This window comes from Brevibacillus borstelensis, from assembly GCF_037834415.1.
In the GTDB taxonomy this organism is placed as follows: Bacteria; Bacillota; Bacilli; order Brevibacillales; family Brevibacillaceae; genus Brevibacillus; species Brevibacillus borstelensis_A.
Genome location: NZ_JAUMSJ010000011.1, coordinates 55309 through 111868 on the forward strand (window position 1 = coordinate 55309; position 56560 = coordinate 111868).

The 56560-nt window shown below is 52.0% G+C and carries 64 protein-coding genes (2 of these 64 running past the window's edge); 46 read left to right on the plus strand and 18 right to left on the minus strand.

Annotation, left to right across the window (positions count from 1 at the left end; all coding sequences use genetic code 11):
- A protein-coding gene (locus Q3F21_RS11595; RefSeq protein WP_340252630.1) for a sigma-70 family RNA polymerase sigma factor crosses the window boundary here: on the minus strand, positions 1–75 show its start. The gene continues 477 nt to the left of window position 1, outside the view; only the first 75 of its 552 coding nucleotides appear in the window; it begins with the start codon at positions 73–75; its stop codon lies beyond the left edge, outside the window.
- 120 nt (positions 76–195) lie between these two features.
- Between Q3F21_RS11595 and Q3F21_RS11600 the strand changes: the two genes are divergently transcribed.
- From Q3F21_RS11600 to Q3F21_RS11645, 10 genes are all read left to right on the plus strand, one after another.
- On the plus strand, positions 196–561 hold the full coding sequence (locus tag Q3F21_RS11600; RefSeq protein ID WP_340252632.1) for a hypothetical protein: 366 nt from the start codon (positions 196–198) through the stop codon (positions 559–561).
- Positions 562–807: 246 nt separating this feature from the next.
- Positions 808–978, plus strand: coding sequence for a hypothetical protein (locus Q3F21_RS11605; RefSeq protein ID WP_340252634.1), 171 nt, complete (start codon positions 808–810; stop codon positions 976–978).
- Positions 975–1238, plus strand: a complete 264-nt coding sequence (locus tag Q3F21_RS11610; protein ID WP_340252636.1) for a hypothetical protein — start codon at positions 975–977, stop codon at positions 1236–1238. The genes Q3F21_RS11605 and Q3F21_RS11610 overlap by 4 nt, the downstream gene beginning before the upstream one ends.
- Positions 1235–1510, plus strand: coding sequence for a hypothetical protein (locus tag Q3F21_RS11615; RefSeq protein WP_340252638.1), 276 nt, complete (start codon positions 1235–1237; stop codon positions 1508–1510). The genes Q3F21_RS11610 and Q3F21_RS11615 overlap by 4 nt, the downstream gene beginning before the upstream one ends.
- Before the next feature lie 145 nt (positions 1511–1655).
- Entirely contained in the window at positions 1656–2036 is a 381-nt protein-coding gene (locus Q3F21_RS11620; protein WP_340252640.1) for a cupredoxin domain-containing protein, read from the plus strand.
- Positions 2037–2377: 341 nt separating this feature from the next.
- The gene (locus Q3F21_RS11625; protein ID WP_340252642.1) at positions 2378–3100 is read left to right on the plus strand and encodes an amino acid ABC transporter ATP-binding protein; all 723 of its coding nucleotides are present in this window, start codon (positions 2378–2380) and stop codon (positions 3098–3100) included.
- Positions 3101–3140: 40 nt separating this feature from the next.
- Entirely contained in the window at positions 3141–3947 is an 807-nt protein-coding gene (locus Q3F21_RS11630) for an ABC transporter substrate-binding protein (protein WP_425341246.1), read from the plus strand.
- A 64-nt stretch (positions 3948–4011) separates the two neighbouring features.
- Positions 4012–4701 carry an ABC transporter permease subunit gene (locus Q3F21_RS11635; protein ID WP_340252646.1) on the plus strand — a complete coding sequence of 230 codons (690 nt, stop codon included), beginning with the start codon at positions 4012–4014 and terminating at the stop codon, positions 4699–4701.
- A gap of 48 nt (positions 4702–4749) precedes the next feature.
- A complete protein-coding gene (locus Q3F21_RS11640) occupies positions 4750–5484 on the plus strand; it encodes an IclR family transcriptional regulator (RefSeq protein WP_340252648.1) in 735 nt (244 codons plus the stop codon).
- Between the two features lie 258 nt (positions 5485–5742).
- Positions 5743–7386, plus strand: a complete 1644-nt coding sequence (locus Q3F21_RS11645) for a M20/M25/M40 family metallo-hydrolase (protein WP_340252650.1) — start codon at positions 5743–5745, stop codon at positions 7384–7386.
- 248 nt (positions 7387–7634) lie between these two features.
- On the opposite strand, the gene Q3F21_RS11650 is transcribed toward Q3F21_RS11645, so the two are convergent.
- From Q3F21_RS11650 to Q3F21_RS11665, 4 genes are all read right to left on the minus strand, one after another.
- Positions 7635–9227, minus strand: a complete 1593-nt coding sequence (locus tag Q3F21_RS11650) for a YcdB/YcdC domain-containing protein (protein WP_340252652.1) — start codon at positions 9225–9227, stop codon at positions 7635–7637.
- On the minus strand, positions 9211–9753 hold the full coding sequence (locus tag Q3F21_RS11655) for an RNA polymerase sigma factor (protein ID WP_340252654.1): 543 nt from the start codon (positions 9751–9753) through the stop codon (positions 9211–9213). Before Q3F21_RS11655 ends, Q3F21_RS11650 begins: the two co-directional genes overlap by 17 nt.
- Positions 9754–9827: 74 nt before the next feature.
- A complete protein-coding gene (locus tag Q3F21_RS11660; protein ID WP_340252655.1) occupies positions 9828–11357 on the minus strand; it encodes a YcdB/YcdC domain-containing protein in 1530 nt (509 codons plus the stop codon).
- Between the two features lie 87 nt (positions 11358–11444).
- Positions 11445–12308 carry a helix-turn-helix transcriptional regulator gene (locus tag Q3F21_RS11665; protein WP_340252657.1) on the minus strand — a complete coding sequence of 288 codons (864 nt, stop codon included), beginning with the start codon at positions 12306–12308 and terminating at the stop codon, positions 11445–11447.
- A 128-nt stretch (positions 12309–12436) separates the two neighbouring features.
- Here Q3F21_RS11665 and fabF point away from each other — a divergent pair, with 128 nt between their 5' ends.
- The 5 genes from fabF (at position 12437) to Q3F21_RS11690 (ending at position 16965) form a co-directional block, all read left to right on the plus strand.
- Complete coding sequence (fabF, locus tag Q3F21_RS11670; protein ID WP_340252659.1) at positions 12437–13675, plus strand: beta-ketoacyl-ACP synthase II; 1239 nt, start codon at positions 12437–12439, stop codon at positions 13673–13675.
- Between the two features lie 73 nt (positions 13676–13748).
- Positions 13749–14174: a hypothetical protein gene (locus tag Q3F21_RS11675; RefSeq protein WP_340252661.1), complete on the plus strand. Its 426-nt coding sequence runs from the start codon at positions 13749–13751 to the stop codon at positions 14172–14174.
- Positions 14175–14215: 41 nt separating this feature from the next.
- On the plus strand, positions 14216–14740 hold the full coding sequence (locus Q3F21_RS11680; RefSeq protein ID WP_340252663.1) for a hypothetical protein: 525 nt from the start codon (positions 14216–14218) through the stop codon (positions 14738–14740).
- Between the two features lie 174 nt (positions 14741–14914).
- Entirely contained in the window at positions 14915–15616 is a 702-nt protein-coding gene (locus Q3F21_RS11685; protein WP_340252665.1) for a response regulator transcription factor, read from the plus strand.
- Positions 15613–16965, plus strand: coding sequence for a sensor histidine kinase (locus tag Q3F21_RS11690; protein ID WP_340252667.1), 1353 nt, complete (start codon positions 15613–15615; stop codon positions 16963–16965). The genes Q3F21_RS11685 and Q3F21_RS11690 overlap by 4 nt, the downstream gene beginning before the upstream one ends.
- Before the next feature lie 35 nt (positions 16966–17000).
- On the opposite strand, the gene Q3F21_RS11695 is transcribed toward Q3F21_RS11690, so the two are convergent.
- Both Q3F21_RS11695 and Q3F21_RS11700 read right to left on the minus strand, forming a co-directional pair.
- Positions 17001–17279: a hypothetical protein gene (locus Q3F21_RS11695; protein WP_340252669.1), complete on the minus strand. Its 279-nt coding sequence runs from the start codon at positions 17277–17279 to the stop codon at positions 17001–17003.
- A 282-nt stretch (positions 17280–17561) separates the two neighbouring features.
- The gene (locus tag Q3F21_RS11700; RefSeq protein WP_340252671.1) at positions 17562–18572 is read right to left on the minus strand and encodes an NAD(P)/FAD-dependent oxidoreductase; all 1011 of its coding nucleotides are present in this window, start codon (positions 18570–18572) and stop codon (positions 17562–17564) included.
- Between the two features lie 335 nt (positions 18573–18907).
- Here Q3F21_RS11700 and Q3F21_RS11705 point away from each other — a divergent pair, with 335 nt between their 5' ends.
- From Q3F21_RS11705 to Q3F21_RS11765, 13 genes are all read left to right on the plus strand, one after another.
- Positions 18908–20098 (plus strand): NAD(P)/FAD-dependent oxidoreductase, encoded by a 1191-nt coding sequence (locus Q3F21_RS11705; RefSeq protein WP_340252673.1) that lies wholly within the window; start codon positions 18908–18910, stop codon positions 20096–20098.
- A 12-nt stretch (positions 20099–20110) separates the two neighbouring features.
- On the plus strand, positions 20111–20362 hold the full coding sequence (locus tag Q3F21_RS11710) for a hypothetical protein (protein ID WP_340252675.1): 252 nt from the start codon (positions 20111–20113) through the stop codon (positions 20360–20362).
- Positions 20363–20905: 543 nt separating this feature from the next.
- Positions 20906–21949, plus strand: a complete 1044-nt coding sequence (locus Q3F21_RS11715; RefSeq protein WP_340252677.1) for a helical backbone metal receptor — start codon at positions 20906–20908, stop codon at positions 21947–21949.
- Positions 21950–21985: 36 nt separating this feature from the next.
- Positions 21986–22966 carry a FecCD family ABC transporter permease gene (locus Q3F21_RS11720; protein ID WP_425341247.1) on the plus strand — a complete coding sequence of 327 codons (981 nt, stop codon included), beginning with the start codon at positions 21986–21988 and terminating at the stop codon, positions 22964–22966.
- A 3-nt stretch (positions 22967–22969) separates the two neighbouring features.
- Complete coding sequence (locus tag Q3F21_RS11725; protein ID WP_197253799.1) at positions 22970–23782, plus strand: ABC transporter ATP-binding protein; 813 nt, start codon at positions 22970–22972, stop codon at positions 23780–23782.
- A complete protein-coding gene (locus Q3F21_RS11730) occupies positions 23766–24284 on the plus strand; it encodes a HugZ family protein (RefSeq protein WP_340252683.1) in 519 nt (172 codons plus the stop codon). Before Q3F21_RS11725 ends, Q3F21_RS11730 begins: the two co-directional genes overlap by 17 nt.
- Positions 24235–24783, plus strand: coding sequence for a DinB family protein (locus Q3F21_RS11735; RefSeq protein ID WP_340252685.1), 549 nt, complete (start codon positions 24235–24237; stop codon positions 24781–24783). Before Q3F21_RS11730 ends, Q3F21_RS11735 begins: the two co-directional genes overlap by 50 nt.
- A gap of 201 nt (positions 24784–24984) precedes the next feature.
- A complete protein-coding gene (locus Q3F21_RS11740) occupies positions 24985–25467 on the plus strand; it encodes an NUDIX domain-containing protein (RefSeq protein ID WP_340252687.1) in 483 nt (160 codons plus the stop codon).
- A gap of 189 nt (positions 25468–25656) precedes the next feature.
- Positions 25657–25800 carry a YuiA family protein gene (locus Q3F21_RS11745; RefSeq protein WP_340252689.1) on the plus strand — a complete coding sequence of 48 codons (144 nt, stop codon included), beginning with the start codon at positions 25657–25659 and terminating at the stop codon, positions 25798–25800.
- A gap of 277 nt (positions 25801–26077) precedes the next feature.
- Complete coding sequence (locus Q3F21_RS11750) at positions 26078–26338, plus strand: YuiB family protein (protein WP_340252691.1); 261 nt, start codon at positions 26078–26080, stop codon at positions 26336–26338.
- Between the two features lie 589 nt (positions 26339–26927).
- Positions 26928–28298, plus strand: coding sequence for a S1 family peptidase (locus Q3F21_RS11755; protein ID WP_340252693.1), 1371 nt, complete (start codon positions 26928–26930; stop codon positions 28296–28298).
- A 60-nt stretch (positions 28299–28358) separates the two neighbouring features.
- Positions 28359–28928, plus strand: a complete 570-nt coding sequence (locus Q3F21_RS11760) for a DUF3221 domain-containing protein (RefSeq protein ID WP_340252695.1) — start codon at positions 28359–28361, stop codon at positions 28926–28928.
- 265 nt (positions 28929–29193) lie between these two features.
- Complete coding sequence (locus Q3F21_RS11765; RefSeq protein WP_340252697.1) at positions 29194–29811, plus strand: 3D domain-containing protein; 618 nt, start codon at positions 29194–29196, stop codon at positions 29809–29811.
- 104 nt (positions 29812–29915) lie between these two features.
- Here Q3F21_RS11765 and Q3F21_RS11770 read toward each other — a convergent pair whose 3' ends face one another.
- Together Q3F21_RS11770 and Q3F21_RS11775 are read right to left on the minus strand one after the other, a co-directional pair.
- A complete protein-coding gene (locus Q3F21_RS11770; RefSeq protein WP_340252699.1) occupies positions 29916–30728 on the minus strand; it encodes a cobalamin-binding protein in 813 nt (270 codons plus the stop codon).
- Between the two features lie 62 nt (positions 30729–30790).
- Entirely contained in the window at positions 30791–31270 is a 480-nt protein-coding gene (locus Q3F21_RS11775; RefSeq protein WP_340252701.1) for a divergent PAP2 family protein, read from the minus strand.
- Between the two features lie 149 nt (positions 31271–31419).
- On the opposite strand from Q3F21_RS11775, the gene Q3F21_RS11780 reads away from it, so the two are divergent.
- The 9 genes from Q3F21_RS11780 to Q3F21_RS11820 all read left to right on the plus strand — a co-directional run bounded on the left by Q3F21_RS11780 (position 31420) and on the right by Q3F21_RS11820 (position 39789).
- Entirely contained in the window at positions 31420–31791 is a 372-nt protein-coding gene (locus Q3F21_RS11780) for a DUF309 domain-containing protein (RefSeq protein WP_340252703.1), read from the plus strand.
- Between the two features lie 60 nt (positions 31792–31851).
- Positions 31852–33354, plus strand: coding sequence for a leucyl aminopeptidase (locus Q3F21_RS11785; RefSeq protein ID WP_340252705.1), 1503 nt, complete (start codon positions 31852–31854; stop codon positions 33352–33354).
- 53 nt (positions 33355–33407) lie between these two features.
- Positions 33408–33842: a CoA-binding protein gene (locus Q3F21_RS11790; protein ID WP_340252707.1), complete on the plus strand. Its 435-nt coding sequence runs from the start codon at positions 33408–33410 to the stop codon at positions 33840–33842.
- Positions 33843–34012: 170 nt separating this feature from the next.
- A complete protein-coding gene (locus Q3F21_RS11795) occupies positions 34013–34609 on the plus strand; it encodes a sulfite oxidase-like oxidoreductase (RefSeq protein WP_340252708.1) in 597 nt (198 codons plus the stop codon).
- A gap of 202 nt (positions 34610–34811) precedes the next feature.
- Positions 34812–35363 carry an NYN domain-containing protein gene (locus Q3F21_RS11800; RefSeq protein WP_340252710.1) on the plus strand — a complete coding sequence of 184 codons (552 nt, stop codon included), beginning with the start codon at positions 34812–34814 and terminating at the stop codon, positions 35361–35363.
- Between the two features lie 224 nt (positions 35364–35587).
- Entirely contained in the window at positions 35588–37117 is a 1530-nt protein-coding gene (locus Q3F21_RS11805; RefSeq protein WP_340252712.1) for a spore germination protein, read from the plus strand.
- Between the two features lie 27 nt (positions 37118–37144).
- Positions 37145–38338 carry a Ger(x)C family spore germination protein gene (locus Q3F21_RS11810; RefSeq protein WP_340252714.1) on the plus strand — a complete coding sequence of 398 codons (1194 nt, stop codon included), beginning with the start codon at positions 37145–37147 and terminating at the stop codon, positions 38336–38338.
- Positions 38339–38402: 64 nt separating this feature from the next.
- Positions 38403–38639: a hypothetical protein gene (locus tag Q3F21_RS11815; protein ID WP_340252716.1), complete on the plus strand. Its 237-nt coding sequence runs from the start codon at positions 38403–38405 to the stop codon at positions 38637–38639.
- Between the two features lie 37 nt (positions 38640–38676).
- Complete coding sequence (locus Q3F21_RS11820; protein WP_340252718.1) at positions 38677–39789, plus strand: endospore germination permease; 1113 nt, start codon at positions 38677–38679, stop codon at positions 39787–39789.
- A 32-nt stretch (positions 39790–39821) separates the two neighbouring features.
- Here the strand turns inward: Q3F21_RS11820 and Q3F21_RS11825 are convergent, their stop codons facing one another.
- Positions 39822–40631, minus strand: coding sequence for a DUF2935 domain-containing protein (locus Q3F21_RS11825; RefSeq protein WP_340252720.1), 810 nt, complete (start codon positions 40629–40631; stop codon positions 39822–39824).
- Positions 40632–40700: 69 nt separating this feature from the next.
- Positions 40701–41549, minus strand: coding sequence for a GNAT family N-acetyltransferase (locus Q3F21_RS11830; protein WP_340252722.1), 849 nt, complete (start codon positions 41547–41549; stop codon positions 40701–40703).
- Positions 41550–41762: 213 nt separating this feature from the next.
- Here Q3F21_RS11830 and Q3F21_RS11835 point away from each other — a divergent pair, with 213 nt between their 5' ends.
- Positions 41763–43124 (plus strand): PLP-dependent aminotransferase family protein, encoded by a 1362-nt coding sequence (locus Q3F21_RS11835; protein ID WP_340252724.1) that lies wholly within the window; start codon positions 41763–41765, stop codon positions 43122–43124.
- A 48-nt stretch (positions 43125–43172) separates the two neighbouring features.
- Positions 43173–44006 carry a DMT family transporter gene (locus Q3F21_RS11840; RefSeq protein WP_340252726.1) on the plus strand — a complete coding sequence of 278 codons (834 nt, stop codon included), beginning with the start codon at positions 43173–43175 and terminating at the stop codon, positions 44004–44006.
- 141 nt (positions 44007–44147) lie between these two features.
- Here the strand turns inward: Q3F21_RS11840 and Q3F21_RS11845 are convergent, their stop codons facing one another.
- Complete coding sequence (locus tag Q3F21_RS11845) at positions 44148–44366, minus strand: hypothetical protein (RefSeq protein ID WP_340252728.1); 219 nt, start codon at positions 44364–44366, stop codon at positions 44148–44150.
- 168 nt (positions 44367–44534) lie between these two features.
- Here Q3F21_RS11845 and Q3F21_RS11850 point away from each other — a divergent pair, with 168 nt between their 5' ends.
- Positions 44535–46118, plus strand: a complete 1584-nt coding sequence (locus tag Q3F21_RS11850; RefSeq protein ID WP_340252730.1) for an alkaline phosphatase family protein — start codon at positions 44535–44537, stop codon at positions 46116–46118.
- A gap of 244 nt (positions 46119–46362) precedes the next feature.
- Here Q3F21_RS11850 and Q3F21_RS11855 read toward each other — a convergent pair whose 3' ends face one another.
- Positions 46363–46560 carry a hypothetical protein gene (locus tag Q3F21_RS11855; protein WP_340252732.1) on the minus strand — a complete coding sequence of 66 codons (198 nt, stop codon included), beginning with the start codon at positions 46558–46560 and terminating at the stop codon, positions 46363–46365.
- Positions 46561–46640: 80 nt separating this feature from the next.
- Entirely contained in the window at positions 46641–47612 is a 972-nt protein-coding gene (locus Q3F21_RS11860) for a protoglobin domain-containing protein (protein ID WP_340252734.1), read from the minus strand.
- Positions 47613–47935: 323 nt separating this feature from the next.
- Between Q3F21_RS11860 and katA the strand changes: the two genes are divergently transcribed.
- Positions 47936–49399: a catalase KatA gene (gene katA / locus Q3F21_RS11865; RefSeq protein WP_340252736.1), complete on the plus strand. Its 1464-nt coding sequence runs from the start codon at positions 47936–47938 to the stop codon at positions 49397–49399.
- A 331-nt stretch (positions 49400–49730) separates the two neighbouring features.
- Here katA and Q3F21_RS11870 read toward each other — a convergent pair whose 3' ends face one another.
- On the minus strand, positions 49731–49913 hold the full coding sequence (locus tag Q3F21_RS11870; RefSeq protein WP_340252738.1) for a GNAT family N-acetyltransferase: 183 nt from the start codon (positions 49911–49913) through the stop codon (positions 49731–49733).
- 84 nt (positions 49914–49997) lie between these two features.
- Here Q3F21_RS11870 and Q3F21_RS11875 point away from each other — a divergent pair, with 84 nt between their 5' ends.
- A complete protein-coding gene (locus Q3F21_RS11875) occupies positions 49998–50234 on the plus strand; it encodes a hypothetical protein (protein WP_340252740.1) in 237 nt (78 codons plus the stop codon).
- A 69-nt stretch (positions 50235–50303) separates the two neighbouring features.
- Here the strand turns inward: Q3F21_RS11875 and Q3F21_RS11880 are convergent, their stop codons facing one another.
- From Q3F21_RS11880 to Q3F21_RS11890, 3 genes are all read right to left on the minus strand, one after another.
- The gene (locus Q3F21_RS11880; RefSeq protein ID WP_340252742.1) at positions 50304–50438 is read right to left on the minus strand and encodes a hypothetical protein; all 135 of its coding nucleotides are present in this window, start codon (positions 50436–50438) and stop codon (positions 50304–50306) included.
- 253 nt (positions 50439–50691) lie between these two features.
- Positions 50692–50925 (minus strand): sulfurtransferase TusA family protein, encoded by a 234-nt coding sequence (locus Q3F21_RS11885; RefSeq protein ID WP_340252744.1) that lies wholly within the window; start codon positions 50923–50925, stop codon positions 50692–50694.
- Positions 50926–50997: 72 nt separating this feature from the next.
- Positions 50998–52068 (minus strand): YeeE/YedE thiosulfate transporter family protein, encoded by a 1071-nt coding sequence (locus Q3F21_RS11890; protein ID WP_340252746.1) that lies wholly within the window; start codon positions 52066–52068, stop codon positions 50998–51000.
- Between the two features lie 316 nt (positions 52069–52384).
- On the opposite strand from Q3F21_RS11890, the gene Q3F21_RS11895 reads away from it, so the two are divergent.
- The 4 genes in view from Q3F21_RS11895 to Q3F21_RS11910 are tightly spaced (at most 27 nt apart) and all read left to right on the plus strand, a layout consistent with a single transcriptional unit that may run on beyond the window.
- Entirely contained in the window at positions 52385–53278 is an 894-nt protein-coding gene (locus Q3F21_RS11895; protein ID WP_340252748.1) for a MurR/RpiR family transcriptional regulator, read from the plus strand.
- Positions 53279–54454 carry an amidohydrolase gene (locus tag Q3F21_RS11900; RefSeq protein WP_340252750.1) on the plus strand — a complete coding sequence of 392 codons (1176 nt, stop codon included), beginning with the start codon at positions 53279–53281 and terminating at the stop codon, positions 54452–54454.
- 27 nt (positions 54455–54481) lie between these two features.
- On the plus strand, positions 54482–55747 hold the full coding sequence (locus tag Q3F21_RS11905; RefSeq protein ID WP_340252752.1) for an MFS transporter: 1266 nt from the start codon (positions 54482–54484) through the stop codon (positions 55745–55747).
- Positions 55748–55766: 19 nt separating this feature from the next.
- On the plus strand, positions 55767–56560 hold the 5' portion of the coding sequence (locus Q3F21_RS11910; RefSeq protein ID WP_340252754.1) for a CapA family protein. The gene runs 523 nt beyond the window's last position; 794 of the gene's 1317 nt are visible here — the first part of the coding sequence; it begins with the start codon at positions 55767–55769; its stop codon lies off the right edge, out of view.

Below are 56560 nucleotides of genomic sequence, written 5' to 3' on the forward strand. Positions count from 1 at the left end.
CAAATCGTGATACGCAGCCACCCACTCCTTGATGATCTGCTCGCTTCTCTTGGCTAGCGGTTCGACGGGGATCACCTCCTTACCCTGTTGCTTATTTGACGAAGCCGGGAGCAGGAGCGCTACAAAATCCACCATTTGCATAATCGCAAAAAAAGAGTAGAATAAGAACAAATGTTCCTGTTGGAGGGTACCGGAATGGCAAAGAACATCGAAGACTTTTCATGCGGTATGGAGATGGCGATCTTGAAGCACGCTGCGGCCTTGGCGAATAACGAAGAAAGCCCAGCGCTGACACTTGTGGAACGCCCGGTTGTGGACGAAGACGATTTCGGTGAAATGTGCTTCCGCGTCTACGACTCGACGCAATACGACTACGCGATCACCGTTTCCTGGTTTCGCGAGACGGATGACGGATTGGGAGTCGTCAAAACGGATTGGGGGGTCGTGCGGAATATCGATGTGGCCCAAAGGAAATTCAAGCTGGTCAACGATTGGGAGGCTCAGTGGATCGGGGTTGAAGATTTGGTGCGCGTCGTCAAAACCAAAAGGGCGGGATTTTAGAAGAACAGGCTCCGTTTGGATGCTATAATATGGAAAAACTCGTTGAAGTTGTGTCGGCCTTCGCTTACGATCATATCTTGAGGCTCGCTCCCTCCGATTCGGTTTAGGGATAACGCCAAAGACAAAGACCGGAGGAACAACAGAAGTTTTGCAAACGGATCTTGAGAACATCGTGCTGGGGGATAACGCTATGTTTTTTTGGGGAGTACTGGCCTGCATGGCCGTATCCGTTTTTGGAATGGAAGCATGAGCAGGCTGATCAACCGGTGGAAGCCGGACCTGGTGTGCGTGACAGGGGATTTGACCAGCAGAAGAGAGCAGCTGGCCCATGTGCGAAACGAGCTTGGGCGGATTGAGTCTCGTTTCGGCTTGTTTTTGTGCCGGGGAATTACGAAAGGGAGGAGCGCCTCTTCTTGAGGAAGCGCAAGTTTGCAGCGGCTGAATACAAACAGATGCGGGAAGCGTGGCGATCCCAAATGACTGTGCTGGAAAATGCGGCTGCCTTTGTCCGGATTGATGGAAAGCTGGTCATGCTGTACGGTTTCGACAACTACATCTACGGAAACGAGCGGAACAACTTGCCAGACCAGAGTGCGCCTGTGGACAGCTCAAACGGTACGGCTAGAGCAGCCAATCCGGTACTGACGATTTTTCTGGCGCATTCCCCCGTATTTTGAGGTTTATCCGTCAGGAGGGGCTGGCGTATGACCTGCTGCTTTGCGGCCATACCCACGGCGGGCAGGTTCGGTTGTGCTGCAAGGCTTGGGGCGCGTACCGGGATGTGCATACGGGTGCAAAAATAGATGCAGACGGCAGCGTATTTTATGTCAGCCGGGGATTAGGGACGGTGAAGCTGCCCTTTCGCTGGAATTACTTTCCCGAGATTGCCGTTTTTCGCATCTCTCCTGACTCTGATCATAATGGAGAGGAGAGCAGCAGAGAAATGTAAGGGTTTTTCCCAGTTTTTTCAAAAGTTCACCAATCGTTCGAAGGTTCGTCAAGATTCATTCACAGACTGGCAGATTTTGGACGCCTCCTTTCGCTATAATGAATATTGTAGAACTTGCAGAAATTGCAGGAAAGAAGGGTGCTTTATGAAAAAAACGTGGGGTTTACTGATTTCGGCAGTGGCTATTTCCGCTATGCTTGCGGGCTGCGGAGGAGACAAACAAGAGACAGCGGCAGGAGGCGATCAAGCGCCTGCGGCAGCCACTGAAAACGCAATCAACATCGAAGCCAGCAACTGGAAGTTTAACCAGGAATCTTTCGAGGTAAAAGCAGGAGAGCCGTTCACGATCAACTTCAAGTCGACTGAGGGCTTCCACGGAATCGGAATCGAAGGCCTGGATGTGGATATCCAAAACGAAGGCAGCAAAACCCTGACAGTCGACAAAGCGGGAGAATACAAGATCTTCTGCAACGTCGTTTGCGGACCTGACCACGGCAAAATGATCGCCAAGCTTGTCGTAAAGTAACAACCAACAAAACGTTGGCAGCGAATGGAATAACAAAACCCAAACACTTCAGCCGTCTTTCGGTTGGGGTGTTTTTTCTTGCAAACAGGCATTCCAGCGGTGCCGGTGCTCGTAAAATTGTACAGAAATGAATAGAGGATACATTTGGAATCGAAAAGGCTCGTTTGTCCTGAGAAGACGAGCCTTTCTTTTTTTGCGAAAAGAGGGTGACAGATCGCTTTTGAATAAATATAATCAAAACAGAAACTATTTTCACAATTCGGAAAAGTATATGTATGCATTTTCATGACTTAATTATTCGTTGTTCATTGTTATCTGCTGGAAGGGGGGCAAGCACGAAAGTGATTGAAGTGAAAAATTTGTACAAGTCGTTTGGCTCGTTAACCGTGTTGAAAGGTGTAGATATGCAGGTAAGCGAGAGGGAAGTGGTGGTTTTGCTGGGGGCCAGCGGATCAGGGAAAAGCACGCTGCTGCGATGTTTGAACTTTTTGGAAATGCACGACCAGGGCGAGGTTCGCGTCAACGGTCAGAGGATCGACCCGAAGACGACGGATTTGAACAAATTTCGGACGGAAGTCGGGATGGTCTTTCAGCACTTCAACCTGTTTCCGCACAAAACGGTCCTGGAAAATGTGATCGAAGCGCCTGTCCATGTGAAAAAGACTCCCCCCGGCCAGGCCCGGGAAGAAGCTTACGCCCTGCTGGAAAAGGTGGGAATGAGGGACAAGGCAGACGTCTACCCGGACATGCTCTCCGGCGGACAAAAGCAGCGTGTCGCGATTGCCCGGGCACTGGCGATGAAGCCGAAAATCATGTTGTTTGACGAGCCGACATCGGCGCTCGATCCCGAGCTTGTCGGGGAGGTCCTCCAGGTCATGAAGCAGCTGGCAAAGGAGGGCATGACGATGGTGGTGGTCACGCACGAGATGGGCTTCGCCCGCGAAGTGGCCGACCGGGCGGTCTTCATGGACAACGGGCAAATTCTGGAGCAGGGGGAGCCCGAGCATTTCTTTACCAACCCGCAGCAGGAGAGGACCAGACAATTCCTCAACAGCATCTTGTAGATCCACTGCAAACAACAATAAAGGGGGCATCACGATGAAAATGAAAAAGAAATGGACGATGGGGGTACTCTCAACCTTGCTGCTCGGCTCGCTCGTATTGTCGGCCTGTGGAACGTCCCAGAGCACGGGAGGAGGGGCCGGCGAACAGGGCAAAGATCCGAACAAGAAGGACTTTACCTACGCGATGAGCGGCGTGTACAAGCCGTTCAACTTTAAAGAAAACGGACAGCTGATGGGCTTCGATGTGGAGATCGGGCAGGCGCTTGCGGAGAAAATGGGGATGAACCCTGTGCCGATCACCAACCCGTTCGAAACGATCATTCAAGGGCTGCAAGCGAAAAAATACGATACGGTTATCGGCAGCTTGACGATCACGCCTGAGCGGGAAGAAGCCGTAGCGTTCTCCAACGTGTACTATCGCTCCGGCGCTCAAATCTTCGTCGCGGCCGGCAACGACTCGATCAAATCGGCCGACGATCTGAAAGGCAAACGCATCGGCGTCCAAAAGTCATCCAGCTATGAGCAGCAGGCGCTGAAATTGACAGACAAAAGCAACATCACGACGTATGACAGCGATGTGACGGCTTTGATAGACCTGCCGACCGGCCGATTGGACGCGGTGATCACGGACCAGATGGTCGGCTTCCGCTACATGAAAGAGGTGCCGGACAAGATCAAGGATGTCGGCGAGCCGCTCAGCCATGACAATCAGGCCATCGCGCTGCGCAAAGACGATAAAGAGCTGCTGGAAAAGGTGAACAAGGCTTTGGATGAGATCATCAAGGACGGCACCTACCAGAAAATCAGCGAGAAATGGTTTGGACGCAACATTTTGGGAAGTGAATAACCCTTTCCGCGACCAGAGGGCGTCTTTTGCGGCGCCCCTATTTTTTAGAATGGGGTGAACCGATATGTTTGACATCCTTCTGTCCAGCTATCCCATGTTTTTGGAGGCGACGTTCCTGACGCTCCGTTTGACGGCAATCTCCTTGATCATGGGGTGCGGCGTAGGCCTGCTGTTTGCCTTTTTTCGCATCTCTCCTTCCAAGACGCTGCAGACCATTGCACACGTATACATTACCGTTATCCGCGGGACGCCGCTGATCGTCCAAATCATGGTGCTTTACTTCGGGATCACCGAGATCGTCACGCTTTCCTCCTTCTGGGCCGGCGCTTTTGCGCTCGCCATCCACAACGGGGCCTACATTGCGGAGATTTTTCGCGGCTCCATCCAGTCCATCGACCGCGGCCAGATGGAAGCAGCCAAATCGCTCGGGATGTCCTATCCGCTGGCCATGCGCCGGATCATCCTGCCGCAGGCGTTCAAACGGGCGATTCCTTCGCTCGGAAACCAGTTTATCATCGGTCTGAAGGACTCGTCGCTTGTCGCTTACGTCGGGATGCAGGAGCTGTGGGGAACCGGGCTGGGCGAAGCGGCGTCGAATTACCGGCAGCTTGATACGTATTTGGTCGTCGGTCTCTACTACCTTGCTCTGGTCCTGATTTTCACGTACGTGGTAAACCGACTGGAAAACCGCTTGAACACAGGAACGGCCAAGAAGAAGAGCAAGGGCTACGACTCGGCATCTCAATCGGCGTGAGGGCGATCGATGCGGGTACAATCGGTGGAAGAACGGAGAGTTTAGCCAATGGTACAGTCAATTGACAGAGCAATGGAGCTTATAGCGGTGCTTGTCTCCGACGAAACGAAGTCGGACTGGTCTATTTCGGAGCTGTCGCAAGCCACGTCTCTGCCGCTCAGTACGATTCACCGCATTCTCGGGACGCTGAGCGTACACGGCTTGATCAGTCAGGACCCGGTGACCAAGCATTACCGGATCGGGTACACCTGGATGACCATCGGCATGCGCATGCTGGACAAGATCGATATCCGAGTCGTCGCAAAGCCGGTGATGGAGCGTCTCGCGCGGGAAGTGGAGGAGAGCATCTGCCTGAACATTCCGAGCGGTCTGGATGCGATTTTGATCGAGAAGGTGGAGAGCCCGCTCAAGCTGCGCGTTGCGGAGGATTTGGGCGACCGGATTCCTTTGACAGTCGGGGCGCCCAACAAAACGATTCTCGCTCATATGCCGCAAGCGGACATGGAGCGGATTGTGGGCCAGCTGCTTCCTCGCGAGCAGCAAGCCGAATTTTTCGGACAGCTGGAAAAGATCAGGGAAAGCGGCTATGCCATCAGCTCAGGAGAACGGACAGAGGGAACAACGGCGATCGGAGCTGTCATTATGGGGCGGAATCAGAAGGTTGTCGGCGCCCTCTCGATTAATGCCGTGGCATTTCGCATCACCGACGAAAGATTGCCTATGCTGATCGAAAAAGTAAAAGAGGCGGCGGAGGAAGTCTCGGTACTGAGCGGGAATACATGACTGGAACGGACATGTCGTGAACGGAGCGGGTCTGCATGCCGGAAGCGGGTCTTCGTGCCGGAAGCGGGTCTTCGTGCCGGAAGCTGGCCTGCATGCCGGAAGGAGTCTGCACGCCGGAAGCGAGGCTCTATACCGGAAGCAAATCGGCATGAACGGAACAAGACCATACGATTTTGCGAGTGGCCATAAGTGGCCGCCTCTTTTTTCACCAGGATTCAGAAACAAATTCCACGATACGGAAAGTAGAGGGATTTCATGATGGGGAAATGGCAAACGAAAGAACAACTGATCGAGCTTCTGGCCAAGCTGGTACGCTATCCGTCCGTTACGGGCTCTGCAGCTGAAATCGAGCTCGCCCGTTTTGTCGCCGGGGAAATCGCCGGGCTTCCTTATTTCCAGGCCAATCCGGACCATGTGCAGCTGCATCCCACAGGAGATGGCCGGTTTTTCGTCACGGCGCTGGCGAAAAAAGCGGAAGGCGTCCGGCCGACCGTCGTACTGGTCAGCCACTTCGACGTGGTCGATGTACAGGATTTCGGCCAGTGGAAGCCGCTTGCTTTTGACGTCCACGCATTGACCGAGGCGTACTTGCGGAATCAAGACGAGCTTCCCTCTCACGTCCAGCAGGACTTGGCCAAAGGCCAGTGGCTGTTCGGACGGGGCTCGATGGATATGAAAGCGGGGCTTGCCCTGCAGCTGTCGATGCTGGAGCGGGCATGCACCGGCGAGTTTGACGGGAACGTGCTGCTCTTGACGGTGCCGGATGAAGAGGTGAATTCGCTCGGGATGCGGGCGGCGGTGCCGGTATTGCTGCGGCTCGCCGAGCAGCACGGCCTCGACTATCGCACCTGCCTCAACTCCGAGCCTGTCTTCTCCACGTATCCGGGCGACGAGAACACGTACATCTACAGCGGTTCTCTCGGCAAAGTGCTGCCCGGCTTCTACTGCTACGGCAAGGAAACCCATGTGGGCGAGCCGTTCTCGGGATTGAATGCCAACGCGATGGTGTCGCAGCTCGCATGCGAGCTGGAGCTCAATACCGATTTTTGCGAGGTGGTGGAAGGCGAGGTAACCCCGCCGCCGACGAGCCTGCTGCAAAAGGACTTGAAGAAAGAGTACTCGGTGCAAATTCCCGACCGTGCCGTTGCCTTGTACAACATGTTCGTGATGGAGAAACCGATTGACGAGGTGACGAAGCAGCTCCGCCAGCTTGCCGAGCAGACCGCCGCCAAAATCGAGCGGGAGTACGCGGAGCGGGCCGCGGTTTTTGCCAGTCTCAGTCAGTCGCAGCCGATCTCGATGAACGTAAAGGTCCTGCAATACGAGGAGCTGCTTGCCTATCTGATCGGCAAAGTCGGCCGCGAAAAGGTGGAAAGCATCCAGGCGCAAGTGCTGGAAGGCCGCGGCGAGATGGACGACCGCGAAGTGACAATTCGCCTGATCGACGAGCTCGGTCTCTTGTGCAAAGAGCTGGCGCCGATGATCGTGCTGTTTTACGCTCCTCCGTACTATCCGCCGGTCAGCTCGCGAAACGATCCGCACATTCAGCGCGTGCTTGGAGAAGTCAGCGCCCGCGCCGCGGCAAACCACCGGCTGGAGCTGAAGCACCAGCACTATTTTCCGGGGCTCTCCGATCTGAGCTACACCGGACTTCCGGAAGCCGCCCAGGCCATTCAGCCATTGGTGGACAACATGCCGCTCTGGGAAAAAGGGTATTCGCTGCCAATCAGGGAGCTGGTCGCCTTGAACATGCCGGTGATGAATCTCGGCCCGTTCGGCAAGGATGCGCATAAATGGACAGAGCGGCTGGACGCGCACAGCGCGTTTGAGGTGCTGACAGATCTGCTACCGTTTGCGATCGAACAGCTATTGCAAAAGAGAAGCGATGGGAAGAGCAGCTGACAAAAACCGAAAGCAAAAGCCAATTAGGCTGAAAAAAGCAAATGCCAAGAACTATCAAGCAATCATACCAAATTGCTTTAGCAAAATATCACCAAGCCAAGAGGCAAACCTCCACAGTCACCTGGAAACGGCGGCCGGGAGTTTGCCTCTTTTTGCCTCTTCATGGATGCACCTCGTTATGCGCCAGAAGCCTGTTCAATTTCTCCCTTTTCATTGCAGAAGCTCTGGCTGGCCAGATCGCTTCAATATTATTGTCCGGTTGACAATATGCGAGGAGCCAATGGCATGTAAACAAGCGAGGGAGCAGCAGTCCCTTTGGGCCAAACGTAAACAAGCGAAGCCGGATACTTACTCACAAATTCCCGCGCGGCTTCCTCGACCGATTGCCTGTTTGCGTCAGCCAAACGCTCGCGGTTTTTGCGGGAAAAGTCGCCTTTAAACCCGATTGCCTTTCCGGATAAAGGATCGACATCTACAGAGTATGTGTCATCCAATAAGGGAAGCTCCCTGTAAATGCCGGTGAACGTAATCCGGATAAATGACGGTTCTTTCTCTACCTTGGCTACCTGGAGCTTGTTCGTTTCGGGATTAAGGTATGTTTGCAGAAAGGATGAGGCAATCGCGACGGCTTCCTCTGCGGTCGTTTTGGCGTCCCCGGCAGGGTGATGATTCACATACTCGACTTCAACGATTTGTCCGGATGATTCCTTTGTCACGACTGTGACTGCGCTGTTTTTCCCTACGGTCCAGCGATACTCTTTTACATGATTTCTATAATCGGTCACGCGCTGCTGATTGCCCCCAACGGCAATGCCGAAATCCGTTTCCAGTACGGCAGCAGCTTCTTCTTTCGTACCGGCTATCAGCGGCTTCCCTGCGGGTGCCACTTCGATCCGTTTTCCGAGCAGCCGGGAAGTTTCCTGTTCGTCTCCGATTGTCTGACCGTCCAGAGCATTTACATATCCCATCAGGCCGGGATCGTAAACCATGGCCGGAGCGCCCGCCGGCGGTTGCTCACCGGGTTGACCAGAGTAGAAGAGCTTCAGTTTGTCAGCGATGAGCTGCTCGGCTTTTTCCCTGGAAATGGCCTTGGCCGGATCGGGAAATGCCTGCTGGTCCGTCCATTTATGGTTGCTGCTCGACATCAGCTTTTGACCCTGATTGGAATCATCCAGGGTGATGACAAAGTAATCGTCAAGAAAAGGAACGCCATTCACCATTCGGGTGAAGACAAATTGCCGCTTTGCCTGATCGGATAATGCCTCTACGAGCCCATAATGACGACTCTCCTTGCCAATGATTTGATGCAAGTACACTGCTGCCGGATGATTGTCAGCCACTCCTGCGGTGTTGTCGGTACTTTCTGCGGTTCGACCTGGGGCTGTCGCCGAGGGGGCGTGTATGGACGGACTGCCCGGAGGAGCGACGGACGATCTTCGGCTTTGCGTCGGTTGCGTATTCGCTGTTTGCTCCAAGGCGACATCCGGCTTTTTTGTGTTTGTCTGCGGATGCTTCTGATCAGCCGTCTGTTGCTTGGGAGTCGCAACGGAAGTTTCCGGCTCCTGCCTGTCATCTACCGAGGAAAGAGGAGAAGAGGCCATAGGTATTTGTTCCGCCGAGGGGATAGCCAGTACAGCTCCCAATGCGGCCACGAACAGAAAGCTGGCTGCTTTCAAGGCGAAAACAACATACGCTTCACTGCCTTTTGTCTGATCCATCTGTCTGGCTTTCTTAGCCAACATGGTTAGCAGCCGCTCCCTGGCCTCTTTTTTGGGGGCCGGAACGCGGCGATTCAATTCCTTTAATTGCTGATGCAAGCTGTCGTCATTTTCCAAGTGCATTTACGACCCTCCCGCCGTGGCATTCCGGGCCGAGCTTCTTTTGAATGAGCTTGATGGCCCGGTGAAAATCGACCTTTACTTTCGCTTCGGAAATGCCTAGTATTTCAGCAGTTTCTTTCACGCTGCATCCCTTGATGGATCGGATGATAATGACCAGACGGTACTTGGTCGGAAGCGCGAGGATCGCCTCTCGCAGTTCCCGCTCCTGTTCCTTTTCGGCAAACTCTTCTTCCGGCAGTCCGGTTTTGGCAGGCAGCCCGTGAAACCAGCTGTCGACAAATATTTGCTGAAATCGTTTCCGGCGGTATTGATCGATCGCGACGTGCTTGGCGATGGAGAATATCCACGTTTTGAGCGTCACGCGCCCGTCATAGCGGGGGAGAGCCTGCAGCACGCGGGTGAACACCTCCTGCGTAATATCCTCCGCGTCGCTTCGATTCCCGACAAAGTGATATAAAAAATAGTAGATATCCTGGTAATAGGTCTCGCAAATTTCGCGGATGCGCTCTTCGAAGCTCCCAGACATCCCGTTCCCCCTTTCAGAGACGGGTGCTTGCCTCCCGGTAATGGAGAAGCAAGCACCGGCGCGGCTGCCCTTTTTTAACGCGAAACGATCTTGCCCGTCATCGCATCCACATACTCGGGCACGTCGGGATTGATCTGTGCCTTGTATACGAGAACGGGCTGATCCGCTTTCTTGGAATTCTTGACCGGGTAAAAATAGGTCAGCTGGAGCGGATGGTGCTTGAGGTATTCTTGCATGGCTTGTTCTGCGCTGATTGCGTTTTTGGGGTCGGGAAGAGCGACCTTGTCATCAACGGACGGGCCGACCAGACGGATCGGCTTGCCTGTTTCGCTGTTGATGGATACATGATACGATTTCTCCGCGAACGGTATCCCGTTCGTTGCGGGATAAACCTGGAAGTTGTAATGCCCCTGAGGCTCATTGTACATGCGAGTCTCCAGCACAACGGTTTTGGTGTCCGAATCAAGGAACGGCTGAACCAGCTGAACAGCTGCCTTTTTCGCGTCTTCCAGAGAGATTTTGCTGCTGGCTGGCGGCTGTACAGCATCTTCGTCCGTATCGAGCCCTGCGGAGGAGACTTGCCCGCTGGTTGGATCGACGGTTACGAGATAGCTCTCTTTGTCTTTCGTCCACCTGTATTCTTTATAGCTTTTTCCAAGCACAGAGGTGTTTTGCTCCGAAAAGGCAGCGCCGGTAAGGTCAAAGCCAAGGACCTTTTGCAAAATGGCCGCGGCTTCCTCCTTGCTTCGGGCGGTCAGTGGCTGCTTTGACGGAGCAACAGGTACGTCAAAAAAGAACTCTCCGGTGAAGCTCTTGAATTTGGCATGCTCTGTATCCACCCAGGAGCCTGTCTTGGCATCCATGTACCCAGAGCCGGCTACCTGATAGACCAGGGTGGGCGTTTTGTCAGGACCGACCAGACGGTAGAAGGGCTTCATCATTTTGGTCAGAGCTTGCTTGGCTTGTTCCGGAGACAGGGCCTCTGACGGGCTCGGAAACTTGGACGGATCAGACTTGCCGTTGAGTGAGGCTTCGTTCGAAAAGTCTACAACATTTCCCGCCGCATCCAAGTAGACAGACACTTTTTTCTGTTCGACGGGGAGACCGTTGATTACCCTGGTGAACATGGCTCCTTTCAGGCTCTTTGACGCGGTTTCGTTGTATTGCAATTCCTCCAGGGAGCATTCGACCAATCCCTTTTGATGAGCGGCAGTCAAGAATGCTTCCGCCTTTTTCTTTTGGTCTTCGAGTGAAAGCTTCTTGTCCTTGTCATCAACGTCGTTCTCCAGGGAGAAGCTTTCGATTTCTCCCGTTTTCTTCAGAAAGATGGTCATTTCCGGCAATTTTGCTTTTTCGGGCGTGCGGGTAATCACCACCGTGCTGCTGTCCTCCGTCAATTTCACTGTTTGAACGGGGAGTTCTTTCATGTAAGGCAACAGCGAAGACAATTGATCCAGGCTTTTTTTGATGACGTCATTCAGAGCGGCATCGGAAGTAGTTTGACTGCTGGCAAAGACCGCTGCCGTCCCGTCAGCCCAAAGAGGCGCTGCGGTTAAAAGGCTTGCGGCCGCGATGGTCATCATGGCTTGATTCAGCTTTCTCATGCTTCTAACCTCCCAGTTTTCTTTCTCACCTGCGTTATTCGCATGAAACAGCAAAAGGTTACAAAATTTTTCCGAATTTGTTTGTTTTTAATCCAGTTTTGTTGTTGGGGAAGAGTGGCGTTCCATGAGCTGCTTCAGCTTCCCCTCCGTAGAGGAATCCGGAGCCGGGGTGTAGATGCTGCAGCGCAGATCGGCATCCCCCTGCACCTGCAGAGACGTCAGATGAAACAGCATTTTGCCTGCCCGGGCATGCCGAAATTCGATCAAAACCTCCGGAGCGGAGCTGACCCTGCTCTGCTCCCACAGCTGATGAAAGTCGGGATGCGTCTGTTTCATCTCGTCCAGAAATTGCTCGTACCATTCGTCCTCTACGTACTGGCCGTAATACGCGCGGAAAATGGATAAAAAGCCGCTGACAAAGTGCTCCCAGTTCACCGCCAAGCGGCGGAGCTCTCTTCGGGCAAACAGCAGGCTGATGAGGTTCCGCTCCTCCGCGGGAATTTGTTCAAAGTCGAGAAAGACGTGGGAGGCGGCCTGATTCCAGCCGACGATCTGGCAGCGCCTGTCCGAGATGATCGTCGGGCAATAGCGCAGCTCTTGCAAAATCCGTTGCAAGGGCGGACTGATCCTGGGCTGCTCTTCCTGGGATAGACTGAGGCTTGTTCCGCCCTCAAATGCGAGGGCGTACAGGTATTTGCGTTCATCGACGGTCAATTGCAGGGCGTTTGCGATCGCATCGAGCACGGATGCGGAGACGCGGATGTCGCGTCCCTGTTCCAGCCATGTATACCAGGTGAGGCTGACCCCCGCCAGCTGTGCGACTTCTTCTCTGCGCAGGCCAGGCGTTCTTCTGCGCCTTCCGGCGGTCAAGCCGACCGACTCCGGCTGCACCTTGGCCCGCTGTGCTTTTAAAAAAGCGGATAATGCTTGCAGTCTTGTCTGGTGGTTCATCATGATCCCTGCCTTGTGTTTATCGGTAAGGTGGTAGTTATTATACTAGTATAAACCACAACTTGTAATAGGATAACAGGTGTGACAAGATTACTTTCAGAAAGCGATTTTCAGGGAGGAATCAGACGATGGAACGAGTTGTGATCACAGGCATGGGCGTCATCTCGCCGCTCGGCAATGACGTCCAGTCTTTTTGGAGCAAACTGATCCGGGGAGAATCGGGGATCACGCGGATCGATACGTTTGATACGGATGGACATAAAGCAAAAATAGCGGGCCTGGTCAAAGACTTTGACCCAGAAGCTCGCTTCGGACGCAGGGAAGCGCGGCGGATGGACCGGTTTTGCCAGTTTGCCCTGGCAGCGGCCGAGCAGGCCTTTGCGGATGCCGAGCTTGATCTGGAAAAGCTGGATCGGGAGCGGCTGGGCGTATACGCAGGCTCTGGCATCGGGGGGATCCAGACGCTGCTGGAGCAAGAAGCGCTGCTCAAAGAGCGGGGACCGGGACGGGTCAGTCCGACGCTGGTGCCGATGATGATTGCCAATATGGCCGCATCGATGATCAGCATCCGGTTTGGCGCTCACGGCCCGACGATGGCCCCGGTGACGGCGTGCTCCATCGGCAACACGGCGATCGGCGAGGCCTTCCGGCTGATCCGGGCCGGGGGGAGCGATGTCGTCCTGGCCGGGGGGACAGAAGCGGCGGTTACCGGTATTTCGCTCGCCAGCTTTGGGAACGCTACAGCGATTTCCACGCGCAATGACGAGCCTGCAAAAGCGAGCCGGCCGTTCGATCTGGAGCGTGACGGCTTTGTGATGGCCGAGGGAGCGGGCATATTGGTGCTGGAGTCGCTCACGCACGCGCTCAAGCGAAATGCGCGTATTTACGCAGAGGTGATCGGCTACGGAGCCAGCTCGGACGCCTATCACATGGTGGCGACGCATCCGGAAGGCATCGGCGCGTATCTGGCCATGAAGGCGGCGCTCAAGGAAGCGCAGGTAGAGCCGGAAGAGGTCGATCTGATCAGCGCCCACGCGACGAGCACGGAGATCGGGGACAAGACGGAGACAGCGGCGATCAAAAGACTGTTCGGGAAGGCCGCCTATAAAATCCCGGTAACGGCCAACAAATCGATGATCGGTCATATGCTTGGTGCGGCAGGCGGAGTGGAAGCGATCGCCCTGGTCAAGAGCCTTGGCGAGGGCATCATTCCGCCGACGATCAATCTGGAGAAGCCCGATCCCGAATGCGACCTCGACTACGTGCCCAATCAGGCGAGAAAAGCTGACCTTTCGATCGGCATTTCCAACTCCTTTGGCTTCGGCGGCCACAATGCGGTGATTGCGCTGAAAAACTTTGCCGGATAAATACATGTTTTTCCTCCAAAACGCGCATCGTAAAAAGGAGAAAAGCTGGAGGCAAAAGGAGGGATGTGCGTCCGTGGAAAAACAGCGGTACTACATCACGCTGCAGTCCGGCACGACAGTGGCCGAGATTCGGGATGTGAAAGGGGAATCCACCTACGATTTTGAGATCGAGGCAACCCCGATAGAGGCAGGAATGATGCGCGATTTGTTCGATCACTGCGCACATGGCGACTACATGATGTGGATACGTGATGGACACGTCTTGTGGACAGACATGCCAGACGAGGACAATGACGAGTACGACGACAACCTGCGGGAAATTTATCGCATGATCTATCGTCTCGGGACGCCGAAGACAAAGCAGGATCTCGAACAGATGGGTCTCGTGAAGGCGCTTGGTCTGGATAAGGACGAGATGCCGCAAGAGCTGAAAAATCCGGGGGCAGGCCAGGTCGAAGACCCGTCCCAAGGGCCGTGGGAAGGCATTTTGGAACGTTAGGACATAACCTTGCAGACAGCATGAAAAAGGAGTGAGCCTCGATGAAAGGTTGGAAAAGCAAGCTTTTGGCTACAGCACTTGCGATCGGGATGGCGCTGCCGACTGCGGCGCTTGCGCTGGAAAGCCGTCCGGACGGAATGGCTGGCCAGTCCAGACAGCAGCAGGAGCACGGAGACCACGGCGGCGGGCACGGCGAGCATCATAAAATGAAGCGCCTGCATTCCCACATGGGAGTTCACCGCCAGATGTACATGACGCTGCTGGCGGAGAAGTACACCCCGGAGAGCGCCAAAGAGTGGAAGGCCGCCCTGTCCGAACGAGAGCGGCTAAAGGAGGCCTACAGGGCGCAAAAAGCGGAACAGCAGACGGAGGCAGGGGAGCATCAGGAACAGAAAGAAGCGATGCACTTGCTAAAAGAGAAGTACAGAGACACTCATAAGGAATTTCACGCGGCGATCGAATCGGGGAATGCCGCAAAGATCAAGAGCGTCCTGCCCAAGCTTTTGGCTGAAGTAAAAGAGGGAAATGAGATTTTGGCGAAAAAACTGGAAAAAAAGAAAAACTAGCAGAGCGCAGGCTGACTTCGTACAATAAAATAGCGTATGGCAACAAAGGACGTGTCCGGTACGCGTCCTTGTTTTATTTTGAAAGAATACCCTTGGAGAAAGCGGACGATTCAGTCAAGAGAAGCTTTTCTTGCAAGGCAGATATGATACATAGTCGGGCGAGGGGAGAGGAACATGAGCTACTTGATTTACTTGGTCGAGGATGAGGAGAATCTAAATCAGGTGCTTGCCTCCTATCTGGAAAAGGAAGGGTGGCTGGTGCGCAGATTTTCCGACGGGAATGCAGCCAGGGCTGCGATCATGGAGGCACCGCACCTCTGGATATTGGATATTATGCTTCCTCACGTGGACGGGTACCAGCTGATACGCGAGATTAAATCCCGCCAGCCGGATACCCCTGTGATCTTTATTTCGGCTCGCGATGCGGAGTTGGATCGGGTCATCGGTCTGGAAATGGGCAGCGATGATTACCTGCCCAAGCCCTTTTTGCCGAGGGAGCTGGTGATACGGGTCCAAAAACTGCTGCAGCGGGTCTATGCGGCGGCGAGTCAAACAGCGGCGAACCAGACGGCAGCCGCTCTCGCGCGGCCTGTTCGGTTGCTTCCGCCTTATGAAATCGACGAAAGCTCGCGAGTTGTCCGCATCGACGGCAGCAAGATTGAGCTGACTACCAAGGAGTTTGAGCTGCTGCTGCTGTTGACGGACCATCCGGGACAAGCTCTGTCGCGTGAACAGATTCTTCTGCGGATCTGGGGAGAAGCGTATGACGGCAGTGACCGCGCAGTCGACGATCTGATGCGCCGCCTGCGCAAAAAGCTGCCTGAGCTGCGGGTGGAGAGCATATACGGATATGGATACAGGCTGGTGGAGAGATGAAAAACTATCCGTTGGCGGTTCAAATCTGGCTTATTTTTGCCAGTATCACCATGGGCGTGACTTTGCTGCTCGCTCTCCTGTTTCCGTGGGCGCTGCGCGGTTTCTTTACCAAAGAAGTCTACTCGCAGATCGAAGCCTCGCAGGAGGTCTTTCTCGCCTACGCGACTTCCGCAGTGGATGGCTGGGAGGATAAAGGTTTGCTGAGGCGGGAGCTGGAACGGCAAAATGTTCGGGCTGTGACGCATGCCATTTTTCGCGAAAACGGAAAGGTGATTGGCGGAAAAGCGCTGCCTGAATCGTTCGTGAATATGGTGAACAAGGATATCGGCGAACAGCTTTCCGATGTCCGGCAATACGTTCGGCAAGTAGAGGATGAGTCGATTTATTACGTCATACGGCGGGAGATACTGGCAGGAAAGACAGTTTATCTGGTCTCGTACGTATGGGACACGTATTTGAACGGACTCGTGAGTACCCTGTTATGGAGGCTGATCCTGATCATGGGGGCAGTACTGCTCTTAAGCTGGCTTCCGTGCTTGTGGCTGGCCCGTTACTTGACCAGGCCGCTGGTGGAGATGGAGCAACGGGTGAAGCGGATTGCCGACCGGGATTGGAGCGAGCCGTTCGTCCTGGAGCGTGCCGACGAGATCGGGCGTTTGGCTGCTTCCATCGAACGGATGCGGGAACGGCTCGTTTCGCAGAACGAGAAGCAGCAATCCTTTTTGCAGCAGGTTTCGCACGAGTTGAAAACACCGGTCATGGTCATCCGCAGCTATGCTCAGTCCATCCTGGACGGCATTTTTCCCAAGGGAGATATCCCCGGGAGCGTACGGGTGATCGATGATGAGGCCAAGCGGCTGGAGGAGCGGATTCGCGGGCTGCTGTACATCACGAAGCTGGATTTTCTGGAGCAGCAGTCTCACTATCAGCCCTTTCGCCTGGATGAACTTGTCGAAGAGGTTTGGGACCGGCTCAAGTGGAAGCGGCCGGATGTCGACTGGAGCTGCTCGACGGAAGCCGTGACCCTGTCGGGGGACCCGGAGCAGTGGAAGGTCGTCGTGGAAAACCTCCTTGACAACCAAATGAGATACGCCCGGGGGAAAATTACACTCGTTTTGGAAAAACAAGCCGGGTATGCCGAGCTTCGGATGGGCAACGACGGACCGCCGATCCCCGAGACGATCAAGGAACAGCTGTTTGACCGCTTCAGCAAAGGCGAAAAGGGAGAATTTGGCCTGGGACTAGCCATTGTGAAGAGAATCGTCCAGCTCCATCAGGCACAAATTCAGGTAGAGAGCAGAGCAGGTGAAGTTGCCTTTGTCATATCGGTTCCCGTTTTCGAGCAGTAGCGGACAGATTGCTGTCCTGAATGCTGCCATTGTCGCTACTGGCCTGCAAACAGATACAAGGTATTTTCGTCCCATTCTTCTACAGCCAGGATGTGCTCACGGGAACAGATGGGGCACCAGCCGAGATGCAGGCATCGATGGTACAGGGCATCGGGCACGCCATTGCTCAGCTTTGAATCCTCGATCTCTCTGTACGGGCTGTAGTCGCCGTAATAGTCGTAAAGCCTGCCGCTGTCATCCAGAGGATGGGAACATAGCGGGCATTCCTCCCGAAGATCGAGGAGGCCGTTGCATACGGGGCAAAGATGATCCATCAGGTGCACGGCTCCTTTACTATGTCTGATTCTCTCCCTACTGTGCGCAGGCGGAGCGCGGTCTATGCAAAAATACGTATACTCTGCTGCTCGCGGGCAGACCCGGAACGGTTCATCGGGGAACCAGGGAGGACCCCCGCCGATTATGCACCTGCTGACGGCACGATCTACAAAGGAAACATTCCGTGGCGGACAGCACAAAAAGCTCTGCGGCCGTTGACCTGGCCGGCAGAGCTTTTGAATGTATGCGGATCATGTCTGCGTGTAACCGTGTGAAATGGACTACGCTTTGAAATTGTCCATGCTGGAAGAATGGCCAGGCTGCAGCTTCGCATCCGGGTTAATGTAGCCCACCGCGTTGTTCACCGCTGTCGGCGCTTCGCCAAATCCGACGGCGATCAGCTTTACTTTGCCTGGATAGGTGGAGACATCGCCTGCGGCGTAGATGCCGGGGACGCTGGTCTCCATTCTGGAGTTCACGACGATGGCGCCTTTGTCCAGCTCCAGCCCCCAGTTTTTGATCGGGCCAAGCGATGAGATAAAGCCAAAGTTGACGATGACGGCGTCTACTTCCAGTTCCTTTGCTTCTTTGTTCGTGCTGTTTACCAGCGTGAGGCGCTCGATTTTTTCGTCCCCGTGGATGGCTGAAATTTCGTAAGGTGTGGTCACTTTTACTTTGGAAGACATGAGGAGTTCGACGCTGTGCTCATGGGCGCGGAATTTATCGCGGCGATGGATGAGCGTGACTTCTTTGGCGATCGGCTCCAGCATCAACGCCCAGTCGACGGCGGAATCTCCGCCGCCGATGACGGCGACACGCTGTCCTTTGAAGGAGTTCAGGTCGGTAACGAAGTAATGCAGATTGGACTTTTCGTATTTGACGGCGTCTGGATGCTCTAACTTTCGAGGTTCAAATGCGCCTACTCCGGCGGTAATAATGACGGCACGGGAATAGTGTATTCCTTTGTCCGTCGTAAGCTCGAAGATGTTGTCTGCTTTCTTTTCGACATTTTCCACCTTTTCTTCGAGGCAGATCGTCGGATTGAATCGGGACAATTGTTCTTTCAAATTGTTAATCAAATCTTGCGCCAGCACTTTCGGAAACCCGGCCACATCGTATATGTATTTCTCCGGGTAAAGGGCGGAAAGCTGTCCGCCCAGTTGGGGCATACTCTCGATAATTTTTACGCTTACCTGACGCATTCCGCCGTAAAATGCGGTGAACAGGCCAGCAGGGCCTCCACCGATAATCGTAATGTCGTATACCTGCTCGTCCTTTTGCAGAAGATTCAACCTAAGCACCTCCGAAATATTCTGAAAGCATCCTTTCCTATTATACCCATTCTTGAAAATGAAAAAAAGCAAAGAAAAGAACAGTCGTAGGCAAATATGACTTGCAAAACTTGTCGATTCCTTTTAATATGAACTTGTGTATTGTAAAGAAATTGACACATTTTTTTATCCCAGTGTTTGTGCCATTTTTCACAGATTGCCGCATAGGATGAGACATGGCAATAATTCCGTTTATTCATTGGCGATCAAAAAGGGAACCTTAAGCGTATCCAATCACGTGAAATTTCGCACAAACTTCCAGGGATTACTATCATTGATGAATGGAAGGGATATCCATGAGTACACCCAAAATCCTCATCCTCGGCGCCGGGTACGGGGGTCTGATGACCACGCTGCACCTGCAAAAAAAGCTTAACTACAACGAAGCGGAAATCACGCTGGTCAACAAGCACAACTACCATTACATCACGACCTGGCTGCATGAGCCGGCTGCCGGAACAGCGCCTGCAGATCATGCCCGGGTACCGCTCGATCAAATTATTGACATGAACAAGATCAATTTTGTGAAGGATACCGTGCAATCGATTCAGCCGGAAGAGCGTACGGTTACACTGGATAGTGGAAACGTTCTGAGCTACGACTACCTCGTCATCGGTCTCGGCAGCGATCCGGAAACCTTCGGCATCGAGGGACTGAAAGAGTACGCGTTCAGCATCCGCAGCATCAACGCTGTTCGTCAAATCCGCGAGCATATCGAGTACATGTTTGCGAAATATAAAAATGAACCGCACCGTACGGATTACCTGACTTTCGTCGTCGGCGGGGCCGGATTTACGGGCATTGAGTTCAGCGGCGAGCTGGCTGACCGGATTCCGGAGCTGTGCCGGGAATTTGACGTCGATCCTAGTTTGGTAAAAATTTACAATATTGAAGCGGCTCCTACCGCACTGCCAGGCTTCGATCCTGAGCTGGTCAGCTACGCGGTGGACATTTTGCAGAAAAAAGGCGTAGAGTTCATGATCGGAACTGCGATCAAGCAGTGCACGCCTGAAGGCGTAGTGCTCGCCAATGGCGAAGAAATCAAATCAGCTACCGTTGTTTGGGCAGCTGGCGTCCGCGGCAACAGCGTCGTGGAAAAATCCGGATTCGAGGTCATGCGCGGCCGCGTCAAGGTCGACGAGTACTTGCGCGCTCCGGGGTACGAAAACGTGTTTATCGTCGGTGACTGCGCGCTAATCTTCAACGACGAAGGACGTCCGTATCCGCCGACCGCCCAAATCGCCGTACAGGAAGGAGAAGCGCTGGGCGACAACCTGGCCGCTCTCGTGCGCGGCGAAGTCATGATGCCGTTCAAGCCGGCTCTCCAAGGCTCGCTTGCATCGCTTGGAAAAGGCGAAGGAATCGGGATGGTCGGCACCAAAAAACTGTTCGGCACCTCGGCCGCACTGATGAAAAAAGCGAGCGACCTGCGCTACCTGTACAAAATCGGCGGCGTTGGACTCGCCCTGAAAAAAGTGCGTCTGTAGAAGGAGCGACTTATGCGCCACGCCAGTATCCAGGTCAGAGGATTGATGACGCGCGAAGAGATGGAGCGCTACAACGGGTTGATGGATGTCGGCTCCTTTCTGGAAGAACAGGGACGCCACGATCTGGCCCATCACATTCAGCGCGAAGTGGACATTCTCATCCTGCCGGCCATTGATCGGCTAAAGGAAAAAGGCCGCGAACGCGATCGGGAAAACCTGCGTTACATGATTGACAACGGCCTATTGGATGAGGACGATGATTAAACAGCAGGGTTGATTCGGAAAAGCCTTCGGCTGCATGATAAGCCGGGGGCTTTTTTGACATTATAGAATTTATAAATTTTGGGGTGGAAGCAGGTCTTCCGCCTTGTTTCTGTTTTACAGGTTAGGATATGGAGACGAATATCTTGAAACGAATCTTCTTTGATGAGCGAAGGCACTGGGAACGGTTTGTGGAAAAACATGGTGGAAAGCTGCGTGACCTGCGGCTCGTTCCGTACCTCCGCAATTCAGCTGCGAAGAATGCGGAGGAGGCATGTACCCGGAATATTACAAGGGAATTCATGGTTACGAATACAGGATAAGCGATGTAAGAAAGTAAGCCGGGTGTGATATCTCATACCTAGCCCATCTACACGTATGAACCCAGTTGCACGAACTTAAAGGACGCCGTTAGGCGTTTTTCTTATGAGGAAATTCTTTTCAAATTTTAATTGAAAAAGATTCTCACTCGGGATATAATGAGAACCGTTGTCATATTATGGATAACGATTCTCATTATCATTTATAAGGGAGGAAGCTCATAGAATGATACATAGAAGGGGAAAGGCGGCCATTATCGTTTTGCTTCTGATATTGGTCGTGGCGGCTTGCGGCAAAGCGGGATCGGATCAAGCGGGGAGCGCGGCGCCGAATCAAACGGCTGCGGAGGAGAACAAAGGTGCAACCGGAGTCGCCGCCCAGACAGAGAACGGCGCTGAGGGCAATAACGGCGAAGCCGGCAGCGAGCAAGCGGCGAGTGAAGAGGATGACGCGATGGCGGAGCTGCTGAAACAGTTCGGCGAGCGGACGCCCGCCCGTATCGTGACGTTATCTGTCTCGATTACGGAAATATTGCATTCGTTGGGCGTCGAACCGGTCGGCGTGCCGACGACAAACAGCAAGCTGCCGGAGTCGCTGGCAAAGATCCCGCGCATCGGTTCGTCCCACCAGCCGGATCTTGAGCAGATTGCGAAGCTGCAGCCGGATGTCGTCCTGGGACCGGCATCCATTAAGGACAGCATGGAGAAGAAGCTCGGACCGGCTTCGCTGCCAAGCGCTTATTTGCCAGTCGATTCCTTGGAACAGCTGAAGCTGTCGACGAAGACGCTTGGCCGCTTGCTCGGCCGTGAAGACCAGGCCAACGCTTTCCTGCAAGAGGTCGAGCGGCAGGAACGCGAAGCGATCGAACAGGTGACAGGCAAGCCGGCGCCTAAGGTCATGTTCCTCTTCGGCTCGGCGGAAGCGCTGATGCTGATGAACGACAACACGTTTGCCGGAAGCCTGGCGCGCAATCTGGGGGCGGTCAATGTCGTGTCTGAAGAGCTGAAGCTCACAGAGGCCTATGTCCCATTCAATATGGAGAGCATCGTCGCGGCGAATCCGGATGTCATTCTGCTCGTCGCGCACGGTGACCCGGATGCCGTCGCCAAAAAGTTCGAGGAGGACGTGAAGAAGAACGGCGCCTGGGAGAAACTGAACGCCTTCCAGAACGGGAAGATGGCTTCCATTGACTTCGAACTCTTCGGCATCGCTTCGATTGTCAAGGCGCCGGACGCCTACAAGGAAATGGCGCGCATCCTATATGAATAAGATGGAGGTTCCGGGACCGTGACGGAGAACAAACAGATGCGCAAGACAGCCCTGGTGGGAGGTGCGGCCGTATTGCTTGGAGCAGCGGTCCTGCTCTCCATCGGCATTGGCAGTGTCGCCTTGTCTCCGCTTGACACGCTCCTGACCGTGTTCGGTCGAGGGGATGCCGCCGCGGATACGATTCTGTGGGACATCCGGATACCGCGCGTCCTCCTCGCTCTCCTGATTGGAGCCAATCTGGCCGTATCCGGCGCGCTGCTGCAAGCCGTCATGCTGAACCCGCTGGCTGACCCGGGCTTGACGGGAGTGTCCAGCGGCGCTGCCGTCGCCGTGCTGTTCATCATGCTGGTCGCTACCGGGTACGCTTCCATGATACCGCTGGCCGCGATTGCGGGCGGCGGGATTGCCGCCGTCATGGTCTATGCCTTGGCGTGGAAGAAGCTGCAAGGGGGATTTACGCCGGTCCGCATTATTTTGTCGGGGGTTGCCGTCAATGCAGTATTCGGGGGCATCATCGGATTGCTGTCGATTTTGCACAGCGATAAGCTTCCCTCCGCCTTGCAATGGCTGAACGGCAGCCTGTCCGGAACGGGGATGAGGGATGTCGCCGTCATCCTCCCGTATTCGCTTGCCGGTTGGCTGGCCGCGCTGCTTTGCATCCGGCAGGCGAATATTTTGCGGCTGGGCGAGCAGACCGCCCATAATCTGGGGCAAAATCTGAACCGCATCCGGTTCGTGCTGTCCTTCATCGCGGTCTATCTGGCCGCCATTTCGGTCTCGACCGTCGGTCTGGTCGGCTTCGTCGGACTTGTCGTGCCCCATATCGCCCGGATGATGATCGGCTCCGACTACCGCTATCGCCTGCCGATGAGCCTCGTGCTCGGCGCGCTCGTTCTGCTCGTAGCCGATACGATCGGGCGAACGGCATTCGCTCCGCTGGAGATTCCCGCGGGGATCATCATGGCGACGGTGGGCGGGCCGTACTTCCTGTATTTGATGCGGAAAGGAGGAGCTTGACTCATGCTGAAGGTGCAGTCGCTGAACATCCGGTATGCGGATAAAACCGTAGTTCATAACTTTTCCCTCGATGTGAAGGAAGGGGAAGTCGTCTCGATTATCGGTCCGAACGGCTCGGGCAAATCAACGATACTGAAAGCGATGACCCGTCTCATTCCATGCGAGAGCGGCCGGGTATGCATTGCCGATCGGGAGCTGCGTTCGCTCAGCACGAAGCAAGTGTCCCGTCTTCTGTGCATGCTCTGCCAGTCGAACGCCAGTCCGGCGGACATGACGGTAGGGGAACTGGTCAGCTACGGCCGCATGCCGCATAAGAAATGGTATGAGCGCCTCGACGCCGAGGATGAAGAGGTGATTCAATGGGCCTTGGAGCAGACGGGCATGCAGGGATACAAGGATCGGCTCGTCGCCTCCTTGTCCGGTGGAGAAGCCCAACGGGCCTGGCTGGCAATGGCGTTGGCCCAGCGTCCGAAGGTGCTGCTGCTCGATGAGCCAACCACGTATTTGGACATCGCGCATCAATTGGAGGTGCTGGAACTCGTCCGCACGCTGAATCGCGAACTGGGGCTTACGGTCGTCATGGTGCTTCACGATCTGAACCATGCGAGCGCGTACAGCGATCGGGTTTGTGTAATCAAGGACGGGAGTCTGCGCCTGTACGGCACGCCGCAGGATGTGTTTACGATGGAGCTTATCCGCAGCGTGTACGGCGTGGAGACCGAGATTCAATACGGGCCGGACAGCGATTGTCCGCGGATTCATGTATTGCAAAAATGGAACAGAAAAGCGGGGGATGTTCATGAAGCCATTGGATAACGAAACGGTTAAGCTTCAATATATGAAATTGGCGGATCGCGTGAAGACATTGATGCTGGCCACGATCGACGAGAACGGCCGGCCCTTTGTCTCCTATGCACCATTCGTGAAGAAGGACGGGAAGCTGTATATCTATATTAGCCGCATTGCCAATCATTATCGCCATGTGGAGGCCAATCCGGACGTCGATGTCATGTTGATTGAAGATGAATCCAACTCGGCGAACCTGTTTGCCCGCGAGCGCGCCCGCTTCGTTTGCCATGCTGTAAATATCGGCAATGAAGGCCATGAGGAACTGTTCGAACAGTTCGAAGCCTCGTTCGGCGCTCCCATGATCCGGATGCTGCGCGGACTCGATTTCTCGCTGTTCGAGCTTACGCCGCTGGAGGGCCGGTATGTCGCGGGGTTCGGCCAGGCGTATGATATCGATCTGAACGCCGACCGGTTCGAGCATGTCGCGCGGGACGGGCATTCGCAAGTCGCCAAGCAAGCCGCCACATGACCGTACAATGGGGAAGGAGCCAAAAACAATGACCTATTCATCCGTAGCCGTGATATGGAAGACGCTTCATGAACGCTTCTACAATATGGCCAGCAGCTTGCCGGAGGAAGCTCTGGGCTTGCGCATCGGGACCGCCTCGATCGGCTATATGCTCCGCCATAATGCGGAAGTCGAGTATATGTTCGCGGAATGGTTCTTCCGGCGCGGGCTGCCTCCGGGGCTGGAGATCCTGACGAGCCGCGGGCCTGCGGCAGGACGGGACCGGGCCGAATTCATGGACCGGGAAGGACTGCTGGCCCTGTTGCGCGCCTCGAACGAACATGTGACGGAAGCGATGCGCGAGCTGCCCGAGGAGGCTTGGCAGGCGGCGGTGGATTCGCCGATGGGAGCCTCGACGCCGCTGGAGGCGGTCAGCCGGCTGCTCTATCATACCGGCCTGCATGCGGGCCAGATTTCTCTTATCCACAAGCATGCCCAACCGGCCGGGCAAGCCACGTGACTGCGCCGGAGACAAGAATCAACCTTCGGAATCAACCGAACGGTTGATTCTTTTTTTGTATGAAACGAGCGTTTGAGAAAACTTCGCCTTTCTGATTGATACGAAACAGAGCTCGAAGCGGTGTTCAACTCAGACGGTATCCCAAAGACTGGCACCTTCAAACGGGTTTCGCTATACTGGCGAAAGAAAGGGGGAGACCGTGTGCGCAAGACGAATGTATGGCTCGGTGCCTGCGGGATTGTCATCCGCGGTGAAGAAGCGTTGGTCGTGAAAAAAACATACGGAGGTCTCAAGGGGCAGTGGTCCTTTCCGGCCGGATTTGTGGAGCCGGGAGAGACGGTGGATGAAGCTGCCGTAAGAGAGGTGCTGGAGGAGACCGGCATTCGAGCGAAAATCCGACATCTGGCAGCGGTCCGCTCCGGGGTCATCCGCGACACGATCAGCGACAATATGGTTGTCTTCTGGATGGACTACGTCGGCGGGGAGCCGCGCCCGCAGGAAGGGGAAATCGAAGTGGCAGCCTTTGTTCCGATCCGTCAGCTGCTGGAAGACCCGCTTTCCTCGACCTATCTGAAAATCATTCTGCCCAAGTATCGGGAGCGGAAACAGGGCCTGTCCGGAGACGAGTACCCGATCGACCCTGTCTTTCAATACACCCGCTACAAAATCTTTTCGCAATCGTGAGCATAAGCCAGATAATATCGATTGTTGCCGCTTACATAGCGGTTTTTTTCTGTTTTTCCTCGCTTTTTTCAGTTGAAGGATCGCTGTTGTTTCTGATATAGTTAGACACATCCAAAAAATCAGAATAATAGGTGAATTTAAAAAAATGTCGGTTTTGCAACCCGGCGACATGGGAAAGGAGCGATCATCATGAGAAAAGAACAGGAACAATGCCCATACTGCAATGGACAAGGCTATTTTCAATTGCTGCTGGGTGGGACAGAAAACTGTCCGGGATGCGAGGGCTCGGGTGCCCGGTCGGAGGAAATGTCCGCAGCAGCCGGCAATCGATAAGGAAGGTCTTTGACAAGCCGATGAACGTCGGCTTTTTTTGCGCGGAAGTAAATCCATTGTGTACGGCCTTATTTGGCAGAAGGGAGAAAAGCGCATTCTCCTAAGCAGAAGGCCTTTTCACTGCCTCCCGCCCGCAGCAAGGCATGTGCCAGCAACTGGGCGAAAGCCGTCTATGCCAATTGACCTTGCGCCATGATTTCGATAGACTAAAAGCGAAAACGGGTGTTGGCTGTCGCCGCCCCTATCTGTCGGAATAGAGCAGGAGGTCTAAACGCTCATGAGCTTGCTGCAATTTGTTGTGTCCGTTGTCTTGTTCGCTGTGCTGGGATTCGGGATCGGCTTTATTATAAACATGATCTTGCGTACCACCTGGATGCCCGTCATCCTCGTATTCGGTGTCGTCGTGGGCGCGCTGATCTACAAAAACATCGTTCCCGGTCTGTGGGACTCCATCATTCTCGGTGTCGGCCTCGTCGGAGCCGTTGCCAGCGGCTGGACGATTCAGACATTGCGGAAAAAAGGATATCGGATGTTTTGATCGGTGAAAGCGGACCTGGTTCAGGTTCGTTTTTTCTTTGTTTGAAAAGCGCTTGGAAAGGGGCTGCGGGGGAGAAGCATATTTCCAGTCTGCGCTCCAGTCTTCGTCCCGCAGGGAAGCATAGGCTGTCCGCTCCACAACGATTCGCGGGGGAGCGTAAAAGCAGCGGCCGCTTCGAAGCGGAATCAAGTTACGCTCCTGGTTCCCGCGAATCGTTGTTCCGCTGGGGGGACTGCGCTAGTCGCTTCGACTGGAAATATGCTTCTCGGATGGAGCGGTTGCTTCAAGAAAGATCAGGAAGAAGGATGTTTAAAACACCGAAAATTGGGAAAGGGGAATTGCGGAACGATTATAAGGGGAAATAAGTTAGTTGATAGGAATGAGAAGTTCATAAAAGGAAATGCATAAAGTGCTGTTAAAGTTCAGTGAAGTAGGCTCTAACAAGTGAGAAATTGAGATATAGCATATAGCGGAAAGCAAAGAGAAGCCTGAGGGCGATGTGACAAACGTGTTAACATAGATATGACGGTATTTACTATTTACGAATTTTATGTTAATTTTCCAATATAAGTAAAAGGAGGAATACACTGTGAAAAAGTTGAGAAAATCACTAATTGCCACAGCTCTATTAGCAACCTTAGTAACAACATTATCAATTCCAGCAACATCAACAATAGCAGCACAAAAACACAATCCAGAGGCGCTGCAATATATTATGTCTGAAGAGGCCATCAAAGAAAGTGAAAGGTTTAGAGAGGAAATGGGGTTATCTTCGAGTTCAAAAACTGTAAAGTCTTTATCTAAGAGTCCCCAAAATTTTTCTGAAAAATATGGAGCATTTCTTACAAAAGAAGAAGAGGATGAACTTGATGCAAGACTGGCAGAACAAAAAAAGCGCATTCCGAAAATAAAAGATTTTATTGAAGAAAACCTGCAAGAAGAATTCGCTGGCATTTATATTGATCAAAAGTCAGGTGGAGTTGTGAATATCGGCTTTAAAAATGGTTCTGAAGAAAAGGTTGAAAGATATATAAAAGATTTGGAAAAGCTCTATTCGAAAGATTTGATTAATATTTACTATACAGATTACACCGAAGAAGAACTCAATGAGATTGCAGATTCTATTTCAGAAAGCAGAGAGACTTTAGAAAAAGAAGGAATGGATATTACATCTGTGAGTGTTAATATTCCAGATAAAAAGATTGATATTGGTGTAAAACGGAAAAAAACTGATGGCAGGAAAATTCTACTAAAACAAAAAAGTGTTAGAAGTTTAAATTTGTTGGATGCTGATGACAGTATCTTTAATATATTTGAAGAAGATGTGCGGGATGTTCAAGCAGACCCTTCAGATTATTTTCGGCCAATTCAAGCAGGATTGCAAATTATAAATATGGAGTCTGGAGGTACCTGCACTTCTGCATTTTCTGCAAGAATCGGAAGAGAGTTTTACGTGCTTACTGCAGGACACTGTGTGGATGATGAACGTGACAGATTTCAGCAAGGTAGATCAAGATTTGGCAGAGTCGCGGATTTTAATTTTGGTGGAAGTGTTGATGCAGCTCTTATTGAACTAGACGAAGGATCTGACGACGCAACTTATTATGTTTTTGGGAATGGTAAATCAAAACTATACGCAATTGATGAGGTTCAGAGAACAAGAGATGAAACAGTTGGAGATGCGGTATGTGTTTCAGGGAGTAAAACTGGAAGGGTTAAATGTGGAACATTAGAAAAGACGAATTGGAATGGTTATATAGAAAAAAAGAGTAAAAATCAAAAGGTGTACATGACAGGTATGAGATTAGCATCTTTTTCAAGTATACCAGGAGATAGTGGCGCTCCAATCTTTCTCGGAGGTACAGCAATTGGGGTTAATTGTGCAGCTGGTGGTGTTTACACTCATATAAGCAGAGTTATCAATTATTTCGATATTGATGACATATTTACAGGAAATTAAACAATAACTAATAAACTTATATGAGGGAGATTAGTCTTCCTCATATAAGGAGGAGGCCTCATGAAAAAGGCTTTATCGTTTTTAACGTTGTCAGCCTTAGCACTACTACTTACAGGATGTTCAGATGATAAACCGATAAATGAGCGCAAAGGGCTTACGGGGTATGTTATTGAAGCAGATTACGAAAAGAAACAAATTTTGGTAGTTGAAAGCGACGAGACAAAGCAGTCTGATCGATATGATGCGGAATGGTATTCTTTAAATGAGGATGCGATCATTCTTGACAGCAAGAATAATCCTGTTTTGTTCACAGATGTTGAAGTCGGTTCTAAGGTAGAGACGTGGTCAACATTACCTTCTTTACAATCCTATCCTGCACAAACAGACCTGAGTAAATTAGTAATTGCGGATGACGTGAAGCATCCTGATGCCCCCATGCTCCAAAAAACAGCTATTCAAGCTGCTATAAGTTATGTAAAGAAGCTTACAAATGAACCGGGAACGATAATTATACAGAATGTGAGCACTGACAAAGCAGAGTGGATAATTCAGATATATCATTACAATAAAAAGAAGGGTTATAAGTTAGGAATTGATGCAAAAACCGGAGAGGTCAGGGAGATTCAATAGAGTTTGTTCGTATTAACTTCAATGAGGAAAGAGGCCAATGAAGTAATATTTAATCATCTTCTCCCCTACAGCCCGAACGAGACGTTTTCTCTTTTTCATCTGATCCACTACAGCCCGAACCAAGCGTTTTTCCACCCGTGAAAAACCCCCAAAAAGAAGCGCAAATCGCCCAAACTATCCCGAATCTTTCATCTTCTGGTGGAATTTGTGTATAGTTTCCTCCTCTCCGGGACAAGATTAGTAGCGAGAGGAGGTTTTTTACAGAATGAATGCGAAGCGATTGGTTAGCGTCATCGTCTTCGGTGTAACCATCCTGACAGGCTTTGCGAGCGATGGATTGAGCTACAACGCCATCGGTGACCGATCTGTCCAGACCGCTTATGGAATCAGGGAAACGAGGGAAGGACAGCAAGTCGTGAGAAAACGGGCTGTCTCCACCAGTTCATTCAGCCAGGTCATCGACAAAACAGATGCCGTGATGGAGCAATATCCAAAAATCCGCGTTGTCGCTACCGGATACTACGCCGGATATGAATCAACGGGGAAGCATCCGACTCATCCATCCTACGGGATTACATATTCAGGCGTAAAGGTCCGCCGGGGCGAATACTCCACCATTGCCGCAGATTTGCGCGTGTTTCCGCTGGGAACCGTGCTGTACATCCCCGGCTACGGTTACGGAGTCGTAGCGGACAAGGGAGGGGCCATTCGCGGCAACAAAATCGACCTTTATTTCGAGACCAAGCAGGATGTATTCAAGCAGTGGGGGAAGAAGTCCGTTGATGTATACGTGGTCCGCCGGGGCGACGGAAAGGTAACGGAGGCTATGATGCAAGGGTTGAATGAAAAAGGAATCGCGGCGATGGCAGAACCGATTGACTAATGTGATCGACGATAGACGATTGTGAATGCAAAAAAGGATTTGCTCCGATTGCACGGGCTGGCAAATCCTCTTTTCTTTGTTTAGGCATGCCTTGACTGAAACAATTACATGTCACGCTGGACCCGTGAGGCGGGCAGCTTTCCCGCAAGCTCGGGGTGGATCAGGGAGACAAGCCGCTCCAGGCCCTCCAGTATACGCGGAGAGGGGCGGCAGTAGAGGCCTTCCTCCAGAAGGTGGACCTGATTGTTTTGAATGGCCGCCATCCCTTTCCATTCCGGACGGTCTGTGATCATGGCCGGCTTGATTCTCCGCAGCTCAATGCCGCACCAGACGACGCAAATATGGTCGGGATTGCGCTCCAGGACCATCTCGCGGGTTGCTTTCACATTTGGGACGGAAAAATCGGCGAACACATTGCTGGCGCCGGCAATCTCACTTACATCCGTCAGCCAGTTTTCCTGGCCGGGGGTGTAGATGGGATTGGGCCACCACTCCCAGTAGAGCCTTGGCTTTCGTTCGGCAGCCAAAGCTGTCTGCCTGATGGTTTCGGATCTTTCGACAAAATGGTCGGCAAGCTGCTCAGCTTCACGGTGCTTGCCCGTCGCTTCCCCAAGAAGCCGGATATCCCGGGGGATGTCGGAGAAGCGCTGCGGGTCGAGAACAATGTGGGGAATGCGGCGGGCGGCCAATTGTTCCACATTCTTTTCCATTCCGGGGACGCTGAGCGAAGCGACGACCAGGTCTGGTTTGAGGGCTTCCACCTTATCCATGTCAATGGTCAGGTCCGGCCCTACGCGAGGCAAGTGCTGCCACTCGGCCGGCCAGTCAGAGTGATCATCCAGACCGACCACTTGCTCTGTCAATCCCAGATAATAGAGGATTTCCGTATTGCTCGGACAGATGGAAACGATACGCATAACCCTTTCCCCTCCGGTTCTTCTTAAATCAGACGGCGACTTGCCTTGCTGCAGACTGCTTATTAATAGAAGAGACGATCGACGATAATGGCGATCAGGATTCCCAGCCATCCGCCGATGAGCACCTCAATCGGTTGATGGCCGAGCAGCTCCTTCAGCTTCTGGGCCTTTTCCTGATTGGGACGGACCTTGAAGGTTTTCATGCCTTCCAGAAGATGATTGAATTCATCCACCAGCTTGTTCAGTACGACAGCCTGCATCCCTGCATGACGGCGAACACCGGCCGCGTCAAACATGACGATGATGCCGATAACGGCGGAGATGGCAAACATGCTGCTGGTAAAGCCTTCGCGAATACCGACAGCCGTGGACAGCGCGGTAACCGCCGAGGAATGCGAGCTGGGCATGCCTCCAGTGCTGAACAAGAGAGACCACTGCCACGTCTTGGTGGCAAAATAAGTGAGGGGGATCTTGACAAACTGGGCAATTCCTATGGCAATCAAAGCCGCCCATAAGGGAAAGTTGTCAAATATCGCTGCCATAGAGAAAATCCATTCCTTTCTACTGTGCGCTTCTTGAGTTTATTGTAACAGAACGGCGTTATGCTCATCCGTGAAGTTTTCGTTGGGATTTCGAGACAAGCCAATCTGTGTTACCATGAAGAGGAAGGTTTGAAACGGAGGCAACGTTCATGAGTTACCCCGCGCAGTATCTTCAGTTTATTGATTTGTTCAATAAAAAAGAATACTACGAGTGTCACGATCTGCTGGAGGAAATCTGGATGGAGGATAAATCCAACAAGTTTCTTCAGGGACTCCTGCAGATGGCGGTCGGGCTGTACCATTTCTCCGGCGGCAATATCAAGGGAGCGCGCTGGATGTTTGAAAACAGCAGCAAGTACCTGACTCCCTATGCGCCCGTACACTGGGATTTGGACGTGTCTGCCGTGCTTTCTTTTCTGAATGAATGCATGGCCGCGCTTCCCGAGGAGGATGCCATCCCGTACACCAAGGCAAAGACGATGCCGTTTCCTGCCTTGCACCTGACGCTGGGCACGCGCTGAAAAACGGAAAACAAATGTGCCCATAATTGTATCCTATCATAGAGAAAGAAGGAAGAGTATATGAACGTCACTGTAGAAAAACGTAGTGATTGGTGGAGTGTCCCATGCGACGAGATGATCATTCCTCTCTGGAAGGGAGAAGAGATCGAGACCGCGTACCCGGAGCTGAATCAACGCTTTGGCGGCGGTCTTGCCGCTATGCAAGCGGATAAGGAATTTAGCGGCGAAGCGAAGACAGTGGCTATCATTTACACGATGGGAAAACTGGCGGCGAAAAAATTGATCATCGCCGGCATGGGCAGCCCGGAATCGTTTGACTTTGTTTCGGCACGAGCCGCATGGGGCCGCGCAGCCAAGGTTTCTTCATCCAAGGGGAAGGAAAAGCTCGTTGCGATCGACCTGCGGGCAAAGGGAAGTATGGAGGGAGACCGTCTGGCGCAGGCGGCGACAGAAGCGTTTGGCCTCGCCACCTATCACTACGAGGGCTACCGCCAAAAGGCGAAGCGGGAGGCGGCCTCGATCGCCACTGTTCAGCTTCTCGTCGGCAGCGATGAAGAGGCGGCAACTGCCATGATTGGCGTGATGCGCGGCGAAGCGCTGGCACAGGGAACGAATCTGGCCCGCACGCTTGTCAATGAGCCAGCCAATTACTTGACGCCGACCGCCTTGAAGGACGAAATTGTGGCTGTCGCGGAGCGCTACGGTATGGAGTATGAAGTGCTGGCAAAAGATAAACTGAAGGAATTGGGAATGGGCGGCGTTCTGTCCGTGGCAAAAGGAAGCGCGGAAGAGCCGTTCGTCGTCGCCGTCAAATACCAGGGCAAGGAAAACTGGGAAGACGTCATTGGGCTTATCGGGAAAGGGGTCACCTTTGATACGGGCGGTATTTCCATCAAGCCGGTAGCCGGCATGGAAGACATGAAATCGGACATGGGCGGTGCCGCCGCCATGATCGGCGCGCTGGAGGCGCTAGGACAGCTGAAACCAAAAGCAAACGTCCTGACCGTGATTGGCTGTGTCGAAAACATGCCTTCTTCGACTGCCTACAAGCCGGGCGACGTGATCACGATGATGAGCGGGAAGACGGTTGAGATCATCACCACAGATGCGGAGGGCCGACTGGTTCTGGCAGACTGCATTACATACGCCAAACGGAAAGGTGTCTCCTGCCTGGTCGATGCCGCCACACTGACGGGGGGCATCGTCGTCGCGCTGGGCCATTTCTGCTCCGGCGTCATGACCAACAACGACGCTTTCGTGGCAGAAGTGCTGGATGCTGCGGGCCAAGCGGGCGAACGGCTCTGGCAGCTGCCGACGTTTGATGAGTACCGCGAGCTGAACAAAAGCCGTTTTGCCGATCTGAAAAATTCGGGCGGCCGTTATGGGCACGGCATCATCGGGGGCGTCTTTTTGCAGGAGTTTGCCGAAGATACGCCGTGGGCTCACCTGGACATCGCGGGGACAGCGTATTCTGCCAATGCGGGCGACATGAACCCGGCGGGCGGTACAGGCGTCATGGTGCGGACCATCGCCCAGTTTGTGATGAACCGCAGTCAAGCATAAGCACAGACGGGATGCAAAAGCAAAACATAGCCGAATAAAGGAGGAAATGATCCATGTTCCACAATCCAAGTGACGAAACACGCCGCCAGCTGCTGCAGGAGGCAAACACGATAGCAGTGGTGGGGCTTTCCAACAAGCCGGATCGGACCAGTTATATGGTGGCGGCAGCCATGCAGAGCGCAGGCTACAAGATCATTCCGGTCAATCCGGTGATCGCGGGCGAAACCGTGCTGGGCGAAAAAGTCGTGGCCTCGCTCACGGACATCGACGAGCCGGTCGACATCGTAAACGTCTTCCGCCGCAGCGAGGATATTCCTCCCGTGGCCGAGGAGACGCTGAAAATGAAGCAAAAGCCGAAAGCATTTTGGCTGCAGCAGGGCATCTCTAATGAGCAGGCGGCCGAACTGGTGTCCAAGGAAGGAATCGAAGTCATTATGGATCTGTGCATCAAGGTGGATCACGCTCTGTTGCGTATTGGCAAGAAGTGATGGGTACAGGTTGGCAGGAAGTGAAGTGCGGTACATCCTTTCAAGTCGCCCCGGCAGCCAAATGCGCAGCGAGTAAGGCAGCTGGCAGGTTTGGGGGCGACGAATCGAAAGGATTGCCCCCTGCTGTGAGAAAACAACAGCGGAATGTTTCGGCGAAGGAGTGAAATCAGATGTTTTACAACAAGACAGCAGAGGCAAAAAGCGACCGTGTCCCCCCGAATCAAAAGGTGACGACCGGCTTCCCTGTATTGCATTACGGGGAAGTGCCGGAGTACACCGACCTTTCGACGCAATGGAGCTTCCGTATTTTTGGCCTCGTGGAAGAGGAAATGACGTTGTCGTACGAGCAGATGATGGCTCTTCCCAAAGGAACGACCACGAACGACATCCACTGCGTAACCGGCTGGAGCAAGCTGGATAACGTCTGGGAAGGCATTCCTGTAGAAGAAATCCTCAAGCTGGTCAAGATCAAACCGGAGGCCAAATACGTCATGCTGCATGCCGAGCACGGCTGGACAGCCAACATGCCGCTCAGCGACTTTTTGACTCCGGGCAATCTTTTTGCGAACAAGCATAACGGCGAAGAGCTGACGCCCGACCACGGCTGGCCGCTCCGTTTTGTCATTCCCCACCTGTATTTCTGGAAGAGCGCAAAATGGGTGCGCGGCATCGAGTTTTTGGAGCGGGATAAGCAGGGCTTCTGGGAGAAGAACGGGTATCATATGTATGGCGACCCTTGGAGGGAACAAAGATTTGCTTGGGATTAACTGCTTGTTGCCCCCGGTGTCAGCAGGACATCACTTACAGCCCGTATGATTATTTTCGTATTCACCGGTTTACAATGCCAATGCCTTTGCATATACTATGTGTAGAGATAATCGCTACTGTTCTATAGGGATGGTAGGACAAGAGTGGACAGCAGGGGAAGCTAGCTTCTCCTGCTGTTTCGTTTTGGGGGATGATTGTTAAATGGGGAAAAGGATTGCTCTATTTATTGATGGAGGGTATTTGGATAGTGCATTAATTAAGTTTGGTAAAGTTAGAATAGATTATTCAAGAATAGTTGAAGCTTTGACAGAAAATTTGCCTTTACTGCGAGCCTATTACTACCATTGTTTGCCTTACCAATCATCAACCCCTACGGAAACGGAAAGACAGGAATTCTCGGCAGCGGAAAAGTTCCAACGGAGATTAAATAGACTGGATAGTTTTACTGTTCGGAGAGGCAGATTAGCTTTTAGAGGCATTGACGATAAAGGAAAATCGGTTTTTGAGCAGGAAAGGGTTGATGTGGCGCTTGCTACCGACTTGGTCATGCACAGTACGAAAAGATTAATTAGTCACGCTGTGATGATAACTGGTGATAGTGACTTTATACCTGCTGTTGAAATAGCCCAATCCGAAGGTGTACATATAACATTGTACTATGCGCAAAATTCGCTACCTCATGATGAGCTGTTGGATGCTGTTGATGCCCGTAAGTTGATCACACAAGATATGGTAAATGAATGGAAAAGATAATAACAGTCCTTTTTATAGTTACTTTGGGACAAGCACGGTAACCCTTGGAAAGAGCAGCGATTTGCATGGGACTAAACATCCTCGGGAAGGGGCGAGAATCCGCCTCTTCTTTTTTCATATAGAAATAAAAAAACTCGGAGGAGGATTCCAGTTGACTTGGCATAGAGTATTTTCCAGTAAGGGATAATAAGCGTATCCCGAATCGGAAAAATGGGTGATTGGAAATGGAGAATAGAGGGAGTCAGGCTGCGCCCTTTTTTTGTTCTTTAGATGAAAATGTAGAGGAGGTAAAAAGGGAGCTGGGGAACAGTTCGGATCTTGTAACGAGAAAGATTCGGATGAAAGCTGTCGATGAAGTCGAGGTGTGCATTTTGTACACCGAGGGTCTGGTTGACAAAGTTTTGATCAGCAGCTTCATGGAGTCCCTGATGCTTCATGCCGGGAAACGCGACATCCTTTCGCACGAAACGGAAGCGGGCCCGCTCTCGCTGATAAAAGGCTTCTTGTTGACGATAGGCGGAGTGGAAGAGGTATATGATTTTGATGCGTTATTCAACGCGATGTTAACCGGGGACACTGTCATTCTGGTAGACGGATTCTCGCAAGGCTTTATCGTGAACACCAAACAGTGGGAAGACCGCGGCGTCCAGGAGACCTCGGTGCAAACGGTGGTACGCGGCTCCCGGGAGGCATTTTCGGAAACCCTCCGTACCAATACGGCTTTGGTGCGGCGGAGAATCAATAATCGCAACCTCTGGCTGGAGACCAAATCGATCGGCAAAATGACCCAGACAAAGGTTGCCATCATGTATGTGAAAGGGGTAGCGGACGAAGCGGTAGTGGCAGAAGTGCGCCAGCGGTTGGACCGGATCAGCATCGACGGTATTCTGGAAAGCGGAAACATCGAAGAACTGATCCAGGATGAGACATTCACTCCGTTTCCGACGATTTACAATACGGAACGGCCGGACTCTGTCGCAGCCGGTTTGCTGGAAGGGCGCGTTGCCATCATAGTCGACGGCACTCCGGTTGTCTTGTTGGCGCCCGCTGTCTTTGTGCAATTTTTCCAGTCCCCGGAAGATTATTACCAGCGTGCGGATTTTGGCATCCTGCGGATATTGCGGCTGATTTCTTTCTTTATCGCATTGCTTGCACCATCCATTTATGTAGCCATTACAACCTTTCATCAGGAAATGCTGCAGACAAACCTGATCATCAGCATCGCGGCCCAGCGGGAAGGGGTGCCATTCCCTGCAGCAGTAGAGGCACTGCTGATGGAGTTTACCTTTGAAATCCTACGCGAGGCGGGGATACGGATGCCTAGAGCAGTGGGTCCCGCAATTTCCATCGTGGGAGCGCTCGTGCTGGGGGAAGCTGCTGTACAAGCAGGACTGGTTTCCCCTGCGACGGTCATCGTTGTTTCCATCACAGCCATCACCAGCTTTGTTTTTCCTTCCTTTTCCATGTCCATTCCGATCCGGTTGCTTCGGTTTGGTCTGATCGCACTTGCAGCCAGCTTTGGATTTATCGGCATTTTTATCGGGATGATCGTGTTGTGCCTGCACCTGTGCAGCTTGCGTTCCTTTGGAGTTCCGTATATGTCTCCGCTTGCGCCTATAGACCTGTCCGATCAAAAGGATACTTTGCTTCGTTTTCCAATATGGATGATGCACACCCGCCCGCATTTTTTGCGCCAGAAAAACATCGTCAGGGATCAAAACAACAAACCGAAGCCCGATGAAAATGGGGCGTAACCAATCGATAGCCGAGGTGGAGATGGCATGAAAAGAATCGGTGTGCTCCTTTTATCCTTAGTTCTTCTTGCTTTCGTCACAGGGTGTTGGAACCGCAGAGAATTAAACGATTTGGCCATCATCATGGGAATAGGCATCGACAAGGTTGACGGGGAATACATGATTTCCACGCAGATCGTCAATCCCGGCGAGGTGGCTTCAAAAGATGGCGGGGGAATGAGCCAGTCTGCCGTCGCAAATTACAGCTTGAGGGCATCGACCCTTTTTGAAGGGATCCGGAAAATGACCACGCTAACTCCGCGGCAGTTGTACTTTTCCCACATCCAAGTGCTGGTGCTGGGGGAACAGGTAGCGAGAGAAGGGGTAAAAGAAGTGCTGGACTTGTTGTTTCGCGACCATGAAGTTCGTCCAGACTTTTATATGATCCTGGCCAAGGACGCATCCGCCATCCAAATCTTGAGCATGATCGATCCGCTGGAAAAAATACCGGCAAGCAAGCTTTACAAAAGCTTGGAAACGGTAGAGAGAATTTGGGGATCTATTGTTTCCGTTCAGCTGGACGAATTTATTACCCAATTGTTGCAAGACGGGGTAGAACCGGTTTTAGGCGGAGTTGGCGTGAAAGAAAAGGTGCGAATGGGAGCCGCCGGTGGCAAGCCCTTACAAATGTCTGCCCTTTTAAAATACCAAGGACTCGGCGTCTTCAAGGAAGATAAACTGCTGGGATGGTTTAACGAAGAAGAAAGCATCGGATACAGTTATATTACAAGCAGGGTGAAAGGCACGGTGGAGGAGGTTTCGTGCAGAGAAAAGAAAAAAATCGCCATCGAGATTATCAGGAGCAAGGCAACAGTCAGCGGAATCGTGGAAAACGGCAAGCCACAAATTGAAGTGAACATTGCGGCGGAAGGAAATGTGGGAGAAGCCGACTGCCCAATCGACTTGTCTAACCCCAAATCAATGTACAGATTGGAAATCGAGGCGGAAAAACAGATAAAAGATAAGGTCCAGAAAGCTGTTCGCAAGGCGCAAAAGTTCCAGTCGGATGTGTTTGGATTCGGGCAATCGATCTACCAAGGCAACCCGAAAAATTGGGGGAAGGTGGAACGTGGTTGGAATCAGACATTCGCTGATCTGGAGGTAAAAACAACTGTCGATGTGAAGCTCCGCCGGACGGGAAAAGTCGGAAAGTCATTCATTCCTCTCATGAAAAAGGAGTAGGCATAACACTCTTACGCTGTGGAAATCTAAGGGTATTCCTGAGAAAAGCGGGTGTGCCTTTTACATGTGGACAATCGCGTTGATTTTGCTGGTCAGCCTGTTAACGGCAATGATCGAGACGCCTTATTTGAGAAGAAACTCGATGAAAAAGGAACTGGCGGTTTTCTTCATTTTGCTACTCATCGGGACGGGACTGAGCGTGGCCGAAGTATTGGAAGCGGATATCCCCAACCCTTTGGATTGGATCGCATTTGTTTACAAACCGTTTAGCGACATGATTTTTGGGGCCGTAAAGCATTAAAGCAGGGCAGGATAGCAGAAGGGAGAGGGAACGCAAATTGCTCGACAACGGTCGTATCAGTGCAAGGCAATTTATGATTCTCGTGACTCTTTTTGTGGTAGGCGATGCGATCTTGTACGTCCCCTCGCTTACTGCTGCCTCAGCCAAACAGGATGCCTGGATCTCAGCGTTATTGGGGTGGGGAGAAGGCATTCTGTTAACCTGCCTGTATGCCGCGCTGAGCATGCGGCATCCAAACAGGACCATCCTCCAATACAGCGAGGAGATTTTGGGCAAGTGGGCAGGGAAGCTGGTTGCCTTTCTATTCCTTTCCTACTTTTTTATCGATGCGTCGCTGATGTTAATGGAAATCGGTGATTTTGTCACTACACAAATCATGCCGGAGACTCCGATTGAAGTCATCCTCGTCCTGTTTGCGGCGATTATCGTCATGGGTGTGCGCAGTGGGGCGGAAACGATTTCTCGTACATCCGAGCTTTTGTTTCCATATTTTCTTCTGCTGTTTTTCATCTTGATTGCCTTTATTTCGCCCCAAATCAAGCTGGAAAATGCCAAGCCGGTACTGGCGAATGGGTTTGCACCCATGGTGGGGGGGAATTTCAGGTACATGCAGTACCTCCTGGAATCGGTTATTCTGATCGTCCTGTTTCCCCTTGTGAACCGGCCGGATCGGGCGGCAAAAGCCTATGTCATGGGCATTCTGTTAGCGAATTTTTTCCTGACGGTGACTACGGCTGTAGCCATTCTGGTGATTGGTCCCGACATTACCGTACTTCTCACTTACCCCAGCTACACACTTGCACAAAAAATCAGCATTGGCAATTTTTTTGAGCGGATTGAAGTCATCATGGCTGTGATTTGGTTCATCACCCTTTTTGTCAAAATCACCGTTTGCTACTATGCTACCTCCTGCGGGATTGCACAGACACTGGGACTAAGGGATTACCGCAGACTGACATTACCCTTGGCGATGATCATGGTCATCGTTGCGCTGGCGACTATGCCGAACAGACCTTACTTCGACTCCTTTGTGAATCTGATCTGGATGCCTTATTCTCTGACGTACGGCTTGTTTTTGCCGTTAGTTCTGCTTCTGGTGGGAAGCTTGCGGAAACGGTACGGAAAAATGTCTACACCGAAGACAACATGACAAGCTGCGGGTCAAATGGGGATAGGAACTTGCTATTGCTCAATCCTCGGCCTGGTCGGATAGCAGTCGGGCGATTTTACATCGGACACCTCGGACAGCTTCATCAAATAATAGCACTCTTCCCGCGACATGTGGTCGGCCATGAGCGGAGACAACACGCCCAATACTTCATCCCGAAAGCGCATTTCCGTCAATTCATGCAGGAAGGCCTGGAACAGCTGAATTTCCATTTCCGCCTGGTGATTGAAGCGGCTAAGCGCAGGGAAGCTTTGCAAATTCGTTCGGAGATAGCCGGCCAATTCAATGGCTTTTTGATAAAAATGCTCAAACTGCTTCGTAAAGCGATGGCTTTTTTGCTGAAGGTCGTGTTCCACCATGTCCAGAAGCGAAGTGATCGTGGCGGCATGCCCGGCAGCATCAGACAGCCAGAGCAGATGGTAATGAACGGCGTGAAAAGAGGGTGTTTCGCTCCTGGCGAGGTAATTGTTCAAGATGCGTTCGTACTCCTCCAATTCATTGACCATGTGGTTTAAAAACGTCGGAGGAAGGCTGATGGCAATCTTTCCAACAAGATGCCTCTCCAAAAGATGAAGCTTATATTCACGCAGTTTTTCCGTAAAGCTGCTCGCCTGTTGATTGAGTACATGAATGTCTTCGGCAGAAAGGTTGTTGCGGGCGTAATCCAAAAGCCTGTCAAACGAGTCAATAAAGTAGCTCGCTTGCTCAATTTCTCTAGTCTCCTTTGGAGCCAGCGATTGATGGATAAACCGGGCATGGTCGCCGAGTATCTGGAGCCAAAATCTATGTTCAAATAAAATATGTTCTCGTGAATCGCTTTTCACGTCATTCCCTCCCTTGTCACACCCCAACATATGTGCGGGAGCCCAAAAGTGTGAATGGGAGTCCTCTTTCTATTTGCTTGTCGGAGAGAGGATGCAATAATAAGGGTGATAAGAGGCAGGGACGAACCCTAAACTTTCTGCCAGCCTGGAAGAACCGATATTTCCCCGTCTGCATGCCCAGACCGGTTCATATCCATTTTCCAGACAATAGGCGACCAATGCGGATGCAGCGTAGATCGAGTATCCTCTTTTTCTGAACGTTTCAGTGGTTTCAACGCCAAGCTCCAGTTTGTCGCCAACGATAAACGACGCAAAAGAGGTACTGACGATCTGGTCATCATACAGCAGTGCAAAGCCTATGCCATTGGCAAGAAAATCTTCTGCCGTATTCCAAAAATATTGTGGTACGACAGACCCCTGAATGCTGTGATAAAGCTCCGCGTCTATTTTTTTCAGGGTGAATCCGTCCGGTATTTTGGTATGATCGGCACAGAGCTGAGAATGAAAACGATAATTGATTCTTTCGGTTTTCAGAAAATGCGTATGGTTGCCAGGGCGCATTTCCGGAGCGTCCAGCTTGTCTGCCGGAAGCAGCTGCTCTACTAATAAAGAAGCCAGCTTGTGCTCCCATTCATCGGGGGACGCAAGCAGCCACTTTGCTGAATATTCACTCGATGGGCCGCTGCTTAAAAAGTTTGCAAGTCCGTTGTTAAAGGACTCGTTGCGATCATTTCCGCATAAGAGAGCCATCCCGTATTTATGTATGATGAGACATACAGTGGGATGTTCTGGATCATCGACAAGCACTTGTCCGTTTACCTTGTTTTCGATCACGACTCGCGCAAACAAATTGTTAAACGGGACTTCATCCAATAGCCGAGCCGCCTTTGAATAATGATCCGGCCTCAGTTTTATCATGCACATTCCCCTTTCAAAGAGCCATCCTCAACGTGTTTTGTTTTTGGAACCGATCCGGCTGGTAGCTTCTTTCACTTTTATATGGCGATTATATAAACGGAAACAAGCCGGTACAATCGTAAATATACAGCTCTGTACCAGTACAAAAGCAGACGCTCCATAAGCAGGGAATTTGTGGCGGCTTATACATACGCAAATCGAAGGCGGGGGAGTATGAAGAGAAAATTTGAACAGATCATTGATTATATCGAGGAATTGCAAGCCCAAAATCAGCTGAAGCAGGGAGATCGCTTGCCGTCCATCAGATCGATGGCAGCCCAATTTTCCTGCAATAAAAACACCGTAATCAGGGCCTATCAGGAGCTTGAGCAAGCCCACAAGATATACGCTGTTCCCAAGGGCGGGTATTATCTGATCGGTGAAAAGAGCCCAGCAAGCGTTGCGAACGGAATCATCGATTTTACGGTGGTCATGCCCGATCCTGCATTGCTGCCCTACAGGCAATTTCATCACTGCATGAGCAAGGCCGTCGAGTTGTATCAAAATGAATTGTTTACTTACAGCGATGAACAAGGCTTGCTGTCCTTGAGAAAAGCGCTGGTTGATCACTTTGCCGATCATCAGGTGTTTGCGTCTGCGGAACAAATATTCATCACGACCGGCGCCCAGCAAGCACTGAGTATTTTGGCAAACATGTCTTTTCCCAACGGAAAGCGAACGATTTTAGTGGAACAGCCGACCTACAGTGTGATCCAGAGATTGGTGGAATTGAACGGAGATCAGCTTATCGGCATCAAGAGAGACTTCAATGGGATCGATTTCACTGAACTGGAGAGGATTTTCAAACATGAAAGCATCAAGTTTTTTTATACAATACCCAGACTGCACAATCCTCTCGGTACGAGCTTGTCTGAAAAGGACAAAAAAAGGCTGGTTCAGTTGGCGGAAAAATACGATGTCTACATCGTGGAGGATGACTATTTAGCCGATCTGGATACCACTGTCAACGCAGTCCCGGCGTATTATTATGATTTGGCAGGCAAAGTGATTTATGTAAAAAGCTTCTCGAAGGCATTCATGCCGGGAATTCGATTAGGTGCGGCGGTTATGCACGAAGCACTGAAAACGGAGTTTTTGAAACACAAGAAGTGCTCTGATTTAAACACCACTGTACTGGCTCAAGGGGCTTTGGAGATTTTTATTACGAGCGGCATGTACAAGAAACACATTCGCAAGGCCCGGCTGGAATACGGAAGGAAGATCGAATGCTTGCGCGAATGCGTCATGAACACAAACTGTACGGGCATCGATTTTGTTGTCCCGCCCATCGGTTTTTTTGTCTGGATCAGGTTACGTGAAAACATGGATCGGACAAAGCTGGAAAAAAGGCTGAGAGAGAGAAATATCTTTATCCCATCCGCGGATCGTAATTTTATTCACAATCACTCTGGCGAAAACAGCTTTTGGATATGCATAGCAAAGCTTTCAGAAGATCAAATCCGGACGGGTATCAGCATCCTGTGCGAGGAAGCATCGAGGTTGGCCGGAAAAGGACATATGTCCTTCCCTCAATAGCGCAACTATCCTTTCATAATGAGCAAGAGCTGCATGGAGGAGAGAGCGATGAGAGGGATTGTATTTGCATGTTTGGGCGGGGCCTTTCTCACTCTGCAAGGAGTAGCCAACGCCCGCATTAGTCAAGATATAGGCACCTGGCAAACAGCGGCCATTACCCAGCTGACCGGATTTGTCTCGGCCTTGCTGATCCTGCTGTTTGTCCGGGACGGAAAATGGCAAGGGTTCACCCAAGTAAAACCGCTCTATTTGACCGGCGGGACTTTGGCGGCGGTCATTATTTTCAGCAATGTCACGGCGATTCAGAGCGTTGGTGTTACTCTGGCCGTATCGGCTCTCTTGATTGCCCAGCTAAGTCTGACCTTTGTCATCGACAGCAACGGATGGTTTGGCGTGACAAAGCAAAAAATGAGGCTGCCCCAGTTCATCGGCATCGGGATGATGATCGCAGGCGTCAGCTTGCAAAATATATTCAATAGCAAAGTCAATGAACGGGCGGGGGCGTGGGCCACAACTGCATTCGTCTTGGGAATGGGATTCCTGTCTTCGCTGACGATCGGTTTGATCATGGAAGGGAAGCGTTTACTCGTCCTGCAACATATGCAGCCGTGGTACTGGCTCAGCGGTTTGATCGGGGTCGGAGTCGTAAGCTGTCTGGTGCAAGCGATGAGACTGCTTGGTCCTACGTATGCGATCTCTGTCGTTCTCACGTCGCAGCTCGGGTTTGCCCTGCTGTGGGACTCGCTGGGCTGGTTCGGTCTGGACAAGGTTCCGTTTACTTTCAAGCAGCTGTTAGGCGTGCTTGTCATAGTCGGCGGCATTCTCGCTTTTAAGCTGGGCGGTAGGCAAGAGACCAGGGGATCGTCCAAGCTGTCAGCGTAGAGTTTTGTTTGCGATTCTGCCGATGGCGATAAAATTTACCTGCATCCCCTACCCTTATCGGTTATGGCTTCCAGTACCTCAGGTTTCTCCCTGGCTATGCGCGCAGGGATTTTTTTATATCGGGCAAGCAGCGGATTGTCGTTACAAAATAACAGCGAACAGCCAGAGAATGCCCCCGATTACGGCAGCACCTAATAAGAGCATCGTCCAGCTAGGTCTTTTCCCCTGCTGCTGTTGTGCTTGTTCTTCTTCTTTTGGTTTTTTCTTTTTGAACAACAGCGGCAATTGAGAAGCAGCGATTGCAGCAATGCCCGAAAAAATCCAGAACCGCATCGTTTTCTTTGTTTCATTATCTTTCATGTTTTCCTGCCTCCTGACAGCTTCAGTATGCCTCAAACGGCCAAAAATGTTGTAAGTTGAAAAGGGGGAAGGCAGCCTTTCAGGCACTCGAGGAAAAGGACGGCTGTGAAGCAGGAGCTGCATAGAAAAATAACAGTAGGAAACTTTATGGTTAAAAAGGGTGAACGCATGAAAATAAATCATAAGGTTTCCATTTTGCTCGTAATCAGCTTGTGCCTGTTGACGATCGGCTGCAGGACAAACCACAGCGAGCAACTAAACCAGCAAAGCGTTAAATCCCCGACCACTGCCAATCTAAAGACAAAACCCGTCATATTGATCATCATAGATTCCTTGATGGACAAGCCATTGCAAGAAGCGATTCGGCAAGGCCGCGCACCCGCTTTGAAGCATCTGCTTGCCAGCGGACAATACTTCCCGAAGGTCGTTAGCTCGTTTCCCACGATGTCCGTCACGATCGACAGCACATTATTGACTGGGACATACGCAGACCGCCATCATGTGCCTGGACTTGTCTGGTACAGCGGAAAAGAAAAGCGTATGATTTACTACGGAAACGGCCCCAAGGAAGCCATGAAAATCGATCAGCTGCAAGTATTGATGGACTCCGTTTATCAGTTAAACCAGGTTCAGTTGAACAAAGAAACGAAAACGATCCATGAAGAGTTGGCGGCAAAAGGAAAAAAATCCGCGTCCATCAATGGCATTGTATTTCGGGGAAAAACGGAACACAGCTTGAAAGTCCCCCGCTGGATCTCAGCCACCACTCGATTGCCGGACAAAATGAAGGTAACAGGACCAGCATGGCTTTCCTATGCGGCGCTTGCACAACTGGACCCGAACAATCGCCATGATCCCCTGTGGAAAAAGTACGGGATGAACAACGAGTTTTCCGGTCATGACGTGGCTTTTCTGATCACGCAAAAACAGCTTCCGCCTTTCACTATCGCATATTTCCCGGAAAATGACATGACCGTCCACAGAGGGGGAATCGCGAACCTGGATGGAATAGCAAAAGCAGATCAAGCGCTGCAAGTCGCGCTAAACGCTTACGGCTCGTGGGATCAGGCGGTGAAAAACGCCATATGGATTGTCATGGGCGACAGTGCGCAAAGCGCCGTGTATGATGATCGGCAAGAAGCAACAGTTGATATAAGGACGCTGTTGGACGGGTTTCGGATCGCGAAAATCGATCAACCGGTAGGCCCCGAGGACCAGATTGTCATTTCCACCAACGAGCGTATGGCTTACATCTATGCGATCGATAAGAACGTCCGGTTAACTGACATCGTGAAGCAATTGCAGAGAGAGGACAAGCTCGATATCATCGCCGTGAAAGACGGCAAAAATGTGCGTGTTACTGCGGGAAAAACCAGCGATCAGTTTTCTTATCGGCCCGGGGGAAAATACACAGATGAGTATGGACAGACATGGACAATATCGGGAGAACCGCAGCTGGCGGATATTGCGATTACGAAAAATCGGATCAAGTATGGGAAGTATCCGGACGTTTTGGCGAGACTGTACGGCGCGATGCATTCTCACGAAGGAAGATACGTTGTCGTCACGATCAAACCTGGATATGAACTGGTCACGGAAAGCTCCCCCACCCATATAGGCGGAGGAGCTCACGGTTCGCTTCATGAAAAAGATTCCCTTGTCCCGATGATTGTAACCGGAACCGATACTCGGCCAAAAACACTGCGCATCATCGATATGAAAGAGTGGATATTGCAATTGGCAAATCCGTAGAAAAGGTTGGCAAATGTGGAAAATAGACGGGACCAACCCTTCAAGCTGCCGGAAAGAAGAGCAGGTGAAGTGCTTGGAAGTACGGATGCATCCGATGGTCACCCAAAAGAGAAGGGCTTCGGGGGTTGCCGGATGAAGCATAAAATCGGAAATGGCCCGAGAGAAGATGAAAAAAAGGCGGGATTCGCCTCTTTTTCGTTTTGGACGAGCGTTAAAAGGCCCGTTCTGGCCCTGCCATGGTTGGTTACGCTCTTGACGGATCATCCATGAACCAGGAGATGTACGAGCAACGCTTGCAAATGAGGATGGCTGCCTCTTTGTTTGCCCAGTCGAGGCCGAAAAACGTCGCTCCCCTGGAATTCAATTGTCTGTAATCCTTATCGAAGGTGTCGTTCTGACAGCAAGGACAGGTGAGAATGATCCCGCCGACTTTGTATTTCAAAACGGCTCACTCCTAGTCTTTGATACATAGCAATACGCCAGATGCCGCAAAAGGTTTCAAACAGATCAATTCACGGAAGCTTACCGCTTTCCATGCAGGCGGCTTGATATCTCGTCCAAAGTGTGGATGATTGCAAAGAGCTGGTCTGAAGTAGCAGCCATCTGTTCGGCAGAAACAGTGGACAAGGCCACCTGTTGATCAATCTTTTGCAACTGGTTGGTGATCTTCTGCAAGGATTGATGGATATCTTTTGAGGACGCGTTCGATTTATCCGCCAATTTTCGCACCTCATCGGCGACAACGGTAAAGCCGCGGCCGTGCTCGCCGGCTCTGGCAGCTTCAATGGCGGCATTGAGGCCAAGCAAATTGGTCTGCGAGGAAACCTCTGACACGAAGCCGCTGAGCTTCTCGATTTCCTCATTATGCGCTTTTAGAACATTCATGGAATGGGCAATCTCTTCATTGCATTCGGCCAGCATGGTTGCCGACTCCGCAAATGCGGAAGAGATCCGAATGGCTTCTTGTGTCGTGGACGAAAGCTCGGTTGCCATTTGCTCCATTCGCTGGCGGTATGCCAAATTTTCCTCCATGGTATCCCCGATGTATTGCTCAAGAATAATAGCAGAATCAAAGAAAACCCTTTTGCTAAGAGAACGATAAAAGGCGTTTGGATCAGGCAAGACATGGATTTTTTCGGCAAACAGGCGCAAATAGAGGGAGTATCCGCCTAAAAACCAGGAAGCGGACAAGCCGATCTTGGCATGGATCGTTCCGATTTTTTGCCGAGTGCGTATATAGTCAGCATCAATGACATCGGAAGAGAGCGTTTCCAGGTACATAAGCTGCGTTTGCTTTAATCTGTCCACGGTACTGTTGGAACGGATGATCTGATCGAGGGTGGAATATCGTTCCAATTTCTGGTAAAAGCAGTCTACAATCTCTTTTGAATAGGTCTGAAAAAAGCCGCGATGTGAATGCAAGAAGATCAGATCGTTCTCAGTCAGGCCATAAAACGCAAGTAATTCGTTCCACTTCTTGTCAAGCGTAATCATGATGTATGCCCCTTTTTAAAATAGCAAATATATTTTCAAATTTTACCAGAGTTAAAAGTAGTACGAAACCATATTTTTTTGCAGTTGGTTGTCAATTCTCCTTTTCCCGTTTTCCCAAGAATAAAACTGGAAGATACGGGCAAAATAAGAAATACGCTGTTAACAACCTTTTTCATCCCCTCACCTTGGTGAGGGTCTTTTTTTGCCTTCACATTTTGTTTATAATTGTTATTTATTTAAATTTATTATAAAAAAGTATTGATTTTATTTTAAGAAATGTTATCATTGAATCTGCAAGAACAAACTGGTGAGGTGAATGGGTGATGAGTACAAAGAAAAGCAACAACCTGACGACGAGCTGGGGTGCTCCTGTCGGTGACAACCAACATTCAATGACAGCCGGTTCTCGCGGTCCGACATTGATTCAGGACGTCCATCTGCTTGAGAAGCTGGCGCATTTCAACCGGGAGCGCGTGCCTGAGCGGGTTGTGCATGCCAAAGGTGCCGGAGCGCACGGCTATTTTGAAGTCACAAATGACCTGACAGCGCACACCAAAGCTGCTTTCCTGTCAGAAGCAGGAAAACGCACACCTCTCTTTGTTCGATTCTCGACAGTAGCCGGGGAGCTGGGTTCGGCCGATACAGTCCGGGATCCTCGCGGCTTTGCGGTCAAATTTTACACAGAAGAAGGCAACTACGATTTGGTCGGGAACAACACGCCTGTTTTCTTTATTCGGGACGCGATCAAATTCCCGGATTTCATCCATACACAAAAAAGAGATCCGAAAACGCATTTGAAAAATCCGACCGCGGTATGGGACTTCTGGTCGCTTTCGCCGGAGTCCTTGCATCAGGTGACGATTTTGATGTCCGACCGCGGCATCCCGGCTACTTACAGACATATGCACGGTTTTGGCAGTCATACGTTTAAATGGGTCAACGCCAAGGGAGAAGCCGTTTGGGTGAAATACCACTTTAAAACCGAGCAAGGCATCAAAAATCTTTCCCCGGAAACAGCGGCTCAAATCGCCGGCGAAAACCCTGACTACCATACGGAAGACTTGTTCAATGCGATTGAAAAAGGAGATTACCCGGCGTGGACCCTGTACGTCCAGATCATGTCGCTGGAGGATGTCGACACGTACCGCTTTGATCCGTTTGACGTGACCAAGGTGTGGTCGCAGAAAGATTATCCGTTGATCGAAGTGGGCCGCATGGTGTTGAATCGCAACCCGGAAAACTACTTTGCCGAGGTCGAGCAGGCAACATTCTCGCCTGGCACGTTCGTTCCCGGAATCGAGGCGTCTCCGGACAAAATGCTGCAAGGGCGCTTGTTTGCCTACCATGACGCCCACCGCTATCGGGTGGGGACCAATCACCAGATGCTGCCGATCAACCGTCCCCGCAATGAAATAAGCAACTATCAACGCGACGGGCAAATGCGCTTTGATCAAAACGGCGGCGGCTCGGTTTACTACGAGCCAAACAGCTTCGGCGGTCCGACAGAGGCGCCCGAGCACAAGCAAACGGCTTATCCGGTATCGGGGATGGCTGACAGTGTCGCTTACGACCGGGATGACCACTATACGCAGGCTGGAGATTTGTACCGCCTTATGAGCAAAGAGGAGCGCTCCCGTCTGGTTCAAAATATTGTGAATGCGATGAAGCCGGTAGCAAAAGAGGAAATCAAGCTCCGCCAAATCAGGCACTTCTACAAAGCGGACCCTGAATACGGGACTCGCGTCGCCGAGGGACTTGGCCTGTCTGTGCCGGAGGATGTGAAGTAACAGGCTCGCGAACGCCAGCGGCAGCGGTTTGGAAAACGGGAAATCTATGAAGAGGTGAAAGACGATGAGCCTTCAAAAGGTGCTATGTCCGATCTGCCAATCGGAGGTCAAGTTTTTGAAGCACAGCATTATTTGTGACTGCGGCATGCGGCTGAAGCCAAAACGGAGACGGGCGTAGCGGCAATAGACGCCTTTTGAGGGTGGAGATGAGAGAAAAAATAACCTCCGGAGAATTGATACGGAGATACGAATGAAGCAGCGGCTGATACCCGATACTCGACGAGGGGAGCAGCCGCTGCTGTTTCAACCTTTTATTCAACGAAAGGTACCATTAGGCCTCAACCCGCTCGATCAACATCCTACCTATACCTTGATTTCGGTACTGGTCTTTAACAACAAACCCTAAGACATTTACTAAGGAGTCAGAAAAAAGTAATTCATATGGGCTACCATGAATGTAACCTATCACCTCATTGTTTTGTTTACAAACAAAGATGACATCCTTTATGGACAAATGAACAGGGATATTTAGCTAAGGTTGAGGTAAATGCCATTGCTATGTCAGAGGATGCTTAACAAAGGAGAAAGGATGATAACCGTGGGAGATTTTAAAAAACTTAACGACTTTTTGAATAAATTACAGGAGAATCACATATTTTACCGACTTAGCAAGGTTCGGAAGGAGAGCATAATGGTTGAAGTGGCGGTTCCAGGCCAACGGTGGGAAATTGAATTCATGGAAGATGGAACTGTTGAGATTGAAAAATTTAGAAGTGACGGTCAATACTACGATGGAAAAGAGCTAGAGGTTCTATTTAGGGACTTCTCCGATTAGAAACGGATTTTACTTACTATTTCGGGAGTAAAAAGAAAAGCCCCCGTTAGGAGGCAATTCTCTCAGCAACTAATATGGAACGCAACAAATTCGTCTGCAGCAACCATTTGGATCATTAGAAGCAGGTTCACTGGCAGCAAATCCAACACCAGAAACAGACATAACCATCATGACTGCAAACGTGATAGCAAAAAACTTTTTCATGCTAATCACCCCCAATTCGTAATATTCTGTTAATTGTAACCTACAAATCAGAAAATATCTACCTAAAAAGGGACAATTTGGATAAAAAGAAAAGCCCCTCTTGCACGGGAGCAAAATGGATGTTCGCATCACCATTAGGATCATGGGCAATCCGCGAAGGGACGAATCTTCTTGAAGGAGGTAATGAGCGCGGACAGAAAGGGGAGTTGTTCTACATTGATGCCGATTATCAGCTGGAAAAAACGCGGCAGATTCAGCCTGCCGCGCCTTTTCGTATCGTAATTTGCCACTGGGCGTCATCGGTTTGCTCGAAGGAAACGACCTGATGCCCGTTTTTGACGGCCCATCGGGGCAAGCTTTCGGTCGCTTGCGTACAATCGAAATCGATGATCAGCTCGTGTCCGGGAGCCAACTCATGCATGGCGCTTTCCGCTTCCACCAGCGGGAAGGGGCAGACCATGCCGATAACCTGCAAATGTTTTTTCATGGCGACACTTCCTTTCCAAAGCGATCTGGTATGGGGCAGCCGAAGCCTGTTTCCGTCAGGGCTGCCTCATCGTCAAACGGCTACAGTCTGGCCGGGAGCCGCCCCGGCGCTGGCCTTGCGTCTTCCGCGGATAATGACGAAGTAAGTGGCCACCCAAGTGCCCAAAATGATAAACAAAGTGGCGACCCAGCCCTGCCAGGTGAACAGCGACGTGTTGACCAGCCCGTTCCCGATCGTGCAGCCCCCCGCGATGCTGGCTCCGAAGCCCATGAACAGGCCGCCGAAGAAGTTGTTGCGGATCGTTTTGATGTCAGGCAGCCTCCAGCGGAACTCGCCGCTGCCTCTGGCCGCGATATAGGATCCAAGCGCGATGCCGATGACCAGAAAAACCGCCCAGTCCAGGAATTTGACCTCTCCGGTCGTAATGTAACGCAAGAGGTTGCCGCTAGGCGTCGTGATGCCGAGGCCAAACATGCGGCCGGTCGCTTCGCTCATGGGCCAGGCCGCGATCGCGATGACGCCGACGATCAGCGCGGTGACAAACGGATGCCAGCGTTTTTCAAACAGCAGATGAGCAAGCCCTGTTTTTCGCCGCTTTAACGTCGGCACGGCGAAGGACGGCTGACGCAAATGTCTCCAGACGATCAGCGAGACGAGGACGGCAAACAGGACGACGAGTACCCATGGGGAGATACCCAATGTCGTGTAGATAAACACGTCCCCGCTCTTTTGTCCGGTCAAGGCATCGGCAGCCGGCTTCAAAACTCCCCATTTTGTCGCCACTGTCCCCAGCATGTAGGCGAACAGCGCGATCCAGCTGCCCAGAAGCCCTTCGCCCGCGCGGTACCAGGTACCGGTCGCGCAGCCTCCGGCAAGGACGATCCCAAGGCCGAAGATAAATCCGCCAAGCGTCGCGCCCAGCCAGGTGAACGGAACCTCCGACAACTGGATCAGCCCGAGACCCGCCAGCGCATAAACGCCGATGCTCTGTACGGCGATGGCGATCAAAACGGCGATGAACATGCGATTGTCCTTGACCAGGATGACATCGCGATAGGCGCCGACCACGCAAAACCGCCCCCTCTGCAGGACAAAGCCGAGAGCGAGCCCGCACAGAAGTCCCAATACAATTTTCGCTGCCATGTTCATCCTCCCCAAGCGTGGTATCTTGATTTAACATTATAAATACATTAATTCCGATATGTCAAATGCGAATTGTGCGAAAAGTTTTTTAGGCGTGCTCCTCCTGATCCTCGCCGCTTCTGGCGTATCCTCTGCCTCAAATAGCAAAGAGGGGTTTTTTGTGCATGCAGCTTGCCGCAGCACATTCAAAATGAAGGATATACTTCATTTTTTGATTTGTATTGAATGAAATATTATCAAGTATTAGAATATTCAATATACAAAACTTGCCTAAGCCAGCGAGAACGTAAAGGAACCAGTAAGGGAGCAAAGAAAGATGAACCGTGAGCCCAGCTACAAGGAGAAAATCCGGGTTCAGTACGGAAAGCTGACCGCCAGCCAGAAGATCCTCGCCAGGTTTGTCCTTGAGCGCGCGGATATGATCGCGATGCATTCGGCGAGAAAGGTGGCGGATATGACGCAAATGAGCGAAGCGACTGTCATTCGGTTTTGCTATGCGCTCGGTTATTCCGGATACACCCAGCTTCAGGAAGAGATCAGAAAGTCGCTGATTCCGGCTGACTACCAGAGAGGACCCGTTGAACATTACCGCGATGCGACGGGCGGCCAGATTCATTCGGAGAATTTTGTCCAGTTTACGCTGGAAGCGCAGCATAAGGCAATTTCTCAAACAGAGGCCAGCCTGTCCGAGGAATCATGCCGCACCGCCGTAGACATGATCCTCCGCGCGTCGAAAATCATGGTGGTAGGCTACATGTGGAACCAAATTCCGGCCAAATGGTTTTCATCCGCGCTGAACACCATTAAAGGGAACACCAGCATGTATACGGGAGCAATGGATCACGCCGACTACTTCATCGCGGAACAAGACAAGGACTGGCTGGTCATCGTCATCTCGTTTCCCCGCCACTCCAGGGAAGTTGTCAGATTGGTGAAAACGGTAAAAGAGATGGGCGCAAAGATCATGGCCATAACGGATGGAGAATTGTCACCCGTGGCGACGGAAGCGGACTTGCTGGTCAAAGTGCAGACTCCGCAGCCTTCCATGACGAATGGAATGCCGATCATTTTTTCCACGCTCAATGTGCTTTTAAACGGAATCATGGTGATGGACGCTGAGAGAGTGCAAAAGCGGCTTCGCCATTTTGATGAAGCCAGCGGCAAATTTTATTCCTTTGCCGCAGACGAAGACATGAAGGAGGAGATCTGAATGCTGGCTCAAGCGTTTCAGCTGTTGGAGGAAAGCTATCAGGAAATGGTGGAGATCCGCCGCGATTTGCATCGAAACCCGGAGCTCTCCTTTCAGGAAGTAAGGACGTCCCGATTGATTGCGGATTACTTGCGCGATTTGGGCTTGGCGGTGCGGACAGAGGTCGGAGGCAGGGGCGTAGTAGCCAGACTGCCCGGCCGAAAACGGCACAAGACGGTCGCTTTGCGCGCTGACTTTGACGCCCTGCCGATCCAGGATGAGAAAAACGTTCCGTACAAGTCTACTGTTCCCGGCGTCATGCATGCTTGCGGCCATGACGTTCATACGGCTGCGCTTCTCGTGACGGCAAAAGTGCTGACCGGAATGCAGGAACACCTGAAGGGCGACATCGTGTTTGTTTTTCAGCATGCGGAGGAGCAGGTACCCGGGGGCGCCCGGGCCATGATCGAGGATGATTGCCTGGAGGGCGTGGACGTGATTTACGGAGCGCATGTCGCTTCCATCGCTCCGCTCGGGATGGTCGGTATACGGTCCGGGAGCACGACAGCCGCCGCTGATGAATTTGAGATCGTGATCGGCGGCAAAGGGGGCCACGGCGCTTTTCCGCATACATCCGTCGATCCGCTGGTAACTGCCTGCCAACTGGTTGTCAGCCTGCAGCAGATCGTCAGCCGCCGCGTCGACCCGTTAAAGGCGGCAGTGCTTACCGTGGGCACGTTTCAAGCCGGATCGGCTCCCAATGTGATCCCGGACACAGCCAAAATCACGGGGACTGTTCGCACATTTGACGAGGAGGTCCGCGAGCTGATGGAGCAGACAATCAGGCAAGTCGCGACCTGCACGGCCGAAGGAGCGGGAGCGGCGGCAACCATCTCCTATACGAGGGGGTATCCTTCGGTATGGAACGACCCTTGTGAAGCGTCACGTGTCGAAAGCGTGGCCGCACAGGTGTTCGGAAAAGAGAAGATCTTGCCGATCGAGCCGTTGATGGGGGCGGAAGACTTTTCCTACTATCTCCAAAGGGTGCCGGGATGCTTTTTCTATGTAGGCGGGGGAAATAAAGAAATCGGGGCGACCTATCCGCACCATCACCCGCTGTTTGACGTTGACGAGAGATCCATGCTGTATATCGGGAAGCTGTTTGTTTCCCTGGTCAGTCACTGCTTGTCAGAATAGTCGGTTAAACAAAAGGGGTAGGTCGCTATGGGAATTGTAACGGTCGTGTTTCTCTTTGTTCTCTATATGATCAACTACGTGGACAAATCGATCGCAGGCTACTCCGCCGAGCAGATCACGGAGCAGATGCAGCTTGATCCCGCACAGTGGGGAATGGTAGGCAGCAGTTTTTACTGGCTGTTTGCCATCGCCGGCGTCATCGGGGCCGGACTGTCCGACCGGATCGGGACGAAGAAAGTCCTGCTGATCATGGCTGTCATCTGGACGGTCGTACAGCTCGGCGCCTACGCGATCACCAGCCTGCCGCTGTTGATTGTGGCGAGGATGCTGCTCGGAGCGGGAGAGGGCCCTACCTGGCCTGTGATCGTCAGCCATATCAGCAAATGGTTTCCGGAAGAAAAACGGGGGTTTATTTTTGCCTTGCTGACCTTCGGCGCATCGGTTGGGGCCAGCCTGTTTACGCCCCTTTTGGTGCGCTCCATCGAGACGGCGGGCTGGCAGACGACATGGGCCATTTTGGGCAGCCTCAGCCTGGTCTGGTTCATTCTGTGGCTGTTCATCGGAGCGGAACGTCCGGGAAGTGGGCTGCCTGAGCGGGAGGCTGCTGTGCCGGCGGTACCGGCTGAAACGAAGTGGTCCGATGTATTCGCCACGGTCCTGTCCGCAAATTTCGCTTGCTCATTTTTCATCTACTTCGCACAGATTTGGGGAGTCACCTTTGTGCTGGTCTGGATGCCCACCTACCTGGTCAAGGTCTTCCACTTCACTTCGGCCGAGATGAGCAGTGCCGTAGCGGTCATTGGAGTGGTATCCGGGGTGATCACGCTGGCAACCTGCATATTGGCTGATTATTTGTTCAGAAAGACCAAGCGGCATCGCAAATCATATGTCCGAGTCGGCGGGATTGCCGTCACGGCAGGCGGTGTGTTGTTCAGCTTGATACCATGGGTCCAGTCGCCCTCCATGCTGATCGCCATTTTTTGCGCGGGACTTGGCTTGACCGTTTCGGCGGGCAGTCTCGTCTCCGTGATCGGCAGCACGCTGCTGCCTGCCCGGACAGGATTGATCATGGGGATCATGTCCGGCCTGGTTACGATAGCGGGGATCGTATCGCCGATCGTCACCGGAGCGATCGTCAAATCGGCTGCGGACGACATCGCCCTTGGGTTTAATCAGGCATTGCTTCTCAATTCGGGACTGTACCTCGTCTCGGGCGTACTGTTTTATCTGCTCGTCAAACGTAAAGAGCGGGACGCATCGCTGTCAGGGGAAGGATTGGCAAAGGCAAACTGAAAAACGAGGAGGCTGTAAAATGAGCGAAACGATTTCATTTGTGGCGACCGGCGATTACTTGCAAACCAGAAGGATTCCCAGCTATGAGGATGAGCATTTTCAAAAGATCGCGGCATTGCTGCAGCGGGCGGATGCCCGGATCACCAATCTGGAAATCCACGTTTCCTACAACGAAGGAACGCCTGCCGCCATCTCAGGCGGGACCCACATCCAGACTACTCCAGACCGGCTGGACGATCTGAAAGCATACGGATTCAATCTGGTCGGGACGGCCAACAACCACATGATGGACTTCCAGCAGGACGGCTTGCTTGTCATGCAAAAGTACTTGCGTGAGTACGGGATTCTTCACGCAGGCTCCGGAGAAAATCTGTTTGAGGCCGGCAAACCGGCTTATCTGGATACGCCCAATGGCCGCGTCGCCTTGATCGCGGTCGCGTCATCCGCCCATCTTACCCATATGGCGTCCGAGCAGCGGCGCGACATGAAGGGCCGCCCTGGCGTGAACGGCCTGAGGCATATTAAAAGGCATGTGATATCCGGCGAAGAGCTTGCCGCGCTGCGGCGAATCGCGGAAAAAACGGAAGTAAACGGCATGTTTGAAATGATGGTGGAGGAGTCGTTCATCTCGCCGCTGCCGGACAATCTGCTTCCTTTTGGCTACGACATGTACGGCTTCCCGATGCTGTTTCAGGCAGGAGAAGAGGAGGGAGCTTCGTCTGTCCCGCATGAACAGGATATGCGCCGATTGGAAAACACCATCGATGATGCGGCGCGTCAGGCCGATTATGTCATCGTCAGCTTCCACGCCCA

Coding starts and splice junctions, on each gene's coding strand:
- Q3F21_RS11600 (WP_340252632.1), top strand. CDS start 196: ATGGCAAAGAACATCGAAGACTTTTCATGCGGTATGGAGATGGCGATC.
- Q3F21_RS11605 (WP_340252634.1), top strand. CDS start 808: ATGAGCAGGCTGATCAACCGGTGGAAGCCGGACCTGGTGTGCGTGACA.
- Q3F21_RS11620 (WP_340252640.1), top strand. CDS start 1,656: ATGAAAAAAACGTGGGGTTTACTGATTTCGGCAGTGGCTATTTCCGCT.
- Q3F21_RS11630 (WP_425341246.1), top strand. CDS start 3,141: ATGAAAAAGAAATGGACGATGGGGGTACTCTCAACCTTGCTGCTCGGC.
- Q3F21_RS11635 (WP_340252646.1), top strand. CDS start 4,012: ATGTTTGACATCCTTCTGTCCAGCTATCCCATGTTTTTGGAGGCGACG.
- Q3F21_RS11640 (WP_340252648.1), top strand. CDS start 4,750: ATGGTACAGTCAATTGACAGAGCAATGGAGCTTATAGCGGTGCTTGTC.
- Q3F21_RS11645 (WP_340252650.1), top strand. CDS start 5,743: ATGGGGAAATGGCAAACGAAAGAACAACTGATCGAGCTTCTGGCCAAG.
- Q3F21_RS11650 (WP_340252652.1), bottom strand. CDS start 9,227: ATGCACTTGGAAAATGACGACAGCTTGCATCAGCAATTAAAGGAATTG.
- Q3F21_RS11655 (WP_340252654.1), bottom strand. CDS start 9,753: ATGTCTGGGAGCTTCGAAGAGCGCATCCGCGAAATTTGCGAGACCTAT.
- Q3F21_RS11660 (WP_340252655.1), bottom strand. CDS start 11,357: ATGAGAAAGCTGAATCAAGCCATGATGACCATCGCGGCCGCAAGCCTT.
- Q3F21_RS11665 (WP_340252657.1), bottom strand. CDS start 12,308: ATGAACCACCAGACAAGACTGCAAGCATTATCCGCTTTTTTAAAAGCA.
- fabF (WP_340252659.1), top strand. CDS start 12,437: ATGGAACGAGTTGTGATCACAGGCATGGGCGTCATCTCGCCGCTCGGC.
- Q3F21_RS11680 (WP_340252663.1), top strand. CDS start 14,216: ATGAAAGGTTGGAAAAGCAAGCTTTTGGCTACAGCACTTGCGATCGGG.
- Q3F21_RS11685 (WP_340252665.1), top strand. CDS start 14,915: ATGAGCTACTTGATTTACTTGGTCGAGGATGAGGAGAATCTAAATCAG.
- Q3F21_RS11690 (WP_340252667.1), top strand. CDS start 15,613: ATGAAAAACTATCCGTTGGCGGTTCAAATCTGGCTTATTTTTGCCAGT.
- Q3F21_RS11695 (WP_340252669.1), bottom strand. CDS start 17,279: ATGGATCATCTTTGCCCCGTATGCAACGGCCTCCTCGATCTTCGGGAG.
- Q3F21_RS11705 (WP_340252673.1), top strand. CDS start 18,908: ATGAGTACACCCAAAATCCTCATCCTCGGCGCCGGGTACGGGGGTCTG.
- Q3F21_RS11710 (WP_340252675.1), top strand. CDS start 20,111: ATGCGCCACGCCAGTATCCAGGTCAGAGGATTGATGACGCGCGAAGAG.
- Q3F21_RS11715 (WP_340252677.1), top strand. CDS start 20,906: ATGATACATAGAAGGGGAAAGGCGGCCATTATCGTTTTGCTTCTGATA.
- Q3F21_RS11720 (WP_425341247.1), top strand. CDS start 21,986: ATGCGCAAGACAGCCCTGGTGGGAGGTGCGGCCGTATTGCTTGGAGCA.
- Q3F21_RS11725 (WP_197253799.1), top strand. CDS start 22,970: ATGCTGAAGGTGCAGTCGCTGAACATCCGGTATGCGGATAAAACCGTA.
- Q3F21_RS11730 (WP_340252683.1), top strand. CDS start 23,766: ATGAAGCCATTGGATAACGAAACGGTTAAGCTTCAATATATGAAATTG.
- Q3F21_RS11735 (WP_340252685.1), top strand. CDS start 24,235: ATGTCGCGCGGGACGGGCATTCGCAAGTCGCCAAGCAAGCCGCCACAT.
- Q3F21_RS11745 (WP_340252689.1), top strand. CDS start 25,657: ATGAGAAAAGAACAGGAACAATGCCCATACTGCAATGGACAAGGCTAT.
- Q3F21_RS11750 (WP_340252691.1), top strand. CDS start 26,078: ATGAGCTTGCTGCAATTTGTTGTGTCCGTTGTCTTGTTCGCTGTGCTG.
- Q3F21_RS11760 (WP_340252695.1), top strand. CDS start 28,359: ATGAAAAAGGCTTTATCGTTTTTAACGTTGTCAGCCTTAGCACTACTA.
- Q3F21_RS11765 (WP_340252697.1), top strand. CDS start 29,194: ATGAATGCGAAGCGATTGGTTAGCGTCATCGTCTTCGGTGTAACCATC.
- Q3F21_RS11770 (WP_340252699.1), bottom strand. CDS start 30,728: ATGCGTATCGTTTCCATCTGTCCGAGCAATACGGAAATCCTCTATTAT.
- Q3F21_RS11775 (WP_340252701.1), bottom strand. CDS start 31,270: ATGGCAGCGATATTTGACAACTTTCCCTTATGGGCGGCTTTGATTGCC.
- Q3F21_RS11780 (WP_340252703.1), top strand. CDS start 31,420: ATGAGTTACCCCGCGCAGTATCTTCAGTTTATTGATTTGTTCAATAAA.
- Q3F21_RS11785 (WP_340252705.1), top strand. CDS start 31,852: ATGAACGTCACTGTAGAAAAACGTAGTGATTGGTGGAGTGTCCCATGC.
- Q3F21_RS11790 (WP_340252707.1), top strand. CDS start 33,408: ATGTTCCACAATCCAAGTGACGAAACACGCCGCCAGCTGCTGCAGGAG.
- Q3F21_RS11795 (WP_340252708.1), top strand. CDS start 34,013: ATGTTTTACAACAAGACAGCAGAGGCAAAAAGCGACCGTGTCCCCCCG.
- Q3F21_RS11800 (WP_340252710.1), top strand. CDS start 34,812: ATGGGGAAAAGGATTGCTCTATTTATTGATGGAGGGTATTTGGATAGT.
- Q3F21_RS11805 (WP_340252712.1), top strand. CDS start 35,588: ATGGAGAATAGAGGGAGTCAGGCTGCGCCCTTTTTTTGTTCTTTAGAT.
- Q3F21_RS11810 (WP_340252714.1), top strand. CDS start 37,145: ATGAAAAGAATCGGTGTGCTCCTTTTATCCTTAGTTCTTCTTGCTTTC.
- Q3F21_RS11815 (WP_340252716.1), top strand. CDS start 38,403: ATGTGGACAATCGCGTTGATTTTGCTGGTCAGCCTGTTAACGGCAATG.
- Q3F21_RS11830 (WP_340252722.1), bottom strand. CDS start 41,549: ATGATAAAACTGAGGCCGGATCATTATTCAAAGGCGGCTCGGCTATTG.
- Q3F21_RS11835 (WP_340252724.1), top strand. CDS start 41,763: ATGAAGAGAAAATTTGAACAGATCATTGATTATATCGAGGAATTGCAA.
- Q3F21_RS11840 (WP_340252726.1), top strand. CDS start 43,173: ATGAGAGGGATTGTATTTGCATGTTTGGGCGGGGCCTTTCTCACTCTG.
- Q3F21_RS11845 (WP_340252728.1), bottom strand. CDS start 44,366: ATGAAAGATAATGAAACAAAGAAAACGATGCGGTTCTGGATTTTTTCG.
- Q3F21_RS11850 (WP_340252730.1), top strand. CDS start 44,535: ATGAAAATAAATCATAAGGTTTCCATTTTGCTCGTAATCAGCTTGTGC.
- Q3F21_RS11860 (WP_340252734.1), bottom strand. CDS start 47,612: ATGATTACGCTTGACAAGAAGTGGAACGAATTACTTGCGTTTTATGGC.
- katA (WP_340252736.1), top strand. CDS start 47,936: ATGAGTACAAAGAAAAGCAACAACCTGACGACGAGCTGGGGTGCTCCT.
- Q3F21_RS11880 (WP_340252742.1), bottom strand. CDS start 50,438: ATGAAAAAGTTTTTTGCTATCACGTTTGCAGTCATGATGGTTATGTCT.
- Q3F21_RS11885 (WP_340252744.1), bottom strand. CDS start 50,925: ATGAAAAAACATTTGCAGGTTATCGGCATGGTCTGCCCCTTCCCGCTG.
- Q3F21_RS11890 (WP_340252746.1), bottom strand. CDS start 52,068: ATGGCAGCGAAAATTGTATTGGGACTTCTGTGCGGGCTCGCTCTCGGC.
- Q3F21_RS11895 (WP_340252748.1), top strand. CDS start 52,385: ATGAACCGTGAGCCCAGCTACAAGGAGAAAATCCGGGTTCAGTACGGA.
- Q3F21_RS11900 (WP_340252750.1), top strand. CDS start 53,279: ATGCTGGCTCAAGCGTTTCAGCTGTTGGAGGAAAGCTATCAGGAAATG.
- Q3F21_RS11905 (WP_340252752.1), top strand. CDS start 54,482: ATGGGAATTGTAACGGTCGTGTTTCTCTTTGTTCTCTATATGATCAAC.